Raw genomic sequence first — 42,964 nt, 5'->3', positions numbered from 1 at the left:
GCGCTCGGACCGAGGTTGCTCACCACCACCGTGTACGACAAGGCACCGCCCAAGCCCACACTCGCCGTGCCGGTCTTGACCGAGCGGATGTCCGCGCTCGGCGTCACCGGAGTGGTGACCGTGCCGGTGCAACGTGCAGCCGCCGGACAGGTCGGATCGCCGCCGCCGCTGGCGGCAGCGCTGTTGTTGCCATTCGTCGCTGTCGCACCGACGTTGACGTTCAGGGTCAGCACCGTGTTCGCACCCGCCGCGATCGTGCCGGTGAAGGTGCAGCTCAATGCCGTCGTGCCGGTGCAACTCCAGTTCGCACCCGTCGCGCTCGCCAGGGTGATCCCCGTCGGCAGCGTGTCCGCGACCGTGATGTTGCCTGCGGTCGGGCCTGCGCCCGTGTTCGACACCGTGATCGTGTAGCTCGCCGCCTGTCCGACGACGAACGGGTTCGGCGTCGCCGTCTTCGTCACCGTCAGCTGCGGCTGCAGCAGGTTCGTCGTCGCCGTGCCGGTGTTGTTGCCCGGCACCGGGTCGGTCGTCCCCGACGGCGGGTTCGCCGTCGCGGTGTTCGTCACCGACGTTCCGCTCGTCGGCGCCGTGCCGGTGATCGTGAACGTCACGCTGCCGCCCGAGGGCAACGTCGTGATCGTGCTCGTCACGTTGTTGCCCGCCACGTTCACCGTGCCGCACGCCGCGCCGCCGGTCGGAGTTCCGCAGCTCGCGCCCACCGCCGTGATCCCGGCCGGCACCGCGTCGCTGAACGTCGTGCCGTTCGCGTTGCTCGGGCCGTGGTTCGTCACCACCACCGCGTAGCTCAGCGCGCCGCCGTAACCCACCGACGCCGTGCCTGTCTTCACCGCTTCGATGTCCGCGCTCGTCGCGACCGGCGTGACGACCGTGCTGGTGTTGTCGGATGGCGTCGGGTCCGGTGTCGGACTCGACACGGTCGCCGCGTTCGTGATCGAACCCGTCACGCCGGCACCGACCGAGTACGTCACGGTCACGCTGACGCCGGCGCCGTTCGCGAGCGTCCCGAGGTTGCACGGGAACCCGCCCGTGCAGGGCGCGGTGGCCGACACGAAGGTCAGGCCGGCCGGCGTCGGATCCGCCAGCGACACGTTCGTCGCATTGCTCGGTCCGTTGTTCGTGACCGCGAGCGTGTAGCTCACGTTCTGGCCCGCGGTCGCACCGGCCGGACCGGTCTTCACGACCGACACGTTCGCCGACGCTGCAACCGTCGTCGTGACGCTGCTGGTGTTGTTGCCCGCGGTCGGATCGGTCGTCGTGCTCGACACGGTCGCCGTGTTCGTGATCGGGCCGGTCACGCCGGCACCGACGGCATAGGTCACCGTCACGCTCAGACCGACGCCGTTGCCGAGCGTCCCCAGGTTGCACGGGAAACCGCCGGCGCAAGGCGCCGTCGCCGACACGAAGGTCAGGCCCGCCGGTGCGGGATCGGCCAGCGCAACGTTCGCGGCATTGCTCGGACCGTTGTTCGTGACCGCGAGCGTGTAACTGACGTTCGTTCCTGCCGTCGCCGTCGCCGGGCCGGTCTTCACGACCTGCACGTCGGCGCTCGTCGTGATGGTCGTCGTCACGCTGCTGCTGTTGTTCGTCGTCGCCGGATCGGGCGTCGGACTCGACACCGCCGCCGCGTTGATCACGGATCCGGTCACACCGGCGCCGACCAGGTACGTCACGTTGATGTTCGTCGTCGCGCCGTTCGCGAGCGTGCCAAGATTGCATGGGAAGCCTCCCGCGCAAGGCGCGGTGGCCGACACGAAGGTCAAGCCGGCCGGCGTCGGATCCGCCAGCACGACGCTCGCTGCATCGCTCGGACCCGCATTGTGCACGGCGAGCGTGTAGCTGACGTTCTGGCCCGCGGTCGCATTGGCCGGACCGGTCTTCACGACCGACACATCCGCCGACGCCGAGATCGTCGTCGTCACGCTGCTGGTGTTGTTGCCCGGTGTCGGATCGATCGTCGTGCTCGACACCGCAGCCGCGTTCGTGACCGGACCGGTTACGCCGGCACCGACCGCGTAGGTCACCGTCACGCTGACGCCGACGCCGTTGCCGAGCGTTCCCAGGTTGCACGGGAAGCCGCCGGCACAGGGTGCCGTCGCCGACACGAAGGTCAGGCCCGCCGGTGTGGGATCGGCCAACGCAACGTTCGCGGCATTGCTCGGACCGTTGTTCGTGACCGCGAGCGCGTAACTGACGCTCGTTCCGGCCGTGGCGGTCGCCGGGCCGGTCTTGACGACCTGCACGTCCGCGCTGGTCGTGACCAGCGTGTTCGCCGTGCTGCTGTTGTTGCCGGGCGTCGGATCGGGCGTCGTGCTCGATACGGTTGCCGTGTTCGCGATCGAGCCGGTCACGCCGGCACCGACGGCATAGGTCACCGTCACGCTGACACCGACGCCGCTGCCGAGCGTTCCCAGGTTGCAAGGGAATCCGCCGGCGCAGGGCGCCGTCGCCGACACGAAGCTCAGGCCGGCCGGCGTCGGATCTGCGAGCGATACGTTGGCCGCATTGCTCGTGCCGTTGTTGGTGACCGCGAGTGTGTAGACCACGTTCTGACCCGCCGTCGCACTGGCGGGACCGGTCTTCACGACCGCAAGGTCGGCACTCGTGGTCACCGGCGTGCTGACGGTGCTCGCGTTGTCAGCCGGCGTCGGATCGGGCGTGGGGCTCGATACCGTCGCCGTGTTCGCGATCGGACCGGTCACGCCGGCGCCGACGAGGTAGGTCACGGTGATGTTCGTCGTCGCGCCGTTCGCGAGCGTGCCGAGATTGCATGGGAAGCCTCCCGTGCAGGGTGCCGTCGCCGAGACGAAGGTCAGCCCCGCAGGGGTCGGATCGGCCAGCGACACGTTCGCCGCGTCGCTCGGTCCCGCGTTGTGCACGGCGAGCGTGTAAACGACGTTCTGGCCCGCAGTCGCGCTCGCCGGGCCGGTCTTCACGACCGACACGTTGGCCGACGACGCGATCGTCGTCGTCACGCTGCTGCTGTTGTTGCCCGGCGTCGGATCGGACGTCGTGCTCGACAGCGTCGCCGTATTGGTGATCGATCCGCTGCCGTTCGCCGGCACGGCGAACGTCACCGTTACGTTGACACTTGCGCCACCCGCAAGCGTGCCGAGGGCGCAGGGGAAGCCGCCTGCGCAGGGCGCCGTGGCAGACACGAACGTCAGCCCGGCCGGGGTCGGATCGGCGAGCGATACGCCGGCGGCCGGACTCGGACCGTTGTTGGTCACCGCGAGCGTGTAGCTGACGTTCGTTCCTGCCGTAGCCGTTGCCGGACCGGTCTTGACGACGGCGAGGTCCGCGCTCGCGATCGGTGTGACCACCACGCTCGCGCTGTTGTTGCCCGGGTTCGGATCGGTCTGGTCGATCGCCGACAGGCTGGCCGTGTTCGTGAACCCGCTGTCGGTGTCCACATCCGCCACGATCGTCAACGTCGCCGTCGCACCCGCGCCACTCGCCGCGAGGTTGCCCACCGTCCACGTACCCGTGCCCGTGTTGTATGCACCCTGGCTCGGCGTCGCCGACACGAAGATCAAGCCCGCCGGCAGCACGTCGCTGAGCGCCACGCCCGTCGCCGCACTCGGTCCGTTGTTCGTCGCCGTGATCGTGAACGTCACCTGGTCGCCACGGATCGGGTTGGCGTTGTCCACGCCCTTCAGCACCTGGATGTCCGCCGACTGGCCGTTCAGCGTCACGCCGCCCGTGTTGTTCGTCGTGTTCGGGTCGTGCTCGTCCGCATCCACCGTCGCCGTGTTCGTGATGTCGCCCGGCAACGTCACCGTCGCCACGATCTGCAGCGTCACACTGTTGCCCGCCGCCACGCTGCCGATCGTCCACAGGCCGACGTTGTCGTCGTAGATGCCCTGCGACGCCGTCGACGACACGTACACCAGACCCATCGGCAACAGGTCGTCCACCGACACGTTCGTCGCGTCGTTCGGACCCGCGATCGTCACCGTCACCGTGTACGTCACGTTCGTGCCGAGGTTCGGGGTCGCGTTGTCGACTGTCTTGGCCAGCTGCAGGTCCGCCGACGGCTGCGCATTGAGCGAGGCCGAACCCGCGTTGTTGCCGGTGTTCGGATCGAACTGGTCGCCTGCGCTCTTCGTCGCGGTATTGGTGATCGAGCCCGGCGTCAGCACGGTCGCGGTGATGTCCAGCGTTGCGTTCGCACCATTCACCAGCGCACCGACCGTCCACAGGCCCGTGTTGTTGTCGTACGTGCCCTGTGACGGCGTGGACGACACGTACAGCAGGCCGCTCGGCAATGCATCGAGGACCGCGAGACCCGTCGCATTGTTCGGGCCGTTGTTCGTCACCGTCACCGTGAACGTCACGTCATCGCCGACGTTCGGCGTCGCGTTCTCCACGCTCTTGGTCACCGCGATGTCCGCGCTCGGGTTGACCGGCACCGTCGTCGTGCCGGTGCAGCGCGCCGCTGCCGGGCACGTCGGATCGCCGCCACCGCTCGCCGTCGCGCTGTTGTTCGCGTTCGCCGCGCTCGCCGCCACCGTCACGTTCAACGTCAGCGTCGTGCTGCCGCCCGCCGCGATCGTGCCGGTGTACGTGCAGCTCAGCGCCGTCGTGCCGATGCAACTCCAGTTCGCACCCGTCGCGCTCGCCAGGGTGATCCCCGCCGGCAGCGTGTCGGACACCGTGATGTTCCCCGCCGTCGGACCTGCGCCGCCATTCGCGACCGTGATCGTGTAGCTCGCCGCCTGCCCGACGATGAACGGGTTCGGCGTCGCCGTCTTCGTCACCGTCAGCTGCGGCTGCAGCAGGTTCGTCGTCGCCGTGCCGGTGTTGTTGCCCGGCACCGGGTCGGTCGTTCCCGACGGCGGCTGCGCCGTCGCGCTGTTCGTCACCGACGTTCCGCTCGTCGGCGCCGTGCCGGTGATCGTGAACGTCACGCTGCCGCCCGAGGGCAACGTCGTGATCGTGCTCGTCACGTTGTTGCCCGCCACGTTCACCGTGCCGCATGCGGCGCCACCGGTCGGCGTGCCGCAGCTCGCCGCCACCGATGTCACGCCTGCGGGCACCGCATCGCTGAACGTCGTGCCGTTCGCGGCGCTCGGACCGAGGTTGCTCACCACCACCGTGTACGACAAGGCACCGCCCAAGCCCACACTCGCCGTGCCGGTCTTGACCGAGCGGATGTCCGCGCTCGGCGTCACCGGAGTGGTGACCGTGCCGGTGCAACGTGCAGCGGCCGGGCAACTGCCGTCGCCACCGCCGCTCGCAGTAGCGCTGTTGTTGCCGGTTGTCGCCGTGGAACCCACGGTGACATTCAAGGTCAGCACCGTGTTCGCGCCGGCCGCAAGCGTGCCGGTGAAAGTGCAGCCAAGCACGGTCGTGCCCGTGCAGCTCCAGTTGGCGCCGCTCGTGCTCGACAGCGTGATGCCGGTGGGCAAGGTATCGGCGATCACGATATTGCCGATCGTGCTGCTGCTGCCGGTGTTTTGCACCGTGATCGCGTAACTCGCCGGCTGGCCGACCGTGAACGGGTTAGGGCTTGCGGTCTTGCTTACCGTCAATTGCGGACAGGGCGACAGGATCGATGCAGTCGCCGTGTTGTCGGCGGCTCCCCCAGGTGCGGGCGAGGTGAAACCGGCCTGCACCGAGGTACCTTCGGCGAAACCGGCCGGGTCGGTGATGGTGGAGGTATTGAGGATGCTGCTGCCGCACGCATTGACCGTGGCGTTGATGACGTAGCTGACCGTGCCTCCCGCCACCGCGTTTCCGGCAGGCAGGCTGGCGTTACCGCTGATCGCACCGGAACCGCTCGTGGTGCCGTTGACCGCGCCACCCGGACAACTTGCGCCATTGCTGGCGGTGCATGTCCAGGAAGTAAACGCAAGACCGGCTGGAACCGCGTCGGCGACCGCTGCAAGCGCATCGTGTGCGGTCAACGGAGCGACGGTCGGCCGCGCCGTGTTGTTGCTGTAAGTCACGGTGTATTGCACCGTGGAGCCGAGCGCCGGCGTCGGGTTGTTGACCGCCTTTGTTGTCCTGAGGTCGATGTCGTTGTCGACAATGGTCAGCGTGGCGGTGGTGCTCGGCACGCCGCCGCAAGCGGCAGTCGATGCGATGAGATAGCTCGCCGACGGCTGCACCGTCATCAGGACGGTTTCGTTGTTCTCGATCACCGCATCGTCGACGATGCTGGATATCGGCACATCGAACTGGCTGGCGGCTGTCGTGCCATCGTAAAAACCGGCGGGTACCGCGACCGTGACGGTCGTCGTGCCGCTCGCAGTGGTGTAATCGCTGTTGAGCGTGGCAGTGCCGGTCAACACGACCTGCACATTCATGCCACCCGCAGGCACCGTACCCACGACGCGGATCTGGGGTGGCGTCAGCACACCACCTTCGGTCAGGCTGCTGTTGCCGGCCAGTTCGACGAACGGCTTCAGCACGACCTGGACGTTGTCGATGAAGTTGCCGAAGGAATTGTCCCCGCCCGCGGAAGAAATTGCCTCGAAGCCGATCCGCTGCACGCCGGCCGCGCCGGTCCAGACGAAGCTGCCGCTGTAGTCGCCCCAGCCGGCCGTCGTCACGCGCGCGCAGGTACCCGCCGTTACCGAGCCATCGTTGGCGAAGCAGGTTGCGGCGCCCGGATTGCCGTCGTTGGAATCCAGCGCCTGCACGACGCGATTGGTGCCGGCGGTATTGCCGATGCGGAATTCGGTGACGTCACCGGTCGTTGCACTCTGGCGTCCGCGATGGCTGAAGGTCCAGCTCACGGTTTCGCCGGTAACCATGCACACGTTCTGATACAGGCGAGAGGCCTGCTGGGCATTGAGCTCGGCGAACTGCGTTCCCTGCCGAGCGGCGATGCCGTTGAAGTTGTTGGACCAGATCTCGATGAGCGGACCGGTGGTTGCCGCTATGTTCGGCGCGCATGCATTGCCCCCAGCCGAAGGATGCGTCGTCTCCCAGCCGGGGACCTGGCCGGCATCGATCTGGAAAGAGCACGAGGACGCGCCCGCGCTCGGCAGTTCGAAGCCGAGGTTGGCGAAGCCGCGTTGCGCCTGCGCGTGCGCATCCGGCGCGCCGACCATGAACATGGCCAGCAAGCACAACGAGGCCAGAAGCCCGCGCCAAGCGCCGTCGTCGCCCCTGCGGGCGGAAGTGCGCCTCAAGAATGCGTGGTTCGAGCCACCAGAATTGGCACAGGATGACTCCCTGCGCAAATTCCGACCGCAGACAGCACGACTAAGCGCTGACGAGCATTCCTGCGTCTTTTCAAGCTTCGCTGTAGCTGCCGCGCAGCTGAACAGGCGGCGCACGGCAGCGCCGTTGCGGTCGATCCCCATGACTCATCACCCCAAAAGTATCGCTACAGCGGCAGAGGACAGACGCGCGCAAAGGCCAAAAACGTCAACCGGATCACGGTTCCGAAGCGCGCGAGTCTAACCGACACAGCAAGGATCGGGCCAAGATCACTTGTAACCGAGGGAAAAATATCGCCAGGACGAGGGATTGATCGTGGCGAAGCCTCCGCCTGCAGGCGGAGGCAATGCAAATCCGGATCAGCCTGCGACGGGATAGGTCGGTGCACTGTCGAGCGTGGCCCCGCAGATCGCTGCGAGCTCGAGCAGGCGCAGGTCGGCGCCGGGGCGACCGACGAGTTGCAGGCCGACCGGCAGGCCATCGGGCAGGCGGCCCATCGGCAGGCTGACCGCGGGACACCCGGCGAGGCTCGCGAACGCGGTGAGGTCGGCGTCGTTCGCGCGTTCCCCTTCGGCGAGCGGATAGGCGCCGTGCGAGACGGTCGGCAGCACCAGCACGTCGATGTCCTCGAACACGCGCCGCGCCTTCAGCACGGTCGCATCGAGCGCACGATCCGCGGCGGCGTAGTCGACCGCGGACTTGCCTTTCGCGTAGTCGAGCATCGAGCGCAGGCGCGGCGACAGCGGGTGCGCGGTGTCGGCGAGGTCGTTGGCGAGTTCGACGCCGAGTTCGCTTTCCATCACCAGCAACGCGGCGCGCCGCGTGCGCGCGAGATCGTGGTCGGAAAAATCCATCTCGACACGCTGGCCGAGCACGCCGCCGATGCGCGTGACGGCGGCATCGAACACCGCGCGCACCTCGGGCGTGACGCCGAGCACGCCGAGGTCGCGCGCGAACGCGCTGCGCAGGCGACCGGGCTCCCAGTCCGGCGTGGCCAGCGGCACGCGCCGGCGGCGCGAGCGCGGGTCGGCGGGGTCGTGTGCGTCGAGCACCTGCACGACGATCGCGAGGTCCTCGACCGAACGCGCGAGGATGCCGACGCAGTCGAGGCGGCGCGCGGCGCGCACCATGCCGCGGGTGGAGATTTCGCCGTGGGTCGGCTTGAGCGCGTACACGCCGCAGTGGCTGGCCGGAATGCGTACCGAACCGAGCGTGTCGCTGCCGATCGCGAAGCTGCACAGGCCGGCGGCCACCGCCGCGGCCGAACCGCCGGACGAACCTCCCGCGGTGTACGCGTTGCGCAAGGGATTGTGCACGGCGCCGTAGTGCGGATTGGCCGAGAACGTGCCGAGCGCGCCTTCGTCGAGGTTGGTCTTGCCGAGGATGACCGCGCCCGCCGCGCGCAGGCGCGCGACGGCGCTGGCATCGTGCGGCGCGGTATGCGTGCGGCGACCCGGCAAGCCGGCCGTGGTCGGCAGTCCGGCGACGTCGAAGTTGTCCTTGATCGCGACGGCGAGGCCGTCGAGGCGACCGATCGTGCGGCCCTCGCGCCGGCGCGCGTCGCTGGCCGCTGCATGTTCCTCCATGCGCGGATCGAGCGCGGTGTACGCGTTGAGGCGCGGATTCTCGCGTGCGATCGCGCCGGCGTAGGCGTGCATCAGGTGCGTGCTGTCGACGCGGGCGCTGGCCAGCCAGTGCAGTTGCTGGAACGCGGCAGCGCCGCGCAATTCGGTGTCGCCGGGGTGATCCGTCATGGTTTTTGAAGGCGTTGTCGGAGGTCGATTATGCCCGAGGGACGCGGATTCGCATGGCGCGGCGCAATGCGGGGAGCGCGGCTGCCGCCGGGCAGCGGTCGCGCTTGCAGAGCGAACGAAGCGGCCCGCAAGGGCGCGCGTGCCACGCGCGCAGCCACTGGAGCAACCACTCTAACCCGCCCGCATACGCTCGCTCGATGACCTACGACTATGTGATCGTCGGCGCCGGTTCGGCCGGTTGCGTGCTGGCGAACCGCCTCAGCGCGAATCCCGCCAACCGCGTGCTGCTGCTCGAGGCCGGTGGCCGTGACTGGCACCCGTTCATCCATATGCCGGCCGGGCTCGCCAAGCTGGTCGGCAAGAAGGGCGTGAACTGGGACTACACCACCGAACCCGAGCCGAACCTCGGCGGGCGCCGCCTGTGGTGGCCGCGCGGCAAGGTGCTCGGCGGATCCAGTTCGATCAACGCGATGTGCTACACGCGCGGCACGCCGCGCGACTACGACGAGTGGGCGACCGCAAGCGGCGATCCGCGCTGGGCCTGGTCGAACGTGCTCGACGTGTTCAAGCGCAGCGAAGGCAACGTGCGCGGTGCCGATGCGTTCCACGGCGCCGACGGTCCGCTGACGGTGTCGCCGCTGCGTCACCACAACGTGCTGTCGCAGGCATTCATCGACGCGGCCGCCGAGGCGGGCCAGCCGCGCAACGACGACTTCAACGCTGCCACGCAGGAAGGCTTCGGCTACTACGCGGTGACCCAGCGCAACGGTGCGCGCTGCTCGGCCGCGGTCGCCTATCTGCGCCCTGCACTCGCCCGCTCGAACCTCGCCGTGCACACGCGCGCGCTGACCACGCGCGTCCTGCTCGAGGGCGGACGCGCGGTCGGCGTGTCATACCGCCATCGCGGCCGGCTCGAACGCGCCGAGGCGGGCAACGTGATCCTCGCCGGCGGCGCGGTCAATTCGCCGCAGCTGCTGATGCTGTCCGGTATCGGTCCGGCCGATCATCTGCGCGAACACGGCGTCGCGGTCGCGCTCGATCGCGCCGGCGTCGGTGCGAACCTGCAGGATCATCTCGACATCTGCACGCTGGTGCGCTCGACGCGCGCGATCACCTACGACAAAACCAACGACCTCGCGGTCGCGCTGCGCTTCCTGTTGAAGCGCGACGGCATCGGCAGCTCGAACATCGCCGAGGCGGGCGGTTTCCTGCGTTCGCGCCTCGCGCCGGACGAGCGCTGCGACATGCAGTTCCACTTCGTGCCGGCCCTGCTCGACGACCACGGTCGCCACCGCCTCGACGGTTACGGCTACACCGTGCACGCGTGCAGCCTGCGCCCGAAGAGTCGCGGCGCGATCCGCCTCAAATCGGCGGATCCGGCGGCGCACGCGGCGATCCACGCGAACTACCTCGGCGATGCCGAGGGCCATGACTTGCGCATGATGGTCGAGGGCGCGCGCCTGTCGCGCACGATCCTCGCGCAGGAACCGTTCGCGCCGTATCGCGGCGAAGAGATTTTCCCGGGCACCGACGCGGACGACGATGCGGATCTCGCCGCATTCGTGCGTCGCAAGGCCGAGACGATCTACCACCCGGTCGGTTCCTGCCGCATGGGCAAGGACGACGCAGCGGTGGTCGACAGCGAGCTGCGCGTGCGCGGCGTCGAGGGCCTGCGCGTGGTCGACGCGTCGATCATGCCGACGCTGATCGGCGGCAACACGAATGCGCCGACCATCATGATTGCGGAGCGTGCTTCGGACCTTCTGCTCGCGCTTTGACTGCAGGAGCGGCGGAAGCCGCGATGCTTACGACGATCGAAGCCTAAGCATCGCGGCTTCCGCCGCTCCCACAGAAGCTGTGGCTCAGCCAGGAAACGCAACGCATTGCATTCACCTCTCCCGCTTGCGGGAGAGGTCGACGCGCGCAGCGCGGCGGGTGAGGGACAGCGAGGCCGAAGGTATCTTCCTTCGAACGCTGCGCTCCGATCTCCCCTCACCCCAGCCCTCTCCCGCAAGCGGGAGAGGGGGAATCAGCCGAGCGCCTGCTCCAGTTCCGGCACCAGCTTGAACAGGTCGCCGACGAGGCCGTAGTCGGCGATCTCGAAGATCGGCGCTTCGGCATCCTTGTTGATCGCGACGATCGTGCCGGCATCCTTGATGCCGGTGAGGTGCTGGATCGCGCCGGAAATGCCGATCGCGACGTACAGGTCCGGCGCGATGATCTTGCCGGTCTGGCCAACCTGCAGGTCGCTCGGCACGTAGCCGGCGTCGACTGCCGCGCGCGAGGCGCCGACCGCTGCGCCCATCTTGTCGGCGAGCGCGTAGATGATCTTGAACGCGTCCGACGAACCGAGCGCACGGCCACCGGAGACGACGCGCGCGGCGCCCTGCAGGTCCGGGCGGTCGCTCTTGCCCTGCGCGAGGCCGACGAAGCGCGTGTGCGTCGGCAGCGCGGCGTCGAGTGCGAGTGCTTCGATCGGCGCCGCATTGGCGCCGTTCGCGGCGGCCGCGTAGGAGGCGGTGCGCACGGTGCCGACCAGCACGCTGCCGGCGGGCGCTTCAACCGTGACGATCGCGTTGCCGGCGTAGATCGGGCGCTTGAACGTGTGCGTGCCTTCGACGGCGGAAATGTCCGACACCTGCGCGACGCCGAGCAGGGCGGCGGCGCGCGGCAGCACGTCCTTGCCGAACGTCGTCGACGGTGCGAGCACGTGCGTGTAGCCGTTCTTCGCCGCTGCGGCGATCTGCGGCGCATGCACCGCCGCGAGTGCGTGCGCATTCTCGGCGCGCGCCACGGTCAGCACCTTCGACACGCCGTCGATCTTCGCGGCCTCTGCGGCCACGCCGGCCGGGTCGGCCGCGAGCACGAGCACGTCGATCGACTCGGCCTTGAGATCCCTGGCGCAGGTGACGCAACGCGCCGTGCTGCCGTTGAGTTTGCCGTCCTGGTGTTCGGCGATGATGAGAATCTTGGACATGGTCGTTTCCTTTGCTTCCCTTCTCCCGCCGGAAGAAGGTGGCGCGCAGCGCCGGATGAGGGAAGGACATCAAGTGTTCGCGGTATCTTCTTGACCGGGAGGCGCTTCCCTCATCCGCCTTCGGCACCTTCTCCCAAGGGGAAGGAAAAGCTAGACCAACCCCTTGTTCTTCAGCGCGGCGACGAGTTCCGCCACGTCCTTGACCATCACGCCCTTGCTGCGTTTCGCGGGAGGCGCGTAGCGGGTCGTCTTGAGGTGGTCGCCGGACTCGACGCCGAGGCTGGCGAACTCGATCGTCTCGATCGGCTTGGACTTCGCCTTCATGATGTCCGGCAGCTTGATGAAGCGCGGTTCGTTGAGGCGCAGGTCGGTGGTGATCACTGCGGGCAGATCGACTTCGATCGTCTCGAGGCCGGCATCGACTTCGCGCGTCACCCGGGCGACCTGTCCGGAAATCTCGACCTTCGACGCGAACGTCGCCTGCGGGCGACCCCACAGCGCCGCGAGCATCTGGCCGGTCTGGTTGCAGTCGTCGTCGATCGCCTGCTTGCCGAGCAGGACGATGCCGGGCTGTTCCTTCTCGACCAGCTTCAGCAGCGCGCGCGCCGCGGTGAGCGGCTGGATCGCCTCGTTCGTGACGACGTGGATCGCGCGGTTCGCGCCCATCGCGAGGCCGTTGCGGATGTGCGCCTGCGCATCGGCCGGGCCGATCGTCGCGACGATCACCTCGCTCGCGACGCCTTTCTCGCGCAACCGCAGCGCTTCTTCCAGCGCGATGTCGTCGAACGGATTGGCCGACAGCTTGACGCCATCGGTGACCACGCCGGAACCGTCCGGCTTGACCTGGATGCGCACGTTGTAATCGACGACGCGCTTATAGCCGACCAGGATCTTCATCGGGTGTCGAACCTCGCTGGGAGAACCGCGCGGCCCGGGGCCGCGCAAAGAGGCGCGATTTTAGCGGAAACACGGCGCCGGCGCCGGACCACCTCCGCGACGGGATGTCGCGGGTTTTCCACAGCCGGCGTGGACAGCCCTGTGGACAAGTCCTGTATCGAAGTGTGCAAACGCCGCTGCCATGCGGCTGTCAAGCGGGGTTGCGCAAGACTTGCGCAAACGGCCGCACCGGTCGCCCGCGCGTCGACGTCTGCGACGTAGGCGCGGCGCGACTCACGCGCTCGTCGACGGAATGCCAACCGATTGCCCGCACGCGTCGCGACCGGCTTCGTCATTCGAAACCGTCGGCGAAGATCGCGTCGGACGCGACCTCGACCGCGCCGATGTCGCAACCCGTGCCTTGCGGGCGCACGATGCCGCGCTGATCGGTCGTTTGCACGCAGTCCACGGGCGCGATCGCATCGATCGCCGCACTGGTCGGGCCCGGCATCATCGTCGGCGTGGAGCCGCCGTTATCCTGCAGCGGACCGAGATCGAGACTGCTGGCGAAGACGAGGTTGTTGCTGCCCGTCCATGGCTCCGCCATGTCGATGTCGCCGCCGGACGACTGCGTGTTGCCGGCAACGATCGAACGGTCGATGGTCGCGGAGCCGTTGCCCTCGAGGCCGCCGCCGACGCCGCTGGCCGAGTTCGCCGAAATGGTCGCATGCACCAGGTGCACGATCCCGTCGGAGTAGATGCCGGCGCCGTCGCGCAAGGAGTGGTTGCCGCTGATCGTGCTGTTGGTGACCGTCAGCGTGGCCGCGGAATGGATGCCGCCGCCGTTGTAGCGCGCGAAGTTGTTGCTGACCGTGCTGCCGGCCAACGTGATCGTGCCGGCGGGCGCGTGGATGCCGCCGCCGTCGTAGTACGCCTCGTTGCCGGCGACGAGGCTGCGCGTCAGGCTCAGCGTGCCGTCGACCGCGATGCCCGCGCCCAGCTTGCCGAGATTGCCGCTGATCGTGCTGTCGACGACGACGAGCGCCCCAAGCGCATGCACGCCGCCGCCATGGGACGTGCCCCATTCGCCGTTGCCCTCGATCGTGCTCGAAGTGATCGTGACGGTGCCGGTCCCGGTGCCCACACCGCCGCCCAGGTAGGAAGTGTTGTGGTCGATCGTGCAGCGCTCGAGCGTGACCGCACCGCTTGGCGAGGCGATGCCGCCGCCGGCGAACGCGGCCGTGTTGCCGCTTACGCGGCAGTCGCTCATCGACAGGTCCGCTGCCTCCATGCACACGCCGCCGCCTTCGCGGCCGCCGTTGCAGCGTGGCTCGAATGCGTCGCCATTGCGTATCGCCACGCCGACGAGCACCAGCCGGCTGCCGGCGGGCGCCGAGTCGCGCAGTACGCCGAATCGGTTGGTCGCGCCGACCGGCCGTGCGATCGTCACGCCGTCGGGGTAGAGGCCGGGGCCGCTGCCACGCCACGCGCTGCCGTCGATGGTCAGGTGCGCGGCCGTGACGAGCAGCGTGCCGCCGATGCCTCCGCCCGCGTCCGCCGAATCGGCAAGCGTGACCGTGCCGGGCGTCGCTGCACCGGTGATCGCCGATGTGGCGAACGTGATCGTGTCGTCGACACCGAATGCGCCGGTCTTGTGGCAGGCCGCCACCAGTCCACCGACATCCATCGACATGATGGCCTGCCGCAGCGTGCACGTGCCGATTGCGCTCGAATCGGAATCGTCCGGCGAGGTGACGGCGATCGTGGCCGCATTCGCCGAGAACGGTGCGAGCGCGAGCAGCAAAGCCGCGGCGAGGCTACGCCGGGACGGAGCGGCGCGCGTCGGCCGCGATGGTGCGCAATACGGGACTGTCGTCGGCGACACGATGGCGTTCTCTCCTGGGGATGGCGCGGCGTGCGCGCCGCATCCTCACTGCTACGCAGGATCGCGCCGAATACCTCAACCCGCCGGGATACGTCCTCGCCGGGTCCTCGTGGCAGGGTCGACTAGGCCGGCGCAGCGATGCGTGCGAGCAGCGTGTCGGCAAAGCGCCGCGCGCTGCCGGCGGCGTGTGCGAAGAACAGTGACGGCTCGGCCAGTTCGAGTTCGAGCAGGCGCGGCGCGCCGTCGGCGTCGTGAATGAGGTCGACGCGCGCGTAGGCGAGCGGCCCGGCGAACGGAATCGCCGCCAATGCGCGCGTGGCGAGCTCGCGCTCGTCCGTGCTCGCCACGCGTGGGGTGATGTCCTCGGCCGCGAACAGCGCATCGGTGGGCCCGTCACCGCGGCGCAGCAGCGGTCCCTTGCGGATCGCGTGGCTGAAGACGCCGTCGAAGTGGATCAGTGCGGTCTCGCCGTGTTCGTCGACGCGCTCGAGGTACGGTTGCAACAGCACGCTGCGGCCGGCATCGAGCAGGCGCGCGATGTGTGCAATCGCGCGCGTGCAATCGACGCGACCGTGGCGCTGTGCATCGCGCGAGCCGGCACCGACGCTCGGCTTGACCACGAATTCGTTCGCATCGGTGCCGGCGAGGAATGCATCGAGCGCGGCCTTTGCGTCCATGCCGGGTTCGACGAACGTGCTCGGCACGATCGCGACGCCCGCGCGTTCGAGGTCGGCGAGATAGTGCTTGTCGGTGTTCCAGCGCAGCACGTCGGGCGGATTGAGCAGGCGGGTCTGGGTCGCAACGCGCTCGGCCCAGGCGAGGAACCCGGGCAGGCGTTCGGCGTAGTCCCAGGTCGAACGCAGCAGCGCGAGGTCGACGCCGCGCCAGTCGAACGCGGGGTCGTCCCAGTCGGCGATCACGACCTCGGCACCGGCCTCGCGCAACGCGGCTTCGAGCGGCGGGAGGTCATCATCGAGCGCGCGCGCGGCGGCGACGCTGGCGAGGGCAATGCGTGGACGCTGCATGCGGCACCCAACGGGTGATGGAAGGACGCGCAAGCATAGCCGTTCGGGTTGCAGGAAAGAGCCGTTCGTGTCGAGCGCGGCGGGGCAAAATTCCGCGAAGTCGAAGCACCTGCAATGCTGAAATGCGCCCTTCGACTCCGGCGCTACGCGCCTGCGCTCAGGGTGAACGGAGTCTTGTAGGTCGCGGGCCAGCGCCCGGCCCGGAGCCTGCCCCGGACGTGATCCGCGCGTGAGCGGAAATTCCGAGCCGTTCGGTAATTCTCATCCATCGCTCGGGAATCTTCAGCCGTTCGTGTTGAGCGCAGCGGAGCGAAGCTCCGCGAAGTCGAAACACCTGCAACGACTAAGGGGAATCTTCAGTCGTTCGTGTTGAGCGCAGCGGCGCGGCGCTCCGCGAAGTCGAAACACCTGCAACGACTAAGGGGAATCTCCGCCGTTCGTGTTGAGCGCAGCGGAGCAACGCTCCGCGAAGTCGAAACACCTGCGATGACTTAGACGCGCCCTTCGACTCCGGCGCTACGCGCCTGCGCTCAGGGTGAACGGAGTCTTGTTGGTCGCGGGCCAGCGCCCGGAGCCTGCCCCGGACGTGATCAGGTAGTGAGCGGGAATTTCGAACCGTTCGGGGAATTCTCATCCATCGCTCGGGGAATCTTCGCCCGTTCGTGTTGAGCGCAGCGGAGCGAAGCTCCGCGAAGTCGAAACACCTGCAACGACTAAGGAGAATCTTCAGCCGTTCGTGTTGAGCGCAGCGGAGCAACGCTCCGCGAAGTCGAACACCCGTGCAGCGGGATTGTTCAATCGTTGGCGTCGATTGCCACGCCGACGAGGTCGGTCGGGAAGATCGGAGAAACTGCCGCCGGGCTGCGTACTGCGCAGCAACGGCCGGAGCCGCCCGCATTCGCAAGGAACGACAATGACCTTCGGGCGACGGCTTCGAGCCGCGAGCACGCTGCGCCGCACTCGATCGCGGCGCGCCGGCGGGGCCGTTTCGCAGTCGCCGGCGCCGGCCTCGCGTATGCTTGGCGCATGCAGCAAGCCACCGCCGACGACATCACCGGCTGGATCCGCGACTGGCAGGACGGTGATCCTGCCGCGCGCGACCGCGTGTTCACGCGTCTGTACGGCGAGCTGAAACGGCTCGCTGCGGCGGTGCTGCGCAGCGAGTCCGGCCACGACACGCTGCAGCCGACCGCCTTGCTCAACGACGCGCTGATCAAGCTGACCCTCGCCGCGCGCGCGCCGCCAGCGGAGGACCGCGGCCATTTCGCGCGCATTGTCGCGCGCGCGATGCGCCAGGTGCTGGTCGACCGCGCGCGGCGCAAGCTCGCCGACAAGCGCGGCGGCGGCGCGGCGCCGCTGTCGCTGGAGGGCCACGACGCCGCGTTGAGCGCGAATCCGGCCGAGCTGATCGCGCTCGACGACGCGCTGGCGACGCTCGCGAAACTCGATCCGCGCGCGGCCAGCGTGGTCGAGCTGCGCGTGTTCGCCGGCCTCACCATCGACGAGACTGCGCAGGCGCTCGCGATCCACCCGTCCGCGGTCAACCGCGAGTGGGCACACGCCTCATCGTGGCTGAAGACCCAGCTCGCCGGCTCGGGCTGAAACCGCCGCGCCGCTGCGGGGATCTCATCGGTGTCAACGCGCGGCGCATTGCTGCGTTGCAGGTCGGCGGGCTTTCATTCGACTGGGGAATGTGATGCGAAGATCTGCCAGTGCAGCGATGCTGCGTTTTGCCGCGGGCGTGTTGATCCTGGCGGCCACCCTGCTGCAACCGGCACGCGCGTACGAGACGGTGTTCCGCAACAGCTTCGACTTCGCGCCGAACGACCGCTCGCCATTGGGCGCCAACCTCGATGCAGTCAAGGACGATTCGACCAGTGCCGACTTCGTCGACGCGATGAAGCAGTCGCGCGAGTGGATCACGCTCAGGCAGAGCGGCGGCTGGGACACCAACGAGGAAGCGTGCCTCGACCTCGACGCGCACGGCTATCCGCGCACGCTGCAACCGCGCAGCGACGTCGCCGGCTGCGCCACGGCACAGTACGACGCGGTCGCGACCCTGTTCCTGTACGGTTCCTACCAGGGCCATCGGCCGGCGACCGGGTCCACCTACGTCGTGACCTGGGACGGCGACGGCACCATCAGCTACCACTATGGCGTGCGCAAGAGCGCCGCGTCCAGCGCGCATCGCGACGTGCTCGAGGTGACCACCACCGACAACGGCTGGGCGATGCGCTTCGACCGCATCAACCCGAACGACCCGATCCGCAACGTGCACGTGTGGATGCCCGGCTACGACGAGCACTCCGGCCCGTCGCAGCTCTTCCATCCAGATTTCCTCGCCTTCATCCGCAAGTACAAGGTGCTGCGCTTCATGGACTGGATGCGCACCAATGGTCCGGACAGCGGTGGCGGCTCCACCCAGGGCGACTTCGATGCGCGCCCGCAACTGGCCGACGTGCGCTGGACCACCGACAAGGGCGTGCCGCTCGAGATCATGGTCGAGCTCGCCAATCGCACCGACACCGACCCCTGGTTCAACATGCCGCACCTCGCCGGCGACGACTACATGCAGCGCTTCGCACAGAAGGTCCGGCGCCTGTTGCGCCACGACCTGCATGTCTACGTCGAATATTCCAACGAGGTGTGGAATGGCGGGTTCGTGCAGGGCGGTTGGGTCGAGCAGCAGGGCACGCAGGACTTTCTCGACGCGCATGGCAATCCGCGCGGCACGCCGTTCGACCGACGCATGAACTGGCACGGCCAGCGCACCGCGCAGATGTGCGAGCTGTGGAAGGCCGCGTGGGGCAGTGACGCCGATCGCGTCACCTGCGTGCTCGGCGCTCAGGCGGCGAATGCATATTCGCAGACGCAGGCCGCCGACTGCCCGTTCTCGACCCTGCAGCCGTGCAGCGCGCATGGCATCGGTGCGGTCGCGATCGCGCCGTATTTCGGCGGCTACCTCGGCCAGCCGTCCGCGCAGGCGACGGTGCGCAGCTGGACCCTCGACACGCTGTTCACCGAGATCGAACAAGGCGGCCAACTCGCGGGCGGTCCGCCCGGCGGCGCGCTGGCCGAGGCGCGTCACTGGCTCGCGCCGCAGCGCACCGCGGCCGATGCGCGCGGCCTGCACCTCATCAGTTACGAAGGCGGCCAGCACCTCGTCGGCGTGTTCGGCGTCGAGAACGACGCGGCGATCACCACCCTGTTCACCGCCGCCAACCGCGATGCGCGCATGGGCGATGCAGTCACGCACAACCTTGCCGACTGGCGCGCCAAGGGCGAGCTGTTCCTGCAGTTCACCGCCTCCGGCAGCTACGGCAAATGGGGCAGCTGGGGCGCATTCGAGTACGTCGACCACACCAGCACGCCCAAGCACCAGGCGCTGATCGACTTCATCGCGAGCCATCCGTGCTGGTGGAGCGGTTGCAGCCACTGAACGAACGGACAGTCGGCGCCGCGAAGGATCGCGCGCCGCATTGCGTACTGCGTCAGGCAATCCTGCACAGACGAGGTTGGCCCGATGCACGCACCCCGCTTTTTCCTCCTGCTTACCCTTTTGTTTGCCGGGATCGCGCCGGCGTTTTCGGCGGTGCCCGCCGATGGTGCGCCCTCGGCCGCGGCCAAGTCGCGCGCGCGTTTCTCGACGCGCTTCTACACCATGGTCTGGAACGCGCCGGACCGGCTCGACTACCGCTTCGATGCCGCACGTGGCGAACTCGTGCTGGCGGTGGAGCAGTTCGGACGCGGCAACGAAAGCGCCCGCCTCGACCTGCGCGTGAAGGCCGACAAGCCCGGCCGCCATCCGATACCCGCGAACGGCGCCGCCGCGTTCCGCGTGATCGGCTGCGACAACACGGTCGGTGGTTCGAGCTGGGTGCAGATCACGCGCGTCGATGCCGCGCGCATCGAGGGCCAATTCGAATTGCACGGCCACTGCGCGAAGATGCCGAGCAACAGTGAGACACTGCGCAACGGCAGCTTCAGCCTACCCTTCGACGCGCCGGTCGACGTGGGCAGGAAGAAGCGCTGACGATGACGTATCGCACCCGCGCGGGCACCAGCGGCCGCGCGCGTGGGGGAGCGGGGACACAGCGGAACCTAGCAGCCAACGGGACTGCGTGCGTCGCAGGCAGACGTACTTCGATTTGCCCGAACCCGCGCGGTCGCGCAGAGCTATTCATGGCTTCGATCGCCTGCAGATCGTCGTCGGATACGGCGTGGCTCGGCGGCGTGGACGGCTACTGCGGCGGCGTGTTCTACAACGAAACCACCAGCGCGCTGAACTACGGCTACGACACCTCGTCACCACCGGACCGCTTGGCTTCCCCGCGCAGGTGCATGACCAGGCCTACGACAACAGCGGCGCGGCGATCACGATTCCCTGACCGCCGACCGCGACAACCTCTCTCCGTGGCGGGTGCTGGTCTGCCGCGACTCCCTGCTCCTGGCTGTTTGCCGGGGCATTTCTTGGGGAACTCCACTCAGCACCCTCTCCCAGCCGGTGCTGCTGCCGGCGGCGTTGCATTGAGTGTCGCCAGCGGTCGAACCTCAAGTACCGACGACACTCAGCGACAAGGCACTCTGACCCCCTTACCGCCGAGCCCCTTACCGCTGCCACCGCGCTTGCAAATAGCTCTTTGCCTGCCAGCAAATAGCGTCCATCTCTGCTGTTGGCAAAACCTTAGACGTCAGCACAACAAATACGCCATCCAATGTTTCCTTCACATCTTCGACCTTTCCTCGCAATCGCTTCACTACTTCTGCGGGCGATACTTCAAGTGCTTGCAAACACAAATTCTTGTGCATGTAGCAAACAGGAGGGAGTCGATAAATAGCACTACGCTTATCGATGCCTAGCTGACGCCGCCGTTCGTGATCGATGAAGATGAACTCATCATCTGATATTTCTGCGTAGTACCCGCCGAACGCCTCGACGTATTGCAAGAAGACTCCGCAAACCAGCGCTTGATAGTCGACCTTCTCCGGATCGAAAACTACGTTTATGTAGTCGACGTCCCCCCGCTTTGAGTAGCGGTCGGATCTAGAGTCCGGGTTCGATGTTAGCCGCTTTGTCGGCCAGTTGTTTCGCATAGGCAGCAGGCGTCAGCCCGCCGAGGGCCTTCTTCGGTCGCTCCTCGTTGTACTCGCGTCGCCACAACTCGATGACGGTGCGGGCGTGCAGCAGATGCGTGAGCCAGTGATCGTTGAGGCATTCGTCACGCAGGCGGCCGTTGAACGATTCGATGTAGGCGTTCTGGTTCGGCTTGCCCGGCTCGATCAGGCGCAGCAGCACGCCACGCGCGTGCGCCCATGTGACCATGGTTCTCCCGCAGAACTCCTTTCCGTTGTCCGAGCGGATGACCTTCGGCAATCCCCGGCTCAACGCCAGACGTTCGAGTACGCGGACGACGCCATAACCGGAGATCGCGCGCTCCGTCTCGATCGCGACCGCTTCGTGCGTGGCGTCGTCGACGATCGTCAGGCACTTGATCACGCGACTATCGGCCGTGCGGTCGAACACGAAGTCCATCGACCACACCTCGTTGGCCTGTGTGGGTCGTTCTAGCGGTTGCCGCTCGCCGATCGGGACCTTCTTGCGCTTGCGCCGACGCACCTGCAGCTGGGCCTCGCGATACAGTCGTTCGACGCGCTTGTAGTTCGCCTTCTCACCCGCCTGACCGAGCTTGAGGTGGATCATCCCGACGCCGTAGCGGCGATGCCGATGCGCCAGGTCGATGATCCTCTGGCGCAGGGCCACGTTGCGGTCCGGGCGTGGCGAATAGCGCAACGCGCTCGCACTCATGCCCACCACCGCCAACACGCGGCGTTCACTCAGCCCCTTGGTCGTCATCTGCCGCACCAGCTCCCTGCGCGCCGGTGCGGTCACCACTTTTTTCGCAGCGCATCCTTGATCACTTCGTTCTCGAGCACCTGCTCGGCAAGCAGCTTCTTCAGCCGGCCGTTCTCCGTCTCCAGCTCCTTCAGCCGCTTCGCGTCCGGCACGCTCATACCGCCGAACTTGCTCCGCCACAGGTAGTACGACGCCTCGCTGAAGCCGTGCTTGCGGCACAGGTCCTTCACCGCCACGCCGGCTTCCGCTTCACGCAGGAAGCCGATGATCTGTTCTTCGCTGAAACGCTTCTTCACGTCCAATCTCCTCTTCGGTGGGGATTGGACTCCAGATCGCGGTGCTACTCAAAATCGGGGGGACGTCGTAGTCGTCCTGCGATGCATCATTGCGAAATGGCCTGCGAAGCTGGTAGACCAAATCCCCGCGAAGCCCTTTCCCCAACAGCCTGGCCACCTTCAATGCGGAACTGAGTCCACTTCCCGGATCGGGCGCCGGAAGGGGATGGCGGACTCCCCAAGGTGACGGAAGGCCGTCGAGTCCATGCAAGAAGGCATTGTGCTTTTCTTGGATGGACCGAGACTGCGAAGCGACTGCTCGAATTTCTAAGTTGTACTTCACGGCGTTATTTGAACGTGGACCGGTGCACTTTCAACATCAGGCTTGTTGATCAAGAGAAACGGAGTCAGAGTGCCTTATCGCGCGCTCGCCTCAGCAGCTATGACCGGCGGACGCAGCTGGATGCGGGTGCACTGGGACATGCAGTCACACCGACGATCCACCTATGACACGTCTAGCTCGCGATAAGGCACTCTGACCCCGTTATCGCGGATCGTTTCGTGCGTGCGGTTGCCGGTCGCGTCGAGCACGTAGCGCGTCGAGCGATTGGCGTCTGCTTGTCGGTCAGGCGGTCCGCATTGTCATAGGTGTAGCGCGTGACCTGCTCGGCATTGCCGGTGACAGCTTGCTACCGGGAACTTCCGACGGGCCGACACTGCCCGGATGTGGATAGCACCCGGTGCGAAGTCGCCGATGATCCACGCATGCATCGCTTGCCCCCTCCCGCGCGCCGTCTACTGACGACACTTCGAGATAAGGCACTCTGACTCTGTTATCGCTCATATGCGCGCGAGCTGAACTGCAATCTTTCCAAGAGCAGCCATATGCCGGCTGGAGTCCATGACAATCAAGTTATCAAGACTGGGACGCCCTCCAAGCGCCGTCTCCAATCGAAAAGCAAAGTGCTCGGAAAGTTTCAAGGGCCCCATAGACGCCACCGCATCCTCGTACAACGAAATGTTTATCGTTCCCTCTGGATCATCGGCAATTGTCTCAAAGAACTGCGGAACAGAGAGAGAGAGAGGCTCTCTTTCTGCTGTTTCAGGCCAAAAAATACCTACACGACCACTTTCTTCAATGTAGAATTGTGTACCGAATGCATCCTCAGCAAATATCACCAAATCGATCGGAGTCAAACTCAAATAGTTCTTCTTCCAGCCAGTCGCTTCATTCCAAACGGCCAAGCCGGGTAGTGCGTTGCAAGAGTAAGGAGGAAAAAATCGGAGCGCGCCGTCAAGCGCGATGGCTCCACCCGTTCTCACCACCCACTGACGGAGAGCACTAAAAGAGATCCCAAGCTCGACATCTGCCGGCATTTCGCAATTCATTGGGCATAGCTTCGGTAGACGCAATGCGGCCGCCTCGATTGATTGAAACGTCGTCAATTTGGTTTCTCCAAAATCACGCTCGTGTACTTAGTGCCAATCGGGTCACTCTTGATCTGATTCCCGATCTTTGCGCCAGACGCAGAGTTTAGTGGTTGATCCAGCCACTGTCCGTTAGTCTTGGCACAGTCGGCACCACCGATACACAACTCAATTTTATGGTCGGCCTGATAAGACTCGCTTGGCGGTGGGCCATGCTCCTGCTCCACTTTAGATCGAAAGCCGGAGCCTCGCACTGTCTTTGGATCCGTTCTAATCAAGCGCCCTTCTACGGCAGCACGCTGATACTCAGCAAGAAGATCGGCCTTTTCTCTAGGTACGACAAACGTTTTTCCAGAGGCTCCCAAACTGGGTTGACTGAGCGGCCTGAAATCACTGTCCGGACTGATCGGCATCTTGCGCTCAAGCCGCGCCGCTGCGCTGGCCGCATCCTCGGCGATGACTACAGAATCTGCAGCCCCGACCTTGCTACGCAATCCGGCAGCCACGCGTGACGCGGAATCGGACAATCCCGGTGCCAGCGCATTGAACGCCCCCTTCGCGGCGCGAGCGACGATCGGGCCACCCACCGCGAACGCCGCGCCGATCGCTTCGTTGCGGAGGAATGCTTCTTTAGGATCGAAGTTCGGATCCGTCGTCGTCAACGCTTCGACACCGGTCTGCATTCCGGCGCCGGTGGTCACAGACGCAGCTATCGCGATCGCGGGGCGAACTCCGATTTGCGCGAGTCCGCCGCCGATCGGACCGGTCGCCGCGCCAACAGCGGTATTGAGCGCCCCTCGCTTGACGTCATAGTCATGTCTGACGAAACCGCCCAGCGTATCGGAGCGGCCCGCGCTGAGGCTTTCATGTTCCTGGCTGAGGAAGTCCGCCGAGAAGCCGATTTCGGCACCAAGCGCAGCTAAGCAAAGGAATGCGGTTACAGGCTCGGCACAGCGTCCATCGGGATCGGTATAAACAGTTGGATTCGCGTAGGCATACAGATACCGATGCAGACTCGGCGGCTGCATCGAGTGGCCCTCTTCCGGGTCCTCGGTCGTGAACCGCGCGATGCACGGGTCGTAGTAGCGCGCCTTGGCGTAGTAGAGGCCGGACTCGCTATCGGTCAGGTAGCCGGTGTAGCCGATCGGTTGTGCGTCGGTGCGCGTGAGGTCGGCGATGGCGCCGTCGGTGTCGCTGTTCGTGACGGTGCCGCTGCTGTTCTGCTGCGTGACGATCTCGCCCCAGGCGTCGTATTTCGTTCGCGCGCTCACGCTGCCTTGCTGGGTCAGCAGGGCGATCGGGGTGGCGAGGCTGTCGAGCAGGTAGTGGCGCTGGGTCGGCGTGCTGCCCGGTTCGGTGCGGCTGATCAGCTGGGTTGCGCTGTAGTGGTAGCGAGCGAGGCTGTTGCCGATGCTGTTGGTCTCGGCCAGCAGGCTCTGCTGGTCGTACTGGTAACGGGTTTCCTGGCTGGCCTGGCGTTTGGCGATGCGCAGGCCGTCGCTCTGGTAGTCGAAGCCGAGCGGTGGGGCGTTCGGCTGCTCCAGCGTCATCAGGCGGTCGCGCGCGTCGTAGCGGAACATGCGCGGGCCGCTGGCATCGGTCTGGGTCTGCGTGTTGCCGTCGGCGTCGTAGGTCAGGGCCACATGGACGTTGGCGGCAGGGTCGTCGCGGGTCGTCAGCTGGCCGCGTGCGTTGTACACGAGCGTGCTGTCGCCAATGAGCACGTTCGATGCGTCGCGGATCGTTTCGTGCGTGCGGTTGCCGGTCGCGTCGAGCACGTAGTGCGTCGAGCGATCGGGCGTCTGCGTGTCGGTCAGGCGATCCCCGTTGTCGTAGGTGTAGGTCGTGCGTTGTTCCGCGTTGCCGGTGACGGCGCCGTTCGCTTCCTTCTGTTCGGTGCGGTTGCCGTTGGCGTCGTAGGCGTACGCCGCGTGCGCGATCTCGCTGCCGGCCTTGGCGTGGACGATCGACTGGATGCGTCCGGCGGTGTCGTATTCGGTGGTGCTGGTCGATCCATCGGGCCGAGTAAGGACATGGAGCTTGCCGCTTGGGAAGTAAGCCAGTGCGGTCGTGCCCTGCCCCGGCACCGTGACCGCATCGTTCTGATTCAGGGCGTTGTAGCCCCACAGCGTGGTCGCACCGTCGCTGCTGAGCTGGAGGCGGTTGCCGACCGCGTCGTAGGCATAGACCGCCTGTTTGCCATGGACGTCGGTATCGGCGTCGAGGCGGTCGAACGCGTCGTAGTGGTGGGTCGCGTGGCGGGTGGTGCCGTTGATCGTTTCGTCGATCTGGACCACGTTGCCGTTGCCGTCTTGGCGGAACCCTGTCTGGGCAATTTCGGTCGCGAGCGGGGCGTCGATGGACTCGGCGGTTTGGCGGTTCAGCGCGTCGAACGTGGAGGTCAGGACCTTGCCGTTCGGTGTCGTCTCGGTTGCGACGTTGCCGTCGGCGTCCCAGGTCCAGTGGGCCGATGCAGTACCAGCCGCGGTCGATGGATAGATGAGCCCGGTGCGGTGGTGACGGGCGTCGTAGTCGAACGTTGTCGTGTGGCCATTCGCGTCGGTCTGCGACGTCAGGTTGCCGTCGAGGTCGTAGCCGAACGTCGTGCTCGATCCGGCCGCCGCGGTCACCGGGTCGGTCACGCCAACGAGGCGGTCGCCTTCGTCGTAGGCGTAGGTCCAGTCATGACCTACGCCGAGCGGACGGCGCATCGAGGTGCGGTGGCCCTCGCCGTCGTAGCCATAGGTGGTCGTTTCGCTGGCGTGGTTGGATTCGGATTCGAGGTAACGGCGCGGCGTGTACGTGTTCGTCGTGGTGCGACCGTCGGCGTCGGTCGCGGACTTGATGTCGCCGAGCGGTTCGTACGTCCACGCCTGCGCGAAACCGAGCGGGCGCTCCTCCTTCACCTTGCGACCGGCGTCGTCCCAAGTGGTCGTCGTCGTGCGCTGCAGCGCATCGGTGTCGCTCTTCAGGCGACCGTTCTCGTCGTACGTGCGCGTGCTCGTGGTCAGGCCATCGCGCACGACGGTCAGCGGGCGGTTCTCGCGGTAGTAGGTCGTTGCGGCAGGGTTCGCATCGCTCGCCAGCACCGCGCGCGCAAGAGCGGTCAGCAGGAGGACAAGCAGCGCGACGCCGCATCGGCGGTACGCCGCTACACTGGCCGCTCGCGCAAAGCGATCAAGGATGATGCGATGTTCGCGCTGGTGTTCCGGCGCTGAACCAGCGCAAGCCGGATTGGGTCCGGCGCGAGGTGATCCGCTTCAAGGCATGGTCGGGCGATCTGGGTTGCCGCAAGATCGCGGATGCGTTCAACCGGCGGCATGCGATCGCGCGACGCATGACGGTCAGCAAGTCGTACGTCGCCTATGTGTTGAAGACGAGCCGCAGCGAAGTTCTCCATTTGCGCCGGACGCTCAAGCACCGCGTGCCGCGCGAACTGCCACGCAACCGGGTGTGGGCGCTGGACCTGTCCACGGTGACGGGCCTGACGCGCAAGCAACGGCTCGTGCTCGGCGTGGTCGATTACGGCACGCGTGCCTGCCTGCGGCTGGCTGAACTCGCGGACAAGCGCAGCCTCACGATCCTCGTCGAGCTGATCGCAGCGTTCCGGCGTTTCGGATTGCCTAGGACAATTCGTACCGACAACGAGCCGTGCTTCGTGTCGCGGACGATGAAGCTCGCACTCGGGCTGCTCGGCGTGCGCATGCAGCGCACCGACGTTCACTGTCCGTGGCAGAACGGACGGATCGAGCGGCTGTTCGGGACGTTCAAGGCGGCGCTGGCCAAGATCATGGTCGTGGACAGCGGCGACTTGCGCGTGAAGCTGATCGAGTTCCGCGCCTGGTACAACCACGCGCGACCGCATCAGCATCTGGCGATGCGCACACCCGTCGAGGCGTGGAGCGGACACAAGCGCGCAACCGGCAAGCCGCGCTGGCTGCGTGTCTGGGATGGCGAGTTGACGGGGTGGTACTTCCCGCCATGATCGATCGCTTTTTCTTTCGCCGCGACCACTCGGGCATGGCTGTCCACGGGCGGACCTATCCGCGGGAAGGAAAGGCGCCTTCCAGAAGCACAAAAACCACCGCGTGGCGGTGGTTCTGATGTGTGCGAGCCGATGCAGAAGCGCTTCAATCATGCGCGGAGGCGGTCAGTTCGTCGAAAACGTGGTCGTTGCGCAACTAGGAAAGGTGCGTGGACAGTCTGGACGGGACAGATTGCACAGTGCACTGGGCAACCGCTCACCCCAAGACTTCGCCGCGTCGGTGTTGTCTAATTAGACTGTCCGAGAAATCGGGGGTAGTCCACTCCGTCCCCTTTTCTTGCAACGCTTCCAGCACGCCGTGCGCCACACCCTTTTATCTGGCTTCGTTGTTCCGCTTCATATTTCCGGATTGCGCTGCGCTCCATCCGGGCTACCTTGCTGGTTTATTTTTGGCCCGATCAGGCGCTCGACAGCTTCTTTGTGAACTCGCACAGCAAATTCAAAATGCTCCTTCGCCGACAGGTCGGAATCTAGAAAAAAACCAACCACAAATTTCGAATCAACGAGCCCAAGAATGCTCCGCGTTTTTCCTTGGGTGAACGTAGCCGGAAACGGTCTCGATCTCAACAGCGCCTCCAGATTGCGAATATCTTCTGGTGTGGCGATCAGTCGTCGAACGATCGCCGGATGTTGAAGTTTTTCAACGTCTCCAAAGGTCTTAAGGACTTCCGATGAAGTGTCGTAAAGAAAACCATAACGCAACCCGAACTCGCTGCCTAGTTGACGTACGATGTCTAGTTGGTCGGACATCATCCGCCTCCTGGGCCGGAATCAATCCAGCCGTGATGTGTTTTCTCAAGACGGCGCCCTTTGGCTTTCCATAGGTTACGTATCTCGCGAGCGCGCATCGCGTTCCCCCCTTCTGCAGCATTGAAGACAGACGAACCAGGGTGCCGTCCTGCCTGCATATGCGTATTTCCCGATGGATGACCAGAACCGGGAATTTCGTCTATCACGCCGCCGTAACTCGTCGGCAACTGGTTCCGGTGATGTGGAGCAAGCCTAGTATCACCGGCCCTCCCTGCGAGGAACGCATTGCGCTGAGCGTCGGTGAACGGGCCTGGATCAACTATCGGCGGTTCGTCGTAGCTCGGGTCCAAGAGGCTTTTTACATGACCTTCGGGAACGACAACGTTCTCGCCACGATAGTTGGTCGGCAGCGTCGAATCTCCTACGATCGCGTTCCCCTTCGAGTCAACGTAGATCGTCTTACCTGGCAGCGCAGGCTCAGCAGCGATGTCGCCGGCGTTTGGAGATTCGGTGATCGTTAAAGGTTCTGCGTTCCCAATTCGCGGCGTCAGAGTATCCAAGCGCGCGTCCAACTGCGATGGCGTCAGTTCCGACAAACGCAGTGCACTCAGCCTCGGTTTCGCTAGCGTTCCCGCACCGGCGAAACTGAACCCCGTCTCGCCGACGCCGAGCAGCACCTGCGACGCGTTTCCATTGGCGATGCCCTCGCCGATGTCGCCGCCGCCTTGATAGGCACCGTACGCGACGGCGCCGCCGACGACCACGCGCGATCCGCCAGCAATCCACGGTGTCGCCGAAGCCAAACCTCGCCCGAGGATCGGGCCACCCCATGCGCTGATGCCACCCATGCGCAGCGACTGTCCGTAGTCCACTTCATCCAGGCTCTTACCTTCGACGGCCGTCTGATGCGCGACATCGATGGCACCTCCAGTTGTGACGATCGCTGCTGTCGCTGGAATTCCAATCGTGCCACCAGACAGAACTGTACCCGTAACTGCAGCGCCGTTGATGATGTTGCGTGAACTTGTCGCAGCCTCACCAAACCCTTTGTTGTTCGACCACTCGTCTTGGATGACGCTGCCCGCCCATGTGATCACGCCTGCAAGGCCAGCGCAGATCACGAACGTCACCGGTTCCGCACACCGGCCACTCGGATCCGTATACACCGTAGGATTGGCATACGCATACAAATACCGATGCAAGCTCGGCGGCTGCATCGCCTCGCCTTCCTCGGGGTCCTCCGTCGTGAACCGCGCGATGCGCGGGTCGTAATAGCGGGCCTTGGCGTAGTACAGGCCGCTTTCCTGATCGGTCAGGTAGCCGGTGTAGCCGATGGATTGTGCGTCGGTGCGCGTGAGGTCGGCGGTGGTGCCGTCGGTGCTTGATGTCGTGACGACACCACCGGCGTCTTGTTGCGTGACGATCTCGCCCCAGGCGTCGTATTTCGTTCGTGCGCTTATGCTGCCTTGCTGGGTCAGCAGGGCGATCGGGGTGGCGAGGCTGTCGAGCAGGTAGTGGCGCTGGGTCGGCGTGCTGCCCTGTTCGGTGCGGCTGATCAGCTGGGTTGCGCTGTAGTGATACCGGGCGAGGCTGTTGCCGATGCTGTTGGTCTCGGCCAGCAGGCTGTGCTGGTCGTACTGGTAGCGGGTTTCCTGGCTGGCCTGGCGTTTGGCGATGCGCAGGCCGTCGCTCTGGTAGTCGAAGCCGAGCGGTGGGGCGTTCGGCTGCTCCAGCGTCATCAGGCGGTCGCGCGCGTCGTAGCGGAACGTGCGCGGACCGCTGGCATCGGTCTGGGTCTGCGTGTTGCCGTCGGCGTCGTAGGTCAGGGCCACATGGACGTTGGCGGCGGGGTCGTCGCGGGTCGTCAGCTGGCCGCGTGCGTTGTACACGAGCGTGCTGTCGCCGATGAGCACGTTCGATGCGTCGCGGATCGTTTCGTGCGTGCGGTTGCCGGTCGCGTCGAGCACGTAGTGCGTCGAGCGATCGGGCGTCTGCGTGTCGGTCAGGCGATCCCCGTTGTCGTAGGTGTAGGTCGTGCGTTGTTCCGCGTTGCCGGTGACGGCGCCGTTCGCTTCCTTCTGTTCGGTGCGGTTGCCGTTGGCGTCGTAGGCGTACGCCGCGTGCGCGATCTCGCTGCCGGCCTTGGCGTGGACGATCGACTGGATGCGTCCGGCGGTGTCGTATTCGGTGGTGCTGGTCGATCCATCGGGCCGAGTAAGGACATGGAGCTTGCCGCTTGGGAAGTAAGCCAGTGCGGTCGTGCCCTGCCCCGGCACCGTGACTGCATCGTTCTGGTTGAGGGCGTTGTAGCCCCACAGCGTGGTCGCAGCGTCGCTGCTGAGCTGGAGGCGGTTGCCGACCGCGTCGTAGGCATAGACCGCCTGTTTGCCATGGACGTCGGTATCGGCGTCGAGGCGGTCGAACGCGTCGTAGTGGTGGGTCGCGTGGCGGGTGGTGCCGTTGATCGTTTCGTCGATCTGGACCACGTTGCCGTTGCCGTCTTGGCGGAACCCTGTCTGGGCAATTTCGGTCGCGAGCGGGGCGTCGATGGACTCGGCGGTTTGGCGGTTCAGCGCGTCGAACGTGGAGGTCAGGACCTTGCCGTTCGGTGTCGTCTCGGTTGCGACGTTGCCGTCGGCGTCCCAGGTCCAGTGGGCCGATGCAGTACCAGCCGCGGTCGATGGATAGATGAGCCCGGTGCGGTGGTGACGGGCGTCGTAGTCGAACGTTGTCGTGTGGCCATTCGCGTCGGTCTGCGACGTCAGGTCGCCGTCGAGGTCGTAGCCGAACGTCGTGCTCGCGCCGATCGTTGCGCCAACCGGGTCGGTCACGCGGACGAGGCGGTCGCCTTCGTCGTAGGCGTAGGTCCAGTCATGGCCTTCGCCGAGCGGACGGCGCATCGAGGTGCGGTGGCCCTCGCCGTCGTAGCCGTAGGTGGTCGTTTCGCTGGCGTGGTTGGTTTCGGATTCGAGGTAACGGCGCGGCGTGTACGTGTTCGTCGTGGTGCGACCGTCGGCGTCGGTCGCGGACTTGATGTCGCCGAGCGGTTCGTACGTCCACGCCTGCGCGAAACCGAGCGGGCGCTCCTCCTTCACCTTGCGACCGGCGTCGTCCCAAGTGGTCGTCGTCGCGCGGCCGAGCGCATCGGTGTCGCTCTTCAGGCGACCGTCCTCGTCGTACGTGCGCGTGCTCGTGGTCAGGCCATCGCGCACGACGGTCAGCGCGCGGTTCTCGCGGTCGTAGGTGGTGGCGGTGACGATGCCGCGGCGGTCGGTGTGCGAGCGCGCATTGCCGGCGACGTCGAACGTCCAATGCTGGACGAAACGGCCATTCTCGGCGCCGGGTGCGCCCTGTGCATCCGCGGTCGGCGGGTCGGTCTGTTTCGTGCGGCGATCGAGTGCGTCGAACTCGAATGCCGTTGTGTTGCCGCGCGCGTCGGTCTGGCTGGTGAGGTTGCCGGCGAGGTCGTAGCCGAATCCGAGAACGGCATCGGGTTCACCGGCAATCGACGGCAGGGTCGTCGAGGTCTTGCGGCCGAGCGCGTCGTAGCGGTGCGTGGTCGCATGGTCGCCGGCATCGGTCGTGGAGACCACATCGCCATGGACGTCGTAGGCCGTGCGCAGCGTGCGCACCTGCCCTGCGATCGGCGGAAGATCCTGCTGCGTCAGCCGATGCAGGCCGTCGTAATGGTTGTGAGTGACGTGGCCGTTCGCATCCGTGCGCGTCTCGACCTGGTCATTGGCGGTCCAGGTGAACGATTCGAGCGGACCGACGTTGTCGGTCGTGGTCGCGTGACGCTCCAGCGTATCGAACGTCGACGTGCGATCGTTGCCGTTGGCCCACACCTCGTGGGTGCGGTTGCCGGCGAGATCATAACGGTAGGTCGTGACCTGGCCCGCGACCGGCCCGATCTCCTTCGTCACGCGGTCCCGCGCGTCGTACTCGAAGCGCGTCAGCTTGCCGCGCGCGTCACTGCGGGAGGTGACGTTGTTCGTATTGTCGTAACCCAAGGTGCGCCGATGGTTTTCCGCGTCGACTGTTGCAGTCAAGCGGTTCGCGTCGTCGTACTCGCGCTTGCGCAGCTGCTCGACCAGGCCGGGGCCCGACAGCGTTTGCGAAACGATGCGATCGGCCGCGTCGTACGCGGTCGTGGTGACCTTGTCGAGTGGCGCATCCTCTTCATACAGGCGATCGCGGTCGTCGTAGAGGCGCGTGGTCTGGCGCAGCAGCGGATCGGTGATCTTCGTCGTGTTGCCGTTCGCGTCGTACTCGCTGCGCTCGTCGGCGCGGGTGCCGGCATCGAGCCGACGGCTTACGAGCGTGCGCTTGTACAGGGGATGCGCGTACTCGTAGGTCGTCACGCGCTGATCGAGCGCTGCGTCGTCGCCTTCGCCGACCGTCTCGGCGAGCACATGCCCGAGTGCGTCGTACGTCGCCAGCGTCGTGCGCCGCTCGGGCGCATGCGTCTCCGTGCGCCGGTTGGCATCGTCGTAGACGTAGGTGGTCGAATTCGGCGGATTGGCGAAATCCGTCTCGCTGAGAAGATTGCCGTTCTTGTCGTAGGACAGCGCGCGCGTGCTGCCGTCGTGGCGACGCACGCCAACGAGACGACCCATCAGGTCGAACGAGGAAACCGTCACATGCGCATTCGGATTGGCGTCGGTGCGCGTGTCGTGGATATCGTCGTAGACAGTCGTCTGCACCGCCACACCGGCCTCGGTCGCCGGGAACGTCGTCGTCAGCAGGCGATCCTGTGCATCGTAGGTCCAGGTCGTGCGATGCCCGTTCGCGTCGGTCTCGGAGAGTTTGCGGCTGCGCTCGTCGAAGGTCGTGGCAGTGACGTGGTGTAGCGGATCTTCCGCCTCGCGCAGCGTGCCCCAGGTGTCGTACCGCCATAGCCAGAGATGTTGGAGCCCATCGGTGTGGCTGGCATGGTCGCCGTTCGGACCGTAGCCATCGTGTTCAGTGATCCCGCCTCGCGTCGTGCCGGTGAGGTTTCCGTGAACATCGTAGTCGTAGCGGGTCGGGTGGCCGCGGCCATCGGTGGCGACATCGACGCGATTGCGGACGTACGGCGGATCGAATTCGCCCCGCGGCTTGTAGGTCCAGCTGCGCGTGATCGTGCCAGCCGTCGGATGGACGATCGCTTCGGAAACGCGATTGCCTGCATCGTCATAGGTGTACGTCGTCGTGGTACCGAGCGCATCCGTGACCACATGCGGTTCGAGGTGCTGGAGGTCCCATTCGGTTGTCGTCGTTCCTGCCGGATCGGTCACGCCCTCGGCAGCGCCGTAGCGGTTCAGCGCGTAGTGGCTCGGCTTGGTTCGCGCATCCGTGATGTCGGTCGTGACCGGGCCGAGACCGCGAATACCCACATAGTCGAACGTGGTGACCCCCGCATCGGGCTCGGTGACCGTGTGGACACGCTGCTCGGGGATGTAGACCACCCCGTGGTCGGTGTTGATGCCCGACCAGCCGAGCGCGTAGTCGTAGGTTCGCACCGCTGCGTCCGGCACATTGGTGGTCGTCTTCAGGCGATAGCCGAGGCGGTGGCAGATGACCCCGCCGTCATCCGGATCGCCAGTGCAGATGTCGCCGAGATCGATATACGCATAAGCGTGCGTGCGGTCGCCGAGATGGCTGGCATCGCTGCGTGTCGTCTTGCTCAGGTTGCCGAGATCGTCGTAGTCGTAGTGCACCAGCAAGCCGCCCGGGCCGCGCGCGTCGCTGACGACCGTGAAGGATTCCTTGAGGGTGTATCCGCCCGATTGGCGCTCGACGTGCTTGATGACGTAGGTGAGATCGATTGCACGGCCGGCCGAGTCCTCGACGCGCTTGACACGCTTCGCGCCCTGATTCGATTCATACGCGTAGCCGACGCGATTGCGGTTGGTGTCCTCGATGTAGCTCAGGCGCGGACCGCGCGTGTCGGCCTCGGCGAAATGATGGCGCGTTCCATCCTTCGCGTAGAAGTCGTAGTTGCCGGCCATCTCGACCAGCGTGCCGTGATAGCCGCTGGTCGCGAGATAGCGGTAGCCGTCGCTGGCGTCGTGGTCGTCGGGATCGCGCACGAAACGCTGCCCCTGCCCCGCCGAACCTGTCACGATGCGCGACCCGCAGTCGTCGATCAGCACCTGCGCATCCAGCTCGGATGACCAGCCGCGGCCGAAGAACGTCCGCTCGTTGCCCTGGTGGCTTGCATACGTGCGGGTGAGCTTCATGCCCGGACCGCGACCGCCGACTGCGATGTCCTCTTCCGACAAGACGGCGCCGCCGGAATGGACATCCACGCCCTTCACGAACGAATGCGCCAGCGGCAGCGCATCGTGCCGCTCACTGCCATGATCGGCACGACCGGCATACGATTCGATGGTGCCGTCGCCGGAGACCGCCTTGAACTCGTACTTGTAGGCGCCGGTCGGCAGATGATCCGAGGTGATCGGCACGTCGTTGAGACCGTGCGTCACTGAAACGTTGTCGAGCGCCGTCCACGTCGCGACGCTGGCCGGGTTGCCGCCGACGTCGAGCCGATAGAAGGCGAGGGAAACGGTCGCATCCTGCGCCAGCACGTAGCCGAAGCGCGCGCTCGACGCGCACGAATAGCCGCTCGGGATATCGACGCTGTCCTCGATCGCGAGCGCGGTCGGATAGCGGCCTTGCACCAGCGCCAACTCGTCACCGATCTCGCCGCCCGGTGGCTGCGACCCTCCATCGAGCGGATGCGGCAGCACGCCGTAGCCGGCGACGATGCCGCTGCCGAACAACACCGGGGTGCGCGGCGATTGGAAGCGGAACGGGGTGCCGTCGTTGAGCACGGTTCGCACGCTGTAGTGTTTGCTGGCGTCGATCGGCACGCCGCGCGGCACGTTGCAGGCGAGCGTGGCGATCTGTTGCATTACCCCGGCACAGCTGAACAACACCTCGTCGTCTTGCAGGAACTCGAGCGCGGCCGGCGAAGCGAGGTAGTCCTCCGGCGTGCCACTCGCCTTGAAAAGCATCGGCGCATCGGTGACGCCGAACGGTGTCAGCGGGACCGAGGCGGGCGCGACCGTCGGAGCGCGCAGGTCCAGCGACCAGGCATGGGTCGTATCCCCACCATTGGGGTCATCCACCGGCGGGCCGCTCCGTTTGGCAAAGATGCGCCCGTGGATCGGACCTGCTTCCGGTCCGGCGCGTACGTCGAGCACGTAGCTGCCGCTCGGTTGACCCTGCGCATCAGCCACTTCGTGATAGCCGACGAGACTGCCATTGGCGAGGAAACCCGCCCAATAGGCATTGTGGATCGGCTGCCAGTCGACGCGCACGTAGCTGGCGTTGGCGACCAACGTTGCGCCCCAGAAGTCCGAACGCAACGGCACCACATCGCCGGGCGCCGCAGCATCCAGCGGTTTGAAATGCCTGGAGCCATGTTGCGGCATGAGGCCGCTACCCGGCACGTAGCTCCACGCGACGACGACGTCGTGCGGATCGGAGCACGCATCGAAGCGGTTTCCGGTGGACAAGTGCAGGCTCGCATCGTCGCCTGCTGCGACGCCTGCCACCGTTACCGTTGCCTGCGCGGTCGCCGGCGGCACCACAAAAACAGTGCTCGGCCGAGATTGCGACCGCAGCGACAGCGCCGGCGTGGCGCAGGCATTGCCGGTCAGTTGCAATTGATCGCGCGGACATTGGTCGCCTTCAAACAAGGCGGCATCGGTGGGTGTGATGGAGGCCGTCCCCCAGCACAGGGCGACAGGCGTGTACTGCGTCGCCGCCGTCAGATTCACCGCGACGTTGGCGACGCCGTTGTCGAAACGATCGGTCACCTGCATCTCGATCTGTTCATAACTCAGGCCCGGCGTGAGGCTGCCGGCATCGGGCCCCTGCAATACCAGCGTCGTCGGCAAGTCAGGCCAGGCGTACAACCAGTACGGCTGACCCGGTTGCAGGTTGCCGAGATCGGATTCGGCGAACACCTCGACGGTCTGCGCTTCGACCCATTGCGGATGCGGCTGGTCGGGAACTACCCGATAGTTTCCAACCCCTTGCTGGCGCTGGCCAAACCGGTAGCGCGCGTGCGCGACGCCCCGTTGGTCGGTTGTCGTCGTCAGCGCATCCACCGGCTGACCGTTGGCATCGATCAGATGGCCGGAGCCGAGCGTGCGCGTGAAGTGCACGATCGCCCCCTTGACCGGGCGCCCTTGCGCGTCCTGCAGGAAGGCGAGCAGCGGCTTCGCCACTTCGGTATCGACCACGCCGTCCTGAAACTGTGCCGATGCATCGAGCGAGATCGCGACGGCACTGCGCGGGTCTTCCGAGGCCTCTGCTCCGTAGGGATTGGAGAGCCATTCCACCAGATCGCGGAAATACCAGAGTTCGGGCGGCATCGCGGTGGAGCCCCCCGCGAGTGCGCCCGCGATGAAGTAGCCCGCTTCACCGGTAGGCAGCGAGCGAACCCGCCACACCGCTCCGCTCCAGTCCTCGTACGTGATCGGATCGCGCGGCACATCGACCACGTAGCCGCGCGCGAGCCATTGCGCAATCGTCTCCTGCACCGCTTGCGGCTGGTTGAGGCCGGAGAGGCCACTGGCCTGGGTCAGGTTGAGCACAGGAATACCCTGCTCGCGCGCGAGCGCGAGGCCCTTGTCGGCGGAAAGGCTGTCCACCGCCCACTGCTGCTCGAACAGCAGGTGCTCCAGCACCGAACCCTGCAGTGCGGCCAGCGCCATCCAGTCCATGGCGGCGGTTGCATTGGCGCTCTGCGCGATCGGTTCGCGCGGACGCAATGCCGCGTCGATCGCGACACCGCGCCAGTCGAGCGCATCGGCGACGCCATTGATGCGCTCGACGTCGTACTGGTTGATGACCAGGGCAACCGACGGAAACGGCTGCACCACGCTGACGCCAAGAAGATTTGCGAGTTCGCCCTCGGCACGATCCCAGTTGGCGAGGTAACGTGCGCCGAAGTTCGCCAGCACGCGCGCTGCCCTGGTTTCGCTTTCGCCGACGAGCACCTCGTTGTCGGCCTGTTCGGCCGGTTCGTTGTCTTGCGCGTCGAACACCAGCGCGGCAAGGCCGCCAGCGGTGACCTGCTGCGCCGCCGAGACGCTCCCGGCCGGCCCGTCCAGCGTGATCTCCACGCGATGGGCGGCGCCACCCTCTAGCTCGCCGCCGCCGCTCGCCGCCGGCTGACCTGCGACGTTGAGCACCACGCGCAAGTGAATTAGATAGGGCGGCGTCGAACCTACCCCGCCGTGCGCGTCCGCGATGCGGCCGTCGTCGATCGAGGCCGGCTGATAGGACAAGGTGACGCGCCGATCCAACAATTGCGCGAGTGGAAACGTGTGGTCGAACACCACCGCATCGCTCTCGCTGCTGCCTGCGCGCACGACGACGTGTGCGTGCTGGCGCAAGGTCTCGGGCAGCTGCGCGAACTCGCCGGTGACTGCCTCGACCGGCACGGGCAGGCTCGCCGGCAACAGTTCGAGCGGCGCCGCGTCCACCTCCCGATGTGAGAGCTGAGCGGCGTAGGCAAGTGCCGGCGTCAGTTGCGACAACGCATCGCTCACCTGCTGGCGCAGCAGGTCGAGCGGCGCCAGCGTCTGCGACGAGGCGAGATACTGCTCGACAAAGGTTCCGGGCACGATGCCGGCGCGCGCGAGCGCTCCCGCGGCGGGCACAAACCGGTGCGGCTTGATCGCCGGCGCCAGCGGAATCCATGCACGCCCGTCGAGGTCGGCTGCCGTGCCGCGGTAGTTCGCATACGGTAGCCACGCCGACACGTACACCTGCTCGATCGCGAACGCGCGGATATGACCGCCGCTGACCAACGGCCGATTCGGCACGCCCGCGGCGGTCAATGCGCGGCCCACGTCGTCGCCGCGCACGCCGAGCATCGCCGCAAGGTCGGTGACCGGCACATCGAACACGCCGCGCACATAGCGCGCCGGCGCGCCGCTCGCGCGCAGCAGGGCAATCAGGAGGCTGGCCTGGTCGGCGTCGTTGCCGGCGTGCGCGCGCAGCGTCGCCTCGGCGCCCTTCTGCGCGCCGGCATACCACTGCGTGCGCACCTGGCTGCGCACGAAATCGAAGATGCGCGTGTAGTCGTGGCCGAGTGCCTCGGCCTGTGCAAGGATCGGCGCGGACAGTGGCGCGTCCTCGCTTGCGCCGTAGTCTGCGGCGATCGGCTCGACGTCACGGGTCGCATCGGCATAGCTCGGCGTCACCGCTGGCGTGATCTGCGGATCGCGCGCCGCGACGCGCGGCCGGAATACGGGCAGGCTGGCCGCACCGTACGCCGGTGCGGCATCGCGCAGCTCGTCATCGATCGCGGCGCGCAGTTCGCTGGTGCGCGACGCGGCGGCGTCGGGCTGCGCCAGTGCATCGATGCGCGACAACGCGGCGAGAAGGCCGGCGCGATGCGCTTGCCAGCGCTGGCCTGCGAGGGCAGGCAACGTTTTCACCAAACGATCGATCTGTGCAATACGCGCATCGACCAGCAAACGCTGCGCCTCAAGGTCGTTCAACGCAGCGCCAAGTGACTCGCTGGCAACATGCGTCGTTTTGCTCGACCACGCGCGTTCGACCTGCACGGCAGCCTGCGCGACACGGCGAAGGCTCGCCACATAGCCACCGAACGCTGAATGCTGCGACGGCACGCCTTTCGCCGAGGCCTGCGTCGGGCGCTCTGCGAGTGCCGCCGCGACGGCGGCACGTGCATCGGTTCCGGCCAGCCAGGCGCGCGTGAGCGGATCGTCGCCGGCCAGCGACGGCGGCGCGGCTGTGCGCGCAGGCTCCACGCCGCCCTTGACGTGCGTGCCAGACCGCGCTGCCGCAGCATCGGCTGACGACGCGCCCGCCACTGCCAGCACCACAGCCATTGCCGCCATGAACGCATGCGCGTGCATCAGCGCTCGCGCATATTTCGCCATCCCTGCGATACACATCAGCGCATCTCCTCTTGCGCGCCTGTGGGCGCAGCAGCATCAACGCGTGCGAACAGCAGTCCGCGCGCCTCCCTCGCAATCGGCAACGCATGCGGCATGCGCGCATGGTGTGGCGACGGTGCAAACCGGGCCGACGCCACCACCGCGCGCGGTTGCGGCATCCGTGGCTTCGGTTGCGGCGATGCCGCCGCGACGCGCGCCTGTCGGGTCGCGTCAGGCGAAGCCTCCGCCAACCAGGCGGTGGCTTCGATCCACGGCTCGAGTCCGCTGCGGGCGAGGGCAAGCGCGAGCGTCGCCGGATCGAAGCCATCGCAGTAGATTGAATCGTCGCGCAGTACACCAATGCCGTCGAAACCATCGGCGAAGATCAAGTCGGCGTGCCGGCACGGCGACATCAGCAACGTCAATGGCACGCTGTCGAGAACGCTCCAGCCGGCTGCTGTCGGCAAATTCGCCGACAAGGTCAAGGTGTAGCCACCGGCCGGCATCGACGCGGCGGCGAGATCGCGAGTGCCGTCGGCCTCGGCGCCGATCGGCAGGTCGATGGCAAACGCGTCTTCGAGCAGCACGTCGCCACCAGTCGCCGCGCGCAATTCAAAGCGCAACGGCAATGCGGGTAGCGCAACCGCGCCGGTGTTGTGCACCGAGTACGACGCTGGCACCGGCGAGCCCTGCGGCCATGTGGAAAGCCCGAGGATCCGGCCGGTGATCGCGACCTGCGGCGGCTGGTAGATGACATTCACCTGCGCCTGCGTTCCGACATTGCCGGCGGCATCGGTCGCGTGTGCGAGCAGCGTGTTCGAGCCTTCCTGCAGCGGCACACCGGCCAGCTCGAAGCGCCCGTCAGCATCGGCCGCGATATCGACGCTGAATGCAGCAGCGACCAGATGCACCGTCGCCAACGCTTCGGTCTGGCCGCTGACGTCAACACTCGGCGTCGTCACCACCGTATCGGGCGCGGGCGCGGTGAAGGTCAACGTCGGCGCATCCAGATCGAGCGTGAACCGGACACGGGTCGATGCTTCGTTGCCGGCGCTGTCGCTCGCCTGCACGTCGATGCGGTATTCACCGCTTGTCGTGATGGCCGTGCCTGACACGAACGGCTGGCCATTCAGACGCACGTCGCTGCTGAACAGATGCGGATCGAACACGCTTATCGCCGGTGTGACCGCATGCGCGAGCAAATCGCCGTCACCAACGCCGGCGATGTTGATCAGCGGTGGCGCCGTGTCGATTGCGATATGCACCGACGCGGCGCCGCCGAGATTGCCGGCACCGTCGTGGCCGCGCAGGTCGAGCCGGTGGTCGCCGTCGGCGAGCGCGAGCGGCGCCGATTCGTAGCCACCGCCCGCGGCGGGGACGAGCAGACTCCAGTCGTCGCCATCGATGCTCGCCTCGACCGAGGCGATGCCGCTCAGTACATCGTCCGCCGTGGCGTGCAGCACGATCGGCGCACGCAGCACATCGCCTTCGTGTGGCGCGGTGATCGCAAGCAGCGGCGGCGTGCGATCGACCAGGGCAATGCTGCGCGTGTCGAGCGCAAGCCAGCCGCTGGCTTGCTGCAATTCGAGCACCAGGGTCAGGTTGCCGAGCGGCCAGCCGTCGCTGGTGAACACGAGATCGGCGGCGTAGTCCGCTTGCGCGGCGAAATCATGCTCCAGGGTCTGCTCAGCGAGCGGCGCGAGCAGCGGATCGAGCACGCGCACGCGCAGATGCTGCGCGTCAAGCGCGACGGCATTCGGATTGTGCACGTCGATGTGCACTCCGAGCGGCGTACCCCAGGCAAGTTCCGCACCCGGCGGTTGCAGGCTGCCGGTCAACGGGCCGATGACCACTGGCTCGTAAGCGACATGGATCGTCACCGGGGCACTGCTGTTGCCGACGCCATCCTGCGCGATCGCGGCGATCGCATTCGAGCCGCTCACCAGCGGTACGCCGCCGAACAGCGCATGTCCCTGCGCATCTGCGACAGCACTGCTCTGGTACACGCCGGTGACCAGGGCCACGTACGCGGCGGGTTCGGTCAGCACATCGACGTCGACCGACGCTTGCGCGACGACCGCACCATCCGCGGGTGCGACGATCGTGACGGTCGGGGCCGTGCGGTCGATCCTGAAACGCACGGAGCGCACGCTGGCGTTGCCGGCGTCGTCGGTCGCCCGGGCGATCAACACATGGCTGCCGTCGCCGTCGACACTGGAACCCGATGCGAACACCGCGTTGTCGAGGCGAATTTCACTCGCCTGCAGATGCGCATCGCTGATCGTGACCAGCGGCGTGACGGCGTGATTGAGCAGGTCGCCATCGGCCACACCGGCGATGTCGATCAATGGTGGCGTCGCATCGACACTGAACGGCAGCGGCGCGGTCTGCGTCTGGTTGCCCCAGCCATCGCGCGCACGCACGCTGAGCGTATGCGTGCCGTCGATGAGGCCGCCAAGACCACGGCTGTACAAACCGTCGGCCCCTGCGCTGAGCGGCTGCCAGGTGCCGGCGTCGATGCTGATCTCGGCCGCGGCAACGCCCGAATGCAGATCGACGATGCGCGCGCTGAACGGCACTACTGCCGGTTGCATTCGATCGGAGCGCGGCGCCAGCAAGTCGATCGTCGGCGGCAAGCCGTCGACGACCGCAAAGCCCTGCCGCGCGAGCAGGCGCCACTGGCCAGGGGTATCGGCGGGCAGGTGCGCTTCGAGGATGGCGGCATGGGCGGTCAACGCGAGCGGTGGCGCTGTCAACGTTGTCGCCGCCTCGTGCGTAGCGCCCGCGGCGAGGTCGAACGTGTCGGTCGACTCGCCCGCCGCGATCTGTCCGGGTTCCGCCACGATGCGCACACGCGCCTGTACGCCGGCGATCGCGGCGCTGCCGGGATTGACGATACGCGCGCGCAGCTGCACTCCCTGCCCGGCGACCAGCGTCGTGCCTGGGTCGAACGCAAGGCTGCCGCTCAGCGTTGCGGTCGGCGTCGCGGCCGTGAGCGAGACGGTCGCCTCGGCCATCGCCGTATAGGCGGCGGACAGCAGTGTCAGGCGCAGCGTGTAGACGCCTTCCGCACGCGCGGCAGTCGGCCATCGGTCGTCCCGCGCGATTTCGTACCCGGGCAGCAAAGTGCCGAGCGCCTGCTCGCTGTACCAGACTTCGGAGCCGGCGGCGTCGAACACGCCGAGTCGCAACACGGCACCTTCGAGCAGCGCATTGCCGTCGCTGAATACCAGCGAGCTGTGTGCCACTACATCATTGCCGACGACCTGCGTCGGCGAATCCGGCCCGAGGTTCAACTGGATGTGACGCACCGCCTGCAGGGTGAATGCGACCACGCGTTCCGAGATCGGGGCACCTCCCGCCGCTGCGTAGAGCCGCGCGCGCAGGCGATAGTCGCCGGCGAACACGCCGTTTGTCGCCCAGCTCACCGGCGCACTCCAGTGCTGGCCAAAGCCGAGAGTCGGCAAGGCGACATCGCCGAGATCGGCGACCGGCGCGCCGGCGGCATCCTGCACGTCCAGCTTCACATGGCCAGCGAACGGCGAGCCGGTATTGCTGACGGCGAATTCGCCGGTCACGCTCCGCCCCGGCGCGAATACCGTGCTGGCGAGATTGAGATCAAGCAGCGGCGCACCATCGGCGCTGACCGCCAGCGTCGTCGACGCTGCATTGTTGTCTTCGCGCCCTTCCCGTACGCGCTGCGCCGGATCCGCTGCTACGTCGATGCGGTAGGTGCCGGCGGCGGCCAACGCGCCGATCGGCACGGTCACCGACACCGCCGAGTGCCCCGGCAGCGATGCGAGCACCGGAACATCCAGTGCCATGCGTGCTCCGTCTGGCGCAACCAGTGTGGCCACCAGCTCGGGCTGCTCGACCGCCGCCGGGCCGTTGTTGTGCAGCGTGACCAGCAAGGCGAAGTCATCCACGGTCGCACCGCTCGGAGGTACGACGAAGAGGTCCGCCGCCGTCACCGCCAGATCGGGCAGCTCGCCGGTTG

General features: G+C 66.5%; 18 protein-coding genes (1 of these 18 running past the window's edge). 5 read left to right on the top strand and 13 right to left on the bottom strand.

Going from position 1 to position 42,964, the window contains the following annotated elements; genetic code table 11:
• The coding region (locus ACILRJ_RS15725; protein WP_395684146.1) for a hypothetical protein at window positions 1-7,085 on the bottom strand (7,085 nt) is incomplete at its 3' end.
• A gap of 465 nt (window positions 7,086-7,550) precedes the next feature.
• On the bottom strand, window positions 7,551-8,945 hold the full coding sequence (locus ACILRJ_RS15720; RefSeq protein WP_395684145.1) for an amidase: 1,395 nt from the start codon (window positions 8,943-8,945) through the stop codon (window positions 7,551-7,553).
• Between the two features lie 197 nt (window positions 8,946-9,142).
• On the opposite strand from ACILRJ_RS15720, the gene ACILRJ_RS15715 reads away from it, so the two are divergent.
• Window positions 9,143-10,723: a GMC family oxidoreductase gene (locus tag ACILRJ_RS15715; protein WP_395684144.1), complete on the top strand. Its 1,581-nt coding sequence runs from the start codon at window positions 9,143-9,145 to the stop codon at window positions 10,721-10,723.
• A 251-nt stretch (window positions 10,724-10,974) separates the two neighbouring features.
• Here ACILRJ_RS15715 and ACILRJ_RS15710 read toward each other — a convergent pair whose 3' ends face one another.
• From ACILRJ_RS15710 to ACILRJ_RS15695, 4 genes are all read right to left on the bottom strand, one after another.
• Window positions 10,975-11,922 carry an electron transfer flavoprotein subunit alpha/FixB family protein gene (locus ACILRJ_RS15710; protein ID WP_395684143.1) on the bottom strand — a complete coding sequence of 316 codons (948 nt, stop codon included), beginning with the start codon at window positions 11,920-11,922 and terminating at the stop codon, window positions 10,975-10,977.
• 150 nt (window positions 11,923-12,072) lie between these two features.
• On the bottom strand, window positions 12,073-12,819 hold the full coding sequence (locus ACILRJ_RS15705) for an electron transfer flavoprotein subunit beta/FixA family protein (RefSeq protein ID WP_395684142.1): 747 nt from the start codon (window positions 12,817-12,819) through the stop codon (window positions 12,073-12,075).
• A gap of 331 nt (window positions 12,820-13,150) precedes the next feature.
• Window positions 13,151-14,683, bottom strand: coding sequence for a choice-of-anchor Q domain-containing protein (locus ACILRJ_RS15700; RefSeq protein ID WP_395684141.1), 1,533 nt, complete (start codon window positions 14,681-14,683; stop codon window positions 13,151-13,153).
• 122 nt (window positions 14,684-14,805) lie between these two features.
• Window positions 14,806-15,708 (bottom strand): RimK family alpha-L-glutamate ligase, encoded by a 903-nt coding sequence (locus tag ACILRJ_RS15695; protein WP_395684140.1) that lies wholly within the window; start codon window positions 15,706-15,708, stop codon window positions 14,806-14,808.
• 1,026 nt (window positions 15,709-16,734) lie between these two features.
• On the opposite strand from ACILRJ_RS15695, the gene ACILRJ_RS15690 reads away from it, so the two are divergent.
• The 3 genes from ACILRJ_RS15690 (at window position 16,735) to ACILRJ_RS15680 (ending at window position 19,741) form a co-directional block, all read left to right on the top strand.
• Window positions 16,735-17,310: an ECF-type sigma factor gene (locus ACILRJ_RS15690; RefSeq protein ID WP_395684139.1), complete on the top strand. Its 576-nt coding sequence runs from the start codon at window positions 16,735-16,737 to the stop codon at window positions 17,308-17,310.
• A 94-nt stretch (window positions 17,311-17,404) separates the two neighbouring features.
• Complete coding sequence (locus ACILRJ_RS15685) at window positions 17,405-19,147, top strand: hypothetical protein (RefSeq protein WP_395684138.1); 1,743 nt, start codon at window positions 17,405-17,407, stop codon at window positions 19,145-19,147.
• 84 nt (window positions 19,148-19,231) lie between these two features.
• Window positions 19,232-19,741, top strand: coding sequence for a hypothetical protein (locus tag ACILRJ_RS15680; protein ID WP_395684137.1), 510 nt, complete (start codon window positions 19,232-19,234; stop codon window positions 19,739-19,741).
• A 575-nt stretch (window positions 19,742-20,316) separates the two neighbouring features.
• On the opposite strand, the gene ACILRJ_RS15675 is transcribed toward ACILRJ_RS15680, so the two are convergent.
• The 4 genes from ACILRJ_RS15675 to ACILRJ_RS15655 form a co-directional block, all read right to left on the bottom strand.
• Window positions 20,317-20,655 carry a hypothetical protein gene (locus ACILRJ_RS15675; RefSeq protein WP_395684136.1) on the bottom strand — a complete coding sequence of 113 codons (339 nt, stop codon included), beginning with the start codon at window positions 20,653-20,655 and terminating at the stop codon, window positions 20,317-20,319.
• A 97-nt stretch (window positions 20,656-20,752) separates the two neighbouring features.
• Window positions 20,753-21,858, bottom strand: a protein-coding gene (locus ACILRJ_RS15670) for an IS3 family transposase (protein WP_395684135.1) whose coding sequence is annotated in 2 segments (ribosomal slippage) — window positions 20,753-21,600 and window positions 21,600-21,858 — 1,107 coding nt in all. Because the reading frame shifts where the segments join, the coding sequence is not laid out codon by codon here.
• Window positions 21,859-22,677: 819 nt separating this feature from the next.
• On the bottom strand, window positions 22,678-23,214 hold the full coding sequence (locus tag ACILRJ_RS15660; RefSeq protein WP_395684134.1) for a hypothetical protein: 537 nt from the start codon (window positions 23,212-23,214) through the stop codon (window positions 22,678-22,680).
• Between the two features lie 65 nt (window positions 23,215-23,279).
• Window positions 23,280-26,171: an RHS repeat domain-containing protein gene (locus ACILRJ_RS15655; protein ID WP_407065742.1), complete on the bottom strand. Its 2,892-nt coding sequence runs from the start codon at window positions 26,169-26,171 to the stop codon at window positions 23,280-23,282.
• Between the two features lie 344 nt (window positions 26,172-26,515).
• On the opposite strand from ACILRJ_RS15655, the gene ACILRJ_RS15650 reads away from it, so the two are divergent.
• Complete coding sequence (locus ACILRJ_RS15650; protein ID WP_395684133.1) at window positions 26,516-27,250, top strand: integrase core domain-containing protein; 735 nt, start codon at window positions 26,516-26,518, stop codon at window positions 27,248-27,250.
• A 396-nt stretch (window positions 27,251-27,646) separates the two neighbouring features.
• Here the strand turns inward: ACILRJ_RS15650 and ACILRJ_RS15645 are convergent, their stop codons facing one another.
• The 3 genes in view from ACILRJ_RS15645 to ACILRJ_RS15635 are tightly spaced (each overlapping or abutting the next) and all read right to left on the bottom strand, a layout consistent with a single transcriptional unit that may run on beyond the window.
• Window positions 27,647-28,060, bottom strand: a complete 414-nt coding sequence (locus ACILRJ_RS15645; RefSeq protein ID WP_395684132.1) for a hypothetical protein — start codon at window positions 28,058-28,060, stop codon at window positions 27,647-27,649.
• A complete protein-coding gene (locus tag ACILRJ_RS15640) occupies window positions 28,060-38,985 on the bottom strand; it encodes an RHS repeat-associated core domain-containing protein (protein WP_395684131.1) in 10,926 nt (3,641 codons plus the stop codon). The genes ACILRJ_RS15645 and ACILRJ_RS15640 overlap by 1 nt, the downstream gene beginning before the upstream one ends.
• Window positions 38,985-42,964, bottom strand: the 3' portion of a protein-coding gene (locus ACILRJ_RS15635; protein WP_395684130.1) for a CARDB domain-containing protein. Its footprint extends 13,768 nt past the window's final position; the window shows 3,980 of its 17,748 coding nt (coding positions 13,769-17,748); its start codon lies off the right edge, out of view; the stop codon is at window positions 38,985-38,987. The genes ACILRJ_RS15640 and ACILRJ_RS15635 overlap by 1 nt, the downstream gene beginning before the upstream one ends.

It is taken from the genome of Dokdonella sp. (assembly GCF_044227025.1).
Classification (GTDB): domain Bacteria; phylum Pseudomonadota; class Gammaproteobacteria; order Xanthomonadales; family Rhodanobacteraceae; genus Dokdonella_A.
The sequence above is the reverse complement of the archived record's forward strand: the minus strand, read 5'-3'. Positions and strand labels throughout refer to the sequence as shown.

Bases quoted from the DNA above. Each gene is read 5' to 3' on its own strand.
- ACILRJ_RS15705 (WP_395684142.1), bottom strand. From the start codon at position 12,819: ATGAAGATCCTGGTCGGCTATAAGCGCGTCGTCGATTACAACGTGCGC.
- ACILRJ_RS15660 (WP_395684134.1), bottom strand. From the start codon at position 23,214: ATGCCGGCAGATGTCGAGCTTGGGATCTCTTTTAGTGCTCTCCGTCAG.
- ACILRJ_RS15645 (WP_395684132.1), bottom strand. From the start codon at position 28,060: ATGTCCGACCAACTAGACATCGTACGTCAACTAGGCAGCGAGTTCGGG.
- ACILRJ_RS15685 (WP_395684138.1), top strand. From the start codon at position 17,405: ATGCGAAGATCTGCCAGTGCAGCGATGCTGCGTTTTGCCGCGGGCGTG.
- ACILRJ_RS15640 (WP_395684131.1), bottom strand. From the start codon at position 38,985: ATGTGTATCGCAGGGATGGCGAAATATGCGCGAGCGCTGATGCACGCG.
- ACILRJ_RS15680 (WP_395684137.1), top strand. From the start codon at position 19,232: ATGCACGCACCCCGCTTTTTCCTCCTGCTTACCCTTTTGTTTGCCGGG.
- ACILRJ_RS15710 (WP_395684143.1), bottom strand. From the start codon at position 11,922: ATGTCCAAGATTCTCATCATCGCCGAACACCAGGACGGCAAACTCAAC.
- ACILRJ_RS15720 (WP_395684145.1), bottom strand. From the start codon at position 8,945: ATGACGGATCACCCCGGCGACACCGAATTGCGCGGCGCTGCCGCGTTC.
- ACILRJ_RS15690 (WP_395684139.1), top strand. From the start codon at position 16,735: ATGCAGCAAGCCACCGCCGACGACATCACCGGCTGGATCCGCGACTGG.
- ACILRJ_RS15715 (WP_395684144.1), top strand. From the start codon at position 9,143: ATGACCTACGACTATGTGATCGTCGGCGCCGGTTCGGCCGGTTGCGTG.
- ACILRJ_RS15695 (WP_395684140.1), bottom strand. From the start codon at position 15,708: ATGCAGCGTCCACGCATTGCCCTCGCCAGCGTCGCCGCCGCGCGCGCG.